Raw genomic sequence first — 57,671 nt, 5'->3', positions numbered from 1 at the left:
GTCGTTCGGTGGGACCCTCTCACTCGAGTTCGCGCACTTGCGAGCGACACTTGAGGATATCGCACACGCTGGCATCCAGAACGGATTCGACGCGGTGCTGTTCGTCAACGGCCACGGCGGGAACAGTTCACTCATCGACGCCGTCGTGAGTACTGTGGGCGTCGACACTCACGCCGAAGTACTCGGGACGACGTACTTCCATCTGGCGTCGGATAGAATCGAGGAGCTCCGGACCACCGAGACAGGGGGGATGGCTCACGGCGGTGAGTTCGAGACGTCCCTCATGCTTGCGCTCCGACCAGACCTCGTGGGTGACCCGGCGGTCCGCGACGGTGAACCGATGGACGAACACTACGGCTGGGGCGGGCAAGACTTGCTTGACGGGGGCAACGTCTCTGTCTACCGCTCGTTCGACGAGTATTCCTCATCCGGAGCTATCGGGACGCCGAAGCAGGCGAGCGCGGAGACAGGCGAACGAATCCGCTCGGTCATCGGCGACGAACTCGCGGCCCTCATGGTTGCGATTCACGAGAACAATGCCTGACCAATGAGCGACACAACACAAAGAATTATGTACATGGAAATAGGTGACATTAATGATGCAGCCCGATAACAACGACAGGTCTGTCGAGGATAGTATCGACCGCCGACGGCTTCTCCAGGCGCTTGGCGCAGGCGGCGCCATCGCCATCGCCGGGTGCAGCGGCGACGGTGGGAGCGGCAGTGACGGGGGTGACGGCGACAGTGAGAGCGGCGGTGGCGGCAGCGACGGCAGTACGCAGAGCGTGCAGTTCCTCACGATGGGCGTCGGGGACAACATCAAGCAGTTCTTCGAGGAGAACAACGCGGCCTTCGAGGACGAACACGGCGTCGACGTAGAGTTCACCAGCGTTACGTGGGACAACGCACGGCAAACCGTGAACAACCGTGTCGACGGCGGCGAAGCGCCCGACGTCAGTCGGTGGCCGGCACGCTGGATCCCCCAGCTGGTGGGCAAAGACGCACTCGAACCGCTTGATGACATGATGGACGGGGAGTTCGGCGAGCAGTTCTACGACGGCGTGGCCGAGGGAACGATGTACAACGGCTCCCACTACGGCGTGCCGTGGGCCGCCTCGAACAAGTGCCTCTACTACAACAAAGATGTCTTCGAGACGGCGGGGCTCGACCCGGAAGACCCGTCGCTTGAGTCGTGGCAGGATATGCTGGATGCCGCAACGCAGATCCGTGACAGTGATGCGAGCGTCCCAGCACTGGGCCTTGCAGGGGCCGACGCAATCGAAACCGGGTCGCAGTACTACCACTACCACTGGTCACACGGCGCGGACCTCGTCGACGACGAAGGTATGCCAGTCGTGAACTCCAGTGGCGCTGTTGATGCCCTCTCGTTGTACACCGACCTTCATCTCGAACACAATGTCACGCAGTCATCGCCACTCTCCTCAACTCGGCAGGACATCCGACAGCTGTTCGAGAACGGTGACCTCGGGATGGTCATCGGGCACGTGTACACGGGACTCAACATCACCGCGGCGAAGGAAAACGGTGACGTCGACTTCGATTACGGTATCGTGCAGGTACCGCGTGGCCCTGAAGGTCGGTACAGCCTCTTCACTATCGACACGCTCGCCATCCTGAGTCAGAGCGAACACAAGGACCTCGCCCGGGACCTGATTCGGTTCTACTTCGACGAGGAGCGACGGTTCCAGTACTCGAAACAAAAAGGGTTCCTCCCCGTCGTCGAAGCCGTCGGGGAGCGCTCGTACTTCTCGGAGTCGAAGAACTGGGGACCGTTCGTCGAGGCGGGGCAGTACGCCCGCGCCCGACCGAAGCTCGGTAACTTCAGCGAGTTCAACGACCGGATGGTCCAAGCCATTCAGGAAGCACTGGCGGACCGGAAGTCACCGCAGAAAGCGCTCAACGATGCACAGAGTGATCTCGAAGATGCCATGGAGTGACAGACAGGGATGAGTCTGGCAGAGGAATACACCGAAACGTCCGATGACTCACGTCTCGAACGAGGGCTGGCGTACGTCCAGCGCAATAGCCGAGCGTACCTCCTCATTGCTCCCGCAGCGGTGTTCCTGCTGGCCGTTGTCGGGTACCCGATCATCGAGACGTTTCGGTTGTCACTGTACCAGTCGCCGGCCGACTCGAACATCGAGACGTTCGTCGGACTCCAGCATTACGTCGAAATATTCAACAGCGACATCTTCTACCGACTGCTCTGGCAGACCGGTCGCTGGGTCGTCGTCGGTGTCCTGGGCAAGACACTGCTGGGACTGCTTATCGCCGTTCACCTCAAGGGTGATATTCGTGGTCGGAAGTTCTTCCGCACGGCGTTTCTCATCCCGTGGGGGATTCCCTACGCGATCTCCGCTGTGGTGTTCCGGTGGATAGAGCACCCGCAGTTCGGCTACCTCAACGCGATCTTGCTAAAACTCGGCATCATCGAACAGGGTATCGGTATCCTCGGAAACCCGAGTCTGGCGTGGCTCGGCGTCGTCGTGGCTGATATCTGGATCGGAACGCCGTTCATGGCGATTATCTTCCTCGCGGGCCTGCAGTCGATACCCCAGGAACTGTACGAGGCAGCCGCCATCGACGGTGCCGAGAAGTGGCATCAGTTCCGGTACATCACGCTCCCACAGCTCAAAAGCGTCGTCCTGATCGCCACGCTGCTGTCGACGATCTGGACGTTCGTCAGCTTCGACGTCATCTGGACAATGACCGGCGGCGGCCCGATCAGTTCGACGGCAACGCTCGTCATCCACATCTATCAGGTGGGGCTCCAGAACGGGAACCTCGGGCGCGGAGCTGCCTACAGTGTCATCGGGTTCCTGTTCCTGTTCGGCTTCGCAATCATCTACCTGCGCATCTACACGCGCGGCGGTGACGAGCTATGACGATGGCAGGCCACGACCGGAGCAGTCTCCGCAAAGTCCGGCTCTACGGCGTGCTGATCGGACTACTCGGGCTCATGATGTTGCCGTTCTACGCGATGTTCTCGAGTACGCTCAAGCCGGAGTCGGAGATCTTCGCTGCACCGGCGACTCTGGTCCCCAGCGACCCCAGCCTCCAGGCCTACCTGCAGGTCTGGACACAGACCGACGTGTTGCTCTGGGTCGCCAATAGCTTCATCATCTCGGTGGGGACGGTCGTGTTGACGCTTCTGCTGGCGATACCGGCCGCGTACTCATGTGCCCGGAACGACTTCGTGGGGAAGCGAACCTTTCTCCTCTCCGTGCTGGTCGTCCAGATGTTCGCGCCGGTTGTGTTGATCGTCGGCCTCTTCGATGTTATCTCTCAGATGGGACTGTTCAACACCTATTGGCTGTGATCGTCCCGGCGGCAGCGTTCACGCTGCCGTTCAATGTCTGGATGCTGTACGGGTATTTCAAGACGATCCCCGTCGCGCTCGAAGAGTCAGCGCGTATCGACGGCGCGAGCCAACTGCAGATCCTCACGAAGATCGTGCTCCCGCTCACGAAGCCGGCGCTGGTCGCCAGTGTCACCTACACGTTCCTCTACGCGTGGAATCGGCTGCTGTTCGTGCTTACCTTCCTCACTGACAGTGCGAAGTACAACATCCCGCGCGGCGTCTTCTCGATGGTTGGTGCGCTGCAGACCGACTGGCGGATGATGCTCACCGTCTCTGTTATCGGTATTATCCCACTCCTGATTTTGTTTGCCTTCCTAGGAGCGTGTCATAGAATCCATCTCATAGCATCTCACAGCCCGGCTCGTTTCCTCGCTCGTAGTTGGTGATTGCAACGACGAGTCGTAGGCAGAGCGCAACGAACACTTCTGTTCGAGCGTGGACGCGGCCTCGGGCGCGGACGTGCCCGAGGCCGCAGTCCTTGACGGCATCGTTAGTTCGTTCGACTCCTATCCGGTGGTTGTACGTCTCGTCCAAGATGGACTGTTTGAGCAGAACTTCCTCACTGTGTTCGGTGATACGATCTTCGACCCTATACTCGATATCGAGCGGATCGTCGGTATTTCGCGGGTTGTACGGGGCAATTGGCACGACCCCTGCGGCCAGCAGGTGGTCGTGCCAATCGAGGATATCGTATGCGCTGTCTCCAAGCATCCAGATGGGTGTATCGACGGCGAGCGCGTCACACGTGACGCGCATCGCCGTCTCTTGATCCGCTTGTTTGCTCTGTGTGAACTCCGCTGCTATCGGAATCTTTGGACCGGTCGAGACGATCGTACAGCCGAAGCCGTAGTAGTGTTCCTCAGCTGTTGGGTCGTAGTTCCACGAGGCGGCGTCGTTGTACTGGACCGCTTCGATGTGGGTTGAGTCGATGGAGTACGTCGAGTCGAGCAGGCCCCGGCAGGCGGCCTGCTCGACGAGTCTCTTGAAGACATCATCGATGACGTGTTCGAGATCGGTAAGAAACCGGTCAACTGTGTCTCTGGATGGTGGTTTGTCGAGTCCGCAGTAGTACCAGACGAGGCTGTGCTGGAGTTCTCGTGTGACTGGACGTGTGCCGTATACATCCTTGTAGTAGCAGTGTAGAAAGCCGCGAAAGAGGTCTGGTGGCTCATGGACTCGTGTTCGCCCCCGCCCCGAGGGGGCGAACACGTCGTACTCCAGCAGAAACTCGAACTCAAGATGCTCGAACAGCGGTACTGTCTCGGTAGCCGCCGCATTCAAGAAGTCGTTAACCCATCCGTTCTAGGCTAAGGCTGAGTTAGCAGGAAAACCACCAGATGTTACCGGGATGAGAAACCGGTGGAAAGTGAATGAAACTACCACCGGATGAGGTAATCGAAGAGCGGTTGGTGAATACTTTTCCAAACAGCCGGCTGCGCGAGCTGGCTCGCGCAACCGGACTGGTGCAGCGCGACGGCGGGAAGTTGGAAGCTGACGCTCTGTTCTGGGCGCTTGCGCTCGGATTTCTCTCAGCCGGGCACAGAACAATCGAAGCGTTCCGCCAAACCTACATCGATACCTTTGGTGGCACGATCAGGTACTCATCCTTCTACGAGTGGTTCACGCCTGAACTGTGTACATTCCTTCGAGAGGTCCTCAAGGAGGCCCTTGAGGACCTCGATCACGAGAGCGACCGTCTCCAAGGACGGTTTGAGGAGTTCCGTGAAGTCTTCATCGTGGATATGACAGTCATTACGCTGTTCCAGGAGCTGTTTGATGAGTTCCCTGGCTTTGGTGACGACCACGCTGGAGCGAAGCTCCACGTGGTCGAATCAACCAGTACAGGCCTCCCTACCGAGTTTTCTATCACAGACGCTCGCACGCACGAGTCAACGCAGTTGTCGACTGGACCATGGCTGGAGAACGCACTGCTGCTGTACGATCAGGCGTACTTCGAGTACCGGACGATGGACTTGATCGACACTAACGGCGGCTGGTTCCTGACGCGGTTGAAGCCAAACGCACAACCGAAGATCGTCGACGAACTCAGGGAATGGCGTGGCAACGCCATTTCTCTGGAGGGAGAAAAAGTTCAGGATATTCTGGACGATCTGCATCGTGACGTGATTGATGCCAAGAGCGAGGTCGAGTTCAAGCGACGCGTCTACAACGGCACGCGCAGCCGTGCCGTTGAGACGTTTCGCGTCGTTGGTGTCTGGAACGAGGACCAACAGCAGTACCACCTCTACATCACGAATCTTCCAGCTGACGACTACGCTGCCTCAGATATCGCAAAGCTCTACCAAGCTAGATGGGAAGTAGAGCTTCTCTTCCGTGAACTCAAGACTACATACGCCCTTGACAAGATGGATACAACCAAACCAGAGGTCGTTGAAGCGCTCATTCTGATCAGCCTCATTTCACTCATTGTGAGCCGGACACTTCGAGAACTGTTCATCGAGATTCTCGAAGACAACTGCAGTGACGACGACATTGAGCCGTCGTCACTGCTGCCACGAGAGCGCTGGGCAAAGGCTGTGAGCCGCCGGAATGATCGGATACTCCGCCGAGTCGCTCGGCGACTCGGCTATGAGACGCCAAGTCTCGTCAAATCGCTGATGAACGACGGATTGAACCCGAACGCTCACCGTACCTTATTGCTTGAGGAGGTACAGTACAACTCGTTTGACGCCAAGCTCGCGTAATCCAGCGAGAACGCTGGATTCGCGTCGCTGGTTAGCTGCGCTACTCGGTCCAGATGGGCAATTCAGTGCTTCTTCCTCCTGAGAGAAGTTCAGGCTGTCACACACGAGCAGATCGAATCTTCAGCGCCAGTTATTCACCGTAGATGTATCACCAGCTCTGGCACAATCTCTGTCAGCCGAATCAAGTTAGACTAGAACGGATGGTCGTTAACCGAACCTACGTCCTGCAGGGTCGCGGTTGTGTTGGACACACTTTCCGCACCCTGCTGCTTTGCATGTGGCGCTTTCTATGACACGCTCTATAGGAGTGCTTATCGAGTAGCTATAATCATCGAAATTCTGGGAGTTTATAACAGATATATGATGGCTCGACACCAGTATCCCTCAGCACATGGATAACTAGCAAGTGTCCAGAAGAAGCCGACTACCTCATGTATGAACTCAATTACTAAACTGTAACAGTTAGACGTAGCGGTGTATGCCGGAACATATCTCCGACAGCGAAATGGAACGGATTTCGGAATTCGCGAGCACTCCGATGTACAAACGGTCGCCCGACCAGTTACTGCCGGATGGTGCGGCCGACGACGAAGAATAACACACCCCTGGGGGGTGTTTCTCAGTCAGCATACAATCCCACTCACGGCTCACCGATATCAAAGGACTTGTTGTTTTTCCCTCGCCGTCTGGAGACCCCGTGAGTAATAGAAAGCACGAGAAACGAACTTATGACAACTAGTCCGATAACTAATGGACTAATCGTACCGAGTGGAGGCACACCGACGATTGCTGCTATGAGTAAAACGGCGTTCAACAGGGCCACAGCGCCATAGTACTGATACCATTTTGACTCGTTATCGCCATTGCTGATGAATGGTTCAACTTCTGGAGCATCCTCTCGAAGAGCTATCTCACCCGTATCAGCGTCATAGGTTATCAGCCCTGCCTCTTGGAGCTTCGGAGCATGAGTCTGATACAGCGAGACGTACACCCGCTTTCGCGCCTGTGAAGAGAGTTCTTCGACGGTTGTATCGTTTTCCCACGCAGCCAGCTCCTCAGCTAAATCGGTTAGCTGGACTGGCTCTATTTGCTGGCGTAGATAGTACAGTGGTATGTGTTTACCCTGTGGATTCAACGACCGGTACAGCGCGAGCTCGTGAGATCATCTCGTTGTCCCGAACGACTCGCTTGAGTTCCTCATAGGGATTGCGTCCCTGCTGGCTCCACGTTGCCAGCAGGGAGAAGAGGGTTTCGTGGACGAACATTCCGCGGTCGTTCCGGAGTGTCCCGATGATTTTCCGAAGAACGACTGGTTCACGTAGCGCGTTTTCCGCAGCGTTGTTCGTCGGCGAGACCGCTGGCTCACCGACGAAGGTGAGCCAGTGGTCGAGGCCTCCTTCGATCTTCCCGAGTAGTGTTGCCACTGGTCCGTCGGGGACCGACCGCTCAATCAACGATTCGAGTTCTCTCCGCGCGACACGCTGTAATTCTGCCCGCTCGCGCAGTGTCAAGTCGCTCTCCAGCTGAGTCTGGAGAGCGGCATACAACTGTGTGAGCGCTCGGTAGATCGGTTCGCCTTCTTCCTGCTGTTCGGCAGCATCCTCGGCCTCCCGGAGAATGTGCGCCCAACACCGCTGGAGTTTCTTGCTGAAAGCTGGGTACGCTGTCCACCCGTCACAGATAATCGTTCCTGCGAAGTCCTCCCCGAGGACTTCCGCAGGAACATCGTGGCCACGACTTTCCCGGACGGCGTACAGCGTGTGCTTGTCCGTTCGGAACGTCCAGAGCCACGCTTGGTCTCCGTCGCGCTTGATTCCCGTTTCATCAACGTTGACCACGTCGGCCTGTTGAATCTGTCTACGTATCTGCTCGTACTCCGAGCGACCGGCGCGCGCTGCGCGCTCGGTCGCATGCCACGCGGACGCGCCCGAAAGGTCCAATCCGTGGAGTTGGTTGAAACGATCAGCGATCTTTCGGTAGGGAAGCCGGTGATCGTACCGGGAAAGAGCCGCCTGCGCGATGACGTTCACCCCGAACTGCCCCTCATCGGGGCAGTCGGGGTGTGATGCCACCGTCTCGGTTCCGCACGAGTCGCACTCGTAGTAATGGCGGTTGTACTGGGTAGCTTCCACAGGCTGCGGATCAGGAATCTCTTCGACGAGTCGCGGGCTGACGCCCTCCGACTCATCGAACTGCTCACCACAGTCAGGGCAACAGTCACACGTGACTTCGACCTCCTCATCTGGATCGGGTGCAGACCGCCACTCGGGATTATGGCCGGATTTTCGACCCGGTGTCCCGCCGTCAGTACGAGGTTCTTCGTCGTCCTCGTCGGATGAAGACGAGGACGACTCCTCAGAGTCAGATTGTTTCTGACTGGAGGGGGTGTGCGGTCCTTCGTGCCAGCGAAGTTTGGCTCTGAGCCGCTTGTTCTCTTCGCGGAGGTGTTGATTCTCCTGTTCAAGCTTCTCAACACGATTTTTGAGCGCAAGAAGTTCCTCACGCGAAACCTCAACGCTGTCATCTGAGGAAGTCACGCGACTGCACTCCCCAAAGCAGACGACACGGGATGGTCTCTGTCAGAGAGACCATCCCTCACAATCGCCTTTGTCGCCTGCATTGACCTACTGGCAGGTCAGGGGCAATCTACGAGAGAGTACCGAAATCGTTCTGGGGGTAAACCGATGCGTACAGTGTATATCGACGCCTAGAGCTGCTGAGGATATCGAACATTTGGTCGCGTGAGAGCTCTGGTTCTTCCTCTACCATCGGTGCACTCATGACCTCGGTTGCTGCGTTGGTTTATGTTCAGGCCGCGAGAGCGACATATATACACGAAACCCGGGGTACCGTTTTGTTACACCCCCGTTACCCTCTAATTTCCGAGTAAGAAATAGCTACTTGAATGGCGTACTGGGCTTTTGTCTTTCACCGACGGGTCACAGTCGGTATCTAATCCCTGTGTTTATGATGTGGAAGTATTGACAGTACTACACGAATACCTCACAACAGCAGAGAATAAATAAAAATAGATATGCAGGCGAAAGCGCAGTACGGTGAGTTATTGTCCGATCCGATATAAGTCGCGGTGTCACACTACTAAACTCTGGGTCTACTTCTACTAGTATATGTACAAACATTAGCACTACGCTATCGGATTCTAATGAGGATAGACGGAAACTACGTAGTGTCCTATTAATAATATATCCTGGTTATACGATATTGGCTCTGTCAGTTGATTTACCAAGTCACCGAGTGGGAATTTGGCGAGGCCAGTCTGAAAGCACAGCCGCACCTGTGATAGTAATCTCAAGAATAGTCTGGCCTAACCTCTGTGAAATCTGGAGTAGTTCAGTCCGTAATAGGATATATCGCCAACTATCGAGCTAAGAGCGTGACTGCTCAATATTCTTTTTCAAATTCGGATATCCTCTTCTGCGGCTACTGTACTGCTCTCCCGCTCGTCTTGCTGGCGTGCTCTCTTGCCGGAGGCTCATCATCATTTCCTCAATTAAGAACTAGTAGGAAGTTGATAGCCGATTACGTGGGCGTGATCTCGATTGTCTCGCTGTCTCGAATCCGAATGGTGTACCCACTGTATGTGAAACTGATCTGAATGTCGTCGGTGGACTGCCCTGCGACAAGTGTGTCGAGGGCATCCGGGTCGATTTGATTATACAGCGGCGGGAGACTAGTTTCCGTTACGGATTCTTTAGCTGCTATAGCGGTAACAATCGCTTCACTCGGTGATTCGTACTGGTTTGTCCAAAAGACCGTTTCTGTCTCGTTCCACTCCAAGCTCGTTGTCCTTCGTATGAACCACTCCCGTATCAGGATATACTCTATCAGACTAGCAAACTCAGATAACAGGCGCTATCTATCTAGATGCTGTGCCGTTCTCTCTTCGCCAAACAACTCCTCAAGTAGTTTCCGGACAGCTACCCGAAGGTGGTGGCTGAACGTCGGCTGTGATATATCGAGTGTATCAGCGATTTCCTGACCGGTCTTGTCCCGCGGAGATTGATAGAATCCGCTATAAAAGGCTGCAAGCAGGACCTCAAACTGCCGAGGGGTTAGCTGTGCTGTCAGTTCTGAGTAGAATGACTCGCGGGTTTGGACACTACGTTCCCGCTTGTGACGGCTGACGAGTTCGATGTCCGGACATGAACGCCGTAACTCAGCAATGAGTTGGCGAATATCGACAGTCTGTGGAACCTCAATCTGAATCTTCAGCGTCTTCCCATCAGACTGGATCAACTGCGGGGCTCCTCCTTGCTCGGCGACTGTCAGTGCGAGTTGTGTACCCGAGACTGTCGCTTCGAACAAACTCGTATCTTCTGTGTCGGTTAGACACTCCATTCGCTCAATCCGAGGGAGGGTATCCAAGCACGCTTGTAGATCTTCTGAGGGAGCATCAGTGCTGAAAAACACGATACAGCTGGCACCTCCCTGTGGGACGATCCCCTCGAATGATATCTCTGCATCGACGACGCCCGCGATCCGATGGAGGATATCATCGGATTCGGTTGCTTCCAGTTGAAGCTCGACAGCCCGATCCGCGACGAGCCCTTGCTTCGTCTCAATGCTGTTAATGGCGTATCCAACCGTCTCACTCACTTCCTCGAGTACTGACTGTGTCGGCAGATCGAAAACGTTCGGCGCTTTCGCGTACACAGTCAGGATCCCATATGAGAGCTGCTGATAGCTGAGTGGAATACTGACGACTGATTGGAACCCGCGTTCCAGTAGCCGCCGCTGCCACCCCTTCCCTCTGAGCCCGTCCGCGATGTTGTTGTTCAGCGTCTGCTCGTTCGTCCGGGCTGTCTGGACTGCTGGTGGAGGCGGTGTTTCATTCGAAGGTGTGCGGGATTCTTCAAGAAAGCCACGGTCGGTTCCTGCCCACGTCCGTGGCGTGACACGGTCAGTATCGGATTCGTATGCACCGATCCAGGCCATCCGTCTTTAGCTAAGATGAGAACCGCGTGACAGCGACGGCTTATCGAGGCTATTTTTCGAGAGGAATGAGGAGGAGAAGTCTGTGCACAACCCTCGCTCCTCAACGAGAATCATGCGTCGGCTCACTACGCTTTTTCCCTCTGAGTTCCTCGAAGAGCACGCCGAGGAACTCGGCGTGGTCGAGCGAGAAGGCAAGCTTCAGATTCCTGTCCTCGTGTGGGCGCTCGTGTTCGGCTTCGCCGCAGGCGAGAGCCGAACACTCGCTGGGTTCAGGCGCTGCTACAACGCCACAGCTGACGAACCGATCTCTTCTGGCGGCTTCTATCACCGGTTGACACCGACGCTGGCAGAGTATCTCCGCGACCTCGTCGAGCGCGGCCTCGACGAGGTCGCTGTTCCAGACGCTTTTGACGCTGATATCGACCGATTCAGGGACGTGATGATCGCTGATGGAACAGTGTTGCGGTTGCACGAATTCCTCTCTGATGAGTTCCAAGCCCGTCACGAGGAGCAGGCTGGAGCGAAGCTCCACCTGCTCCACAACGCCACCGACCAGACAATTGAACGGATCGACGTAACGGACGAGAAAACGCACGACAGCACGCTGTTCAACACAGGTTCGTGGCTACAAGGACGGCTAGTTCTGTTCGATCGAGCGTACTTCAAGTACCGCCGTTTCGCGTTGATCGACGAGAACGATGGCTACTTCGTGAGTCGGCTGAAGCAGAACGCGAATCCGGTGATAACGGCGGAATTACGGGAATGGCGCGGCCGCGCCATTCCCTTGGAGGGCAAGCAGATCCACGATGTGGTCGATGACCTCTCGCGGAAGTACATCGACGTAGAGGTCGAAGCGGAATTCAAGCGAGGGCAGTACGAGGGAACGCGGTCACTGGATACGAAGCGGTTCCGCGTCGTCGGCGTCCGCAACGAGGACGCCGACGACTACCATCTCTACATAACGAATCTGCCGAGAGAGGAGTTCCTGCCGTCAGATCTAGCGACGCTGTACCGGTGTCGATGGGAAGTAGAAACTCTGTTCCGTGAGTTGAAGACGCAGTATGAACTGGACGAATTCGACACGAACAACCCTGATGTCGTGAAAATTCTACTATACGCTGCGTTGCTGTCACTGCTGGTGAGCCGGGAGTTGTTGGATCTGGTCACCGAGCAGGCCGACGATGAGATCGTGTTTCCGCCGGAACGCTGGGCGGCGACCTTCCGGTCGCACGCCCAGCTCATCCTCCACAAACTCGGCGAGTACCTCGGTTACTCGCCACCGCCGTTGTTGGAGCGGCTAATCGAAGACGCTCAGAAGATTCATCAGCAACGGCCGATCTTACAGGAGACACTCGCTACCGCTACACAACCGAGGTGTGAGTCTTAGCTAAAGACGAATGCCGATCCAGGCAAACGAACAGATGTCGGACGCGACTAACTGGTCACACACTGCCTGCTCTATCTCTGAGCGACTGTCTGCCCTGAGCACTCGCTCGTGAATTTTCTGACTCAACTCTGTCAACCGGTTCATCTGCTCAAGCTGCACCGTCTGTTGCTCCAGATCGCGTTGCCTATCTTCGAGTTCCGTCTCGTAGTTCAGCCTATCGAACGCCGTTCGAATAGTCGCCCCGAGGAGTTCGGTAATTCGACGAGTCTGGGTATCGAACTCGCCGCCGATTGTGTCGCCCGCTCGAAGTACCCCATGGTCACCCAGCGGGACAAAGACGGCTTTTCCATCAGTCGTCGTGCTCTCGCCCGATTCCGAGGCCGAGTTCTCGTCGCAGATTATAGTTTCCTCGGTAAAGAAGGCCGAACTTACGAAGCTATCACCGTCTGCTGGGATAGCCTGGTGTTCCTCGGTCTCCGTCGTCGAAAGCGGGCGAAAAGTGTTCGTCTCGCTGTCGAACGCGTACAGCACAACCTCAGGGAGACCGATGATATCACGGGTCCGCGAGACGACAATTTGCGCGGCTTCCTCCTCTGAAGTCACGCCCAAGAGGTCTGTTGCGGTTTCGTACAGCTGTGTAAAGCCCATCTCAGCCCGCTGTGTCTGTAATTCGTTTCCGATCCACTTGCTCAGCAGGTCCACGAGCGTTACGTCCCAGTCCGAAAACCCGGTCCCGCTCGTCCCGGACCCGTAGAAACAGAGCGTCCCATAGATACTCCCACCCACAGTGAGTGGCGTGCCGAGATACCGATTGACTTCGTCATCCCACATGTGGTCTCGACTATCGTCGCCGCAGTCGGCAGCAACGTCAGTCATCACGACCGTCTCCCCGTCTTTGATAGCTTTCGCGCAGGGGGTTTCCGACAACGGAATCGTTCCGCCTGAAAAAATCGTTTCCTCTGGTGTCTGGAGCACCTCGAAATCGTATTCCATTCCATTTATATGAGAAAGTGTTGCGTACTCGGTTCCAAGCACGCTGCGGCCGACTTGCATGAGGTCCGCTATCTGTTCTTGTAGCGCCCCGTCCCGTGCTGTGAACACTTCGGTAATCGTCCGCAGGACTTCCTCCCGCATTTCGAGTTCGGCACGTGTTGCAGTTGAATGGAGCCCATCGGCGACAATCTCAGCAAGCTCTGTCAGTACTGTCTGCTCCGCCTCGTCAAACGCGAAGGGTGTGTCTGCGTATATCGAAATCACGCTCTGTACTGATCCTGTGTACTGGATCGGGAGAACGATCATCGACCGGAACCCGTACTCCGATGCGAGTTCCTGCCATGGCTGGACAGACGAACCAGTCCTGATATCAGACGCCACCTGCTGTTCGCCGGTTTCGATTGCGTGGCCGAACGGTCCGTCATCGAACACTGAGCGGTCATAGCGAGAGAGCATCGCTTCGACGTATTCGAGTGCGTCGCCACCGCCAGCGGTGGGAACGACGTCGCCTGACTCGTTTTTCTCACCGATCCAGGCAAACTGGTAGGCATCCGAACTGGTCAGGATGTCACAGACAGCCGCTTTGATCTCGTCGGCTGTTGACGCCCTCAGCACCTGGCGGTTTATTTCTCGGAACAGGGAATTGATCCGCGATAACCGCGCTGTTTCCCGTCGGAATCGGTACGATTCGACTGCGTTCTCGATTCTGTTTGTGAGTACTGCGTACTGTTCCGGCCCACCACCTTTGACGAAATAGTCGGTGACGCCGGCCGAAACCGCTTCGCTGGCGAGTTTCTCGCTCCCCTGGCCTGTCAACAGGATGAACGGGAGGTCTCCGTTAGACCGTCGTACCGTCTCTACGAATTCAATCCCGTCAGCTTCGGGCATCTCGTAGTCACTGACGATACAGTCGATCGACTCGGAATCGAAGTAGCTGAGGGCATCATCGACGCTTGCGGCCTCAATTACCTCGATACGGTCGTTCTCGTGTTCCAGCAGTTCTGCCGTGGTTTGCCGGAACTCCCCATAGTCATCAACTAACAGCACCTTGATTTTCGGGGCTTCCGTCCCACTATCCGTTGGTGCCGGTCCAGTTTCACCGGCCAACTTCCGCATACTACACTACTTACGCGACAGCGCGTATAAACGTTTGACTTGGTTGCAACGCAGCCATTGTTCTGCCCCTGCCAGTCACTGTCTCCCTTGAGAAACTCGGTCCAACCCGAATCAGTAGGTAGTTCATACTCTTACAAGCATACAAACACTACGCTCTCCGAACCAATGATTCCTGACCCGAGTTATTAGAAATCTACATATTCTAATAGTTTTGTACCTTGAATATCTTCTCGTCGATATGCTATCGTACAGATATCAAATGTGGTAAGAAACGGTCTGTATTGGGATTAAATCAAACCTGGATTTAGCTCTGTAAATATCGACTACATAATAATATGAGAGAAATACCAGATAAGAATGATAACGCATTTACTAGCATATGTGTGATAATAATTCCATTTGCGAATAATTTTCCTCCCCCACTCACATTCGTCTATGACCAAAGTACACACTAAGGGTGTGTAGACTATCGGAGTTAGGGCTCACGTACACTGTGCGTACACCAGGCGTCAAAAACTATTACTGAACAGGCCGAAACGACTGAACAATGGCTGTTGACTCCGGTTGCAAAGTAGATGCGGTTATCGATAAGTACGGGCTGGCGTCAGCGGACCCCGTCTACGAGTCCCTTGAGGATGGCCTGCTCGCACGCTGGACAGGCGCCGATGACCGGACCGAAATGGGGTATCGGTCGTTGACAGCGTGGTTCAACAAACGACTCCTCAAACAGGTGTATACTGAACACGGTCGTGAAGCCCTTGATACCCGTATAGACAGCGACTACGAGACGTTATGTGGCGATGACGACTTACAACGGGACGAACTCATCGAGCGACTGCAAGCTACAGGCATCCCTGGTGCGTCGCTCCATGATGATATGGTGTCGTGGGGGACGATGCGAACACATCTCAACGACTGTCTGGACGGTGAAAAAGAGCCACAGAAGGCGACAACTAACTGGGAGCGTGAGAGCGTGGCAACGGCCAAGACGGTTGTCGAACAGAAGGCCGAAACGGCACTGTCATCGCTCGCGAAGAAAGGCGACATCGACGGCGGTGACACCGCAGAGATTGAGGCCCAGATACAACTTGGATGTCCAGACTGTCCGACCCGCGTTCCGTTCGCTGTCGCACTTGAGCGTGGGTACGTCTGTAAGCAACACCGGAGCGCGAATCTGTCAGCACACAACTCATGACTTGGAACATCGACATCGAACGAATCGCAGGTATACTTGATGGGTCGGCAACGATAGCGCCGGGAGTAAACGTCGTCCGTGGTTCGAACTGGCAGGGGAAATCGAGCTTCATCGAAGCAATCAAAACGGCCCTTGGCACCTCCACAGAATTGACCGAAGGGGCAGAAAGCGGGACAGTACATCTAGAAACACCGACAGGCGTCTATGACGTGGCGCTCACCCGTGAGAACGGTACCGTCGCCCGACGCGGTGAGCCATACCTCAGCGACGAGTACGACGTGACACGCGCTGAACTGTTCGCGTGTCTGGACGAGCGCAACGAAGTCCGCCGTGCCGTCCGGGCAGGAGAAAATCTTGAGGACGTGCTGTTGCGGCCGCTCGACTTCCAGAATATCGACGCACAGATCGAGACGTTACAGCGAGAGCGCGAACAGATCGAAACAGAACTTACGCAGGCACGCGAGGCGAAAAAGCGGATTCCCAGTGTTCAAGAGAAAGTGACACGGCTAGAAAACGAAATTGAAGATTTGCAGGCCAAACGTGAGACGATCGACAGTGAGGCAGGAAGCGACGACAGTTCGGAGTCGGTCCGCCGTCAGCTCAGTCAAGCACGAACTGAACAGAATCAGGCGCAAAACCGCGTCGAACGACTTGAGCAGAGTATCGAGCGGACGGAACAGCGTCTTTCGGAGCGCCAAGATGATCTTGATGCTCTCGAAATCCCGGAGTACAATGACGTTGCAGACAAACTTTCGGAGGCGAGGGAGTCCCTCTCACAAGTAGAGCGAGACGCCGAGGTACTCCAGTCCGTCTACTCCGCCACCGAAATGGTACTCAGTGAAGACCGACTGGACCTGCTTACCGAGGTGGAGCGTGATATCGACGAGGACACCGTTGCCTGTTGGACATGCGGCAGCGAGACAACACGAGCGGACCTGGCTGACCGGCTGGACGCTCTTGGGAGCGAACTCACGGCGCTTCGCGCCCAGAAAGAGACCTACCGAGATACTGTCGAGGAACTGGAAACACAGCGCGAGGAAATCAGCCAGGCTCGCCAGCGAAAAGCCGATTTAGAAGAAGACATCGCTGAGTTGAAGACGACGCTGGCCGACCGGAAACAAAGCCTCGATGCAGCCAGAAGCAGGCTCGAAAAGGCCCAAGGGGACGTGGAGCGGCTTTCCGATCACGTTGATGCGGCCGTGGCGGAACTTTCGGATGTCGAAAGTGAGATCAAGTACCGCGAGGCCGAACTCGAAGACACCGCCGACGAACTGGCGCAACTCGAAACGAGAGCGGGCCGCGTCGACACGCTCGAAACCGACCTCGAATCCCTTCGTGACGACCTCGCGGAACTCCGGGGCCGAAAAGACCGACTCAAGCGTGAGGCACGGGAAGCGTTCGATACGGCGATGCAGGACATCCTTTCCCGATTTGGGACGGGGTTCGAAACGGCTCGACTCACCGCTGACTTCGATATTGTGGTCGCTCGCGACGGTCAGGAAGCGAGCTTAGATGCCCTCAGCGAGGGGGAACTCGAACTTATTGGCTTTGTGGCAGCGCTGGCCGGCCGCCAGTCGTTTGATGTTGGCGACGCTGTCCCGCTCTTGCTCGTTGACGGCCTTGGCGGTCTTGACGATGACAACCTGCACACCCTTATTGAGTACCTACAGCAAGGAACGGAGTATCTGGTGTTCACTGCGTACCCGGAATACACTGCGTTTGACGGACGCGAGATCGACCCGACCCGGTGGACTGTTGCGAACGAAAAACAGGCCTCAGCTGACTAGTCTCTCTTAAGTCGGAGTGTCCGCACCACCGACGCTGATGCCTTGCTTGACTGCACACCCTGTTGTTCAAGAACGGAATATACGGCTCAATTGAATCCACAGACGGCGCCGGGATAGGTCGTTAGAATCACGGGTATGAAGCGGGAGAGTAATGTTATGCACAACACCCTCTTCCGCTTCGTGAAGCAAGTGGCTTCACTCGCTCAAAAGCTTACTGACGCTGCGCTGATGGAACTGAGTGATCCAGCCGGCAACGGGTTTGCCGGCTGGAAGCACGCAGTCTTGCTCTATCTGCGCGAACACATGAGCGCGGAGTACGAGGAAATCATCGACTGGGCCGAAGAGATGGAACGTGTTCGAGCGGTATTGAATCTTCAACGCGGGGAGTTTCCCGCGCCTTCGACGCTGTGTAAGGCGTTCAAACGGGCATCGATGACTGTCTGGCGACAGCTGCTCCGCCGGTCGGCGGAGCTGCTGGACCAGAATGGTCACGCCGCAATTGATGCCACATACTTCGACCGTCAGCAAGCATCGTCTCACTACTTGCGACGGATTGATCGTTCCGTCAAAACGATCCAGACGACGTTTCTCGTAGATACAGCTGAGGGAGCAGTTCTTGACTTACACTGCAGCACGGAGTGGCCTGACGAAACCAAGATCGGCCCGAAGGTCGCCCTGCGGAACGCGGGCGACCTTCGAAGCTTGGCCGCTGACAAAGGCTATGATGACATGAGCTTCCGTGAGGAGCTTCGAAACGCCGGGATTCGTCCGCTGATCAAGCACCGTGTTTTCGCTCCTTACGACCACGCACACAACGCCCGAATAGACGACGAGCTCTATGGTCAGCGATCACAGACCGAGTCCGTCAACTCCTCAATCAAGCGCTCGCACGGCTCCGCCGTCCGAGCGCGTGACTGGTTCCGCCAGTTCCGGGAGATAACGCTCATAGCCGGCGTTTACAACGTGGAGCAGGCAATTGAACGCTGAAACGCCGAAATTCGCCGGATTCAATTGAGCCGAATATACTCTCTAAGAGTATTTTCAATTTTAGGATAATTATACAAAAATACTATCAGTGGTAGGGTTGTTCAACAATCAGATGGCGACCATTCGGGTAAAAGATTGGACGAAAAATAAATTGAGGCAAATACGGAACGCGGAGTCACACTCGTCGTACGATTCGGTCATCAAAACACTGCTAAAAGACCGCAAACTCGCAAAGTACACCGACGACGCCTCCAATACAGCGACAAGCGAGTCCGGACAGCCACAGGACGCCGACATCGACAAGGCGTTCGACGATCTGACTGTGCTGGCGGAACTAACCGGGAGCCACGACGACGTGTTATTCCTGTGGTGTCCGAACTGCGGGAACGAACTCGTCCATCTCACGGTTGAGCAACCGCTTGGCCTCTCCGTGTTTGAGATGGAGTGTCAGCGATGTCTTACCCATCTCGACAGTCACGCCATCGTCGCTATTGAACTGCGGTATCCCATCGAACAGAAGATGATCGAGGGACAGCTTCAGACGGACCTCAAATCCTGCGTGATAGACTACTGGGACCGGACACTGGAGGCGGTGGCTGACGGGACGCTCGAAGCAGACACCTCCGCCGCCAGTCTCGTGTGGCAGTTCGACCAGTACTACAAGCAGTTTACCTGGGACTGGCCGACTGACGTTCCGGCTGTCAGCGTTGTCCCCGGCGTCACGTATCGCAATACCGTGACTGACGAGCGAATCGAAGCCGTCGAAGCTGTCACCGAGAACCGGAACGCGATGGATTCGTACAAAGTCAGACGGTACACTGTAGACGGCGATGTCATCTCGGATCGGATAGACAGTAGCACGATTGTCGACTGGGTTGTCAACCGTGAACTGGTCATCACTGAGCAGTCCGTGGAAACGACCAAACCGGCGACCTAAGGGACCTTGGTGCCGCGTACTTTATTTTATCGCTGGTGTATGTGGCGTTCCTCTCAAAACGCCCCGTGGTTTGCTGGATGCTGATCTGAGTGGGGGTATATTTTCGCCTCGAAGTACCCCTCCTTCGCAGTCCTAAATCTAAAGATTGGACAATATTCTGAATATTATGGTCTGTACGGTCGGCAATGAGTGCGAAAAATATCCTGTCTTGGTTATTGGGCCGCTTATAATATGGAATAACCTGAGGTAATGTATAAGGTATATCGAGGCTACTGAAGACACTCATGACGTTTGTCGACAACAGTTATACGACATCAGTGACCTCTTTTCTAGCATGATTAGGCTGGTTGGATGCATGCGTTTCACTAGTTGCATCTCCGTGCATATCCAGAGTTGCAAGCGAGGGAGTGACCTGTGAGCAAAGCGACGCACCCTCACACGCTCAAACTCCCGCGTGAGGAACACGGATTGGCGACCTCGAAGGCAGCGACCAGACGGATACAGGGAATCCTTCCGGTGTTTCTGGAGAACAAGATCACGGAGGCGGAGGCCAATGGACTGGTCGTGCCGCTTGATGGCAGCATCGAATCGACGGTTGCGGCGGCGCTAGCTGTCGACGGTATCGGGGCCGACTATGTGACCGGACTGGTGATGCCGGTACAGCTAAGCGATGAAGGGCCTGCCCGGACGGCTGAAACCGTCGCGTCGCTGCTGGATATCGACTGTCACCGGCTCAACCTGCAGCCGGTACTGACGGCGTTCCAGCGGGTCGTCGGTGAAACCGGTGAGCCGACCGACGACCTCGTGGCGATGCAAAACGCCGGCGAACGCTTCCGGATGGCGTGTAAGTACTACGTCGCAAACACCAGAAACGAACTCGTCGTTGGGACGGTCTCCCGGACTGACCGACTGCTGGGTTCCGTTGCGAAACACGGCGAAAACGGCGTGGACCTGTCGCTGTTTGGCGACCTCTATCGAACTGAGATCGAGGCCCTTGCTGATGCGCTCGCGGTTCCATCGAACCTACTCGACCAGTCTTCACGTTTAATGGAGCACACTGGTGCAACTGATGCGAGGGAGCTGGGCATCGACCAGCGAGACCTCGACAGCATCCTCCACTTCGCGATTGATAGGGGCTGCTCCGCGTCGACAGTGGCCGACAAAGTCGGTGTTGGCGAATCTATCGTCGAACGAACAATTCAGTGGTGTGCCAGTACGCGCCACAAGCGACACACGCCACCAAAGCCCTCGATGGATAACTGATACTCTCGGCTGTCTGTCTGTGGCGTCTTTCGCTACCCAGGGGTCGCAAATCTCTCACAATATGGACGGCCAACAGTATGAGCCACACCGTGGTCTTTCTGTGAGCAAAGCAGTTAACAGCTATACTCCGCGATTCTCACATCCATGCAGGCCGACCCCAAGGAGATAATCGATATCGGCGACAGGCTACTGTCGGAGTATCCTGAACTGTTTACTGAGCAGTACGAGACAAACACTCGTCTCGTTCAGCGACTTGCCAGCGTGGATTCGTTTCGTACACAAACCCGACTCACCAAATACATCACCCGCAAAAAACGGACACGGAACGGCTCGCAAAGCTGAGGTCACTACGAAGCACACGCGCCACACGGAGCGCCACACGTCTGTGGCCGGATTGTCTGCACTCGGCGGCCATCCCGATATGAGGACCTTCTTTATGTAGAGACCGTCTTGCAGGACGTATGTTACTCACTGGGACTGTCGTTGCGGATTCTGAGACCGTCCTGCAGGACGGAGCGGTCGTCGTTTCCGGGGACCGTATCGAGGCCGTGGGTTCCCGGGCCGAACTCGAATCGCAATACGCTGACCACGAACACCAGTCATACGACGTGCTGTTGCCGGGGCTTGTCGGTGGCCACATCCATTCCGTACAGAGTCTCGGCCGCGGCATCGCCGACGATACGGAACTACTCGATTGGCTGTTCGACTACATTCTGCCGATGGAAGCCTCCCTCACGGCCGAGGAGATGGAAGTCGCGGCGAAACTGGGCTATCTGGAGATGATCGAAAGCGGGACCACGACCTGCATTGACCACCTGTCGGTCGCTCACGCGGACCGCGCCTTTGAAGCGGCGGGTGAGATCGGCATCCGCGGCGTGCTCGGGAAGGTGCTGATGGACCAGCGCTCGCCCGACGGCCTGCTAGAGGACACACAGGCCGCACTGGACGAATCTGAGCGGCTGATTCAGCAGTATCACGGTGCCTATAACGACCGGATCCGGTACGCTGTCACACCCCGTTTTGCCGTCTCGTGTAGCGAGGCCTGTCTCCGTGGGGTGCGCGAACTCGTGGACAAATACGACGGTGTCCGCATCCACACCCACGCCAGTGAGAACCAGAGCGAAATCGAGACGGTGAAAGAAGACACTGGGATGCGAAACATCCACTGGCTTGACGAGGTGGGACTCACCGGGGAGGACGTTGTTCTTGCGCACTGTGTCTGGACCGACGAGAGCGAGCGCGAAGTCCTCGCAGAGACGGGGACTCACGTCACGCACTGCCCGTCCTCCAACATGAAACTCGCAAGTGGTATCGCACCGATCTGGGACTACCGTGACCGCGGTATCAACGTCGCAATCGGCAACGACGGACCGCCCTGTAACAACACCCTCGACGCCTTTACCGAGATGCGACAGGCAAGCCTCCTGCAGAAGGTTGACCAGCTAGACCCGACGGTGACACCGGCAGCCGAAATCTTCGAGATGGCGACGCGAAACGGTGCGAAAGCCGCCGGCTTCGAGGAACTCGGTGCAATCCGGGAGGGATGGCGCGCTGACATTGTCGGCCTCGATACGGACCTCACGCGGGCAACGCCGCTGCACGACGTACTCTCCCATCTGGTGTTTGCGGCCCACGGCGACGATGTCCGCTTCACGATGGTCGACGGGAACGTCCTCATGGAACAGGGTGAGGTAACCACTATCGACGCCGACGCCGTCCGCTCTCAGGCCTCGACGATGGGCCTTGAGATGGACCTCGAAGACGCACGCAAGTCCGCACAGGAACAGAAGCCCTGACGCGGGCCTGTTGGCTCTCGTCCGAATGTCAGCCGAGCCGCGTCCGCAACTGAGACCCGAGCCAGTCGCTCGTGACGACCAGCGCAAACACGGCAAGGATGGCGGTCGAGAGTTTCCCGTACTGCAACCGCTGAATGGTGATGACGAGATAGTATCCGACGCCACCCGCACCCACGAACCCGAGGATGGCGGCCGACCGAATGGTACACTCCCAGCGGTACAGCGTGTACGAGGCGATTGTGGGCGTCACCTGCGGAACCATCCCGTGACAGACCGCCTGCAGGCGTGTTGCGCCACTTCCGGCGACTGCTTCCGTCGTCATCGGGTCGGTGTCTTCGAGGAAGTCGGCGTACAGTTTTCCCAGGACACCGGCGTTGTGAACTGCAAGCGCGAGCACACCCGCAAACGGGCCGAGGCCGATAGCGGTAACGAACAGGAATCCCCAGACGATGCCGGGGACGGAGCGCAGAAAGCTGAGCACGGTTCGGCTGGCGTGATAGAGACCGCGTCCGACGGCAATACGGCCGGCTGAAGCGTTTCTGTATAGCGGGCCACGATGGGTGACGGTGGCGGCACTGGTCAGACCGAGTGGGACGGCGAGCGCGACAGCGAGTGTGGTTCCGACAACGCTGATAGCCAGGGTTTCGACGATAGCCCACAGCAGGCCATCCCGAAGGCTTCGTCCCAGCAGGTATTCACGGCCAGTCTCCGGTGGGAAGCCCTCGGCAACGAACGCGCCCATCTGCTCACGAGCACCGGCGGCGAACAGGGCCATCGGATCCACTTCGGCGATCCACGCCGCAGTCGCTAGAATGACACAGCCGCCGAGGAGTGTCGTGAGCTGGCCTTTCGAGAGTCCGGTCGCAGCGTGCTGGGCGGCATCTGGACCGCTATATTTTTCAGACATACCACGGAACCGGGATATCGCTCTCTTTCTCTGTTCCCGTTCGTTCGGCGTCGGTACCCGGCGTGGATGCTCCCGCCGCAAAGAGGGCATCCAGTTGGTCGTCGGTCACCGCCCGTGCGGGCGTATCAAACCTGACTCGGCCATCCGCCATGCCGACAATCCGGTCGAAGTGCTCCAGTGCCAGGTCGACCTCGTGAAGGACGGTGACCAGCAGTTCCCCGTCGAGGGCGGCGTCGAGAACGTCGATAACGTTCCGACGGGAGCTGGGGTCGAGGTTCGCTGTCGGTTCGTCGGCCAACACGACCTCGGCATCCTGCATGAGGGCCCGTGCGAAGGCGACCCGCTGGCGTTCGCCGGCACTCAACGATTTCACGGGGACATCAGCACGGCCAACTAGCCCGACAGCATCGAGTCGTTCGAGGGCTGGCTCTGGATGCTGGGGCAGCAGTGGCTCGATGAAGCCACGGAGCCAGGACAGGGCTCCGAGGCGTCCAGTGAGGACGTTCGACAGTGCTGTCCGCCGGTCCACGAGCGTCTCCCCCTGATACGCAAGCGTCGCGGTCGAACCCGTACTGCTGCTCCCGTCGAAGCGAACTGTTCCAACATCAGGCTGCAACGCGCCGGCTGCCAGCCTGAGAAGCGTGGTTTTGCCGGCTCCCGACGGGCCGATGACGGCGACCCGTTCACTGGCTTCCAGTTTGAGCGAGACATCCCGTACCGCAACTTTCCCGCCGAATCGCTTGGTGACACTATCGAAAACGAGCCCCTGGCCTGACTGTTTGCCCTCTGGCCGCGCTGTGTACTTGCTCCTCACCCGTCGCCTCCCCGTTCGATGCCAGCCATCTCGACGGCCGTTTCCAGCGAGGTGAACGCGTCGTGGCTCACCCCGACGTACTGGTCGACAGCCTGCTGGTCGAGAATGTCCGTTCGCCCTTTCGAATCGAGGGTCGTGAACGCCGTCTGCACAGCGTCCGCTGTCGTTGCCTCTAGCGACGGGGCAACGGCCCACGGGTAATCAGGGAAACCGGGGGTCCGCCAGAGCTCTTGTACCCCCTCAACAGCGTCCTCTGCGAGTAGTCTGGCGTAGATGCGGGCGTTCAGGGCCCCGACGACACCGCTCGTCCGGCCGACTGTCGCTGCCGTTGCGTCGTGGGCACCGACGTGTGTGACCTGTGCGAACGCGTCGGTGTGTAGGCTGTACTCTGTCCGAAGGTGGTACGTCGGCATCACGGTTCCACTGGTCGAGAGCGGGTCGCCAAACACCAGTTCGGTCTCGCTTGCAGTCTCGACTACGTCTGCCATTTCTGTCAGGTCACTATCTGACGGGGCGATGAACACGGAGTGCCACTCTGTCTGTCCATTCCGTGACCCGACGGCGACTGGCTTTGCGCCTGCTTGATGATGCGCCAGAATGTACGATACACCGCCGTAATAGGCAATATCGACCTGGCCCGCGACCATCGCCTGTACCATCCCGGCATAGTCAGCCGCTGTGCGTAGCTCGGTCTCGACGTCAAGTTCGGTCGCCAGATACGCCGCGAGTTCGGTGTTCTGTTCGATGGCGGTATCCGGGTCCACGTCGGGCACGATACCGACCGTCAGCGTCGGCGTTGCTGTCCCTCCGAGACAGCCTGACAGTGAGAGCGCTGCCGCTGTTCCCAGGAATTCACGCCTCGTGGGTCGCATTACGCTGTGATGCGAGTCGCCGGGCTTGAAAGTTGTGTGCGCCACATCCCGGCTGTGTGGCCCACGACAGCAGTGCGCGTCTGTCGGCCTCAGTCGTTCGTTGCGATGGCTTCGATTTCGACGCCGACACCCTTTGGCAGATTTGCGACCTCAACTGCGCTCCGGGCCGGCGGCGCTTCGTCGAAGAAGCCGGCATACGTGTCGTTCATGTCCGCAAAGTCGTCGATGTCATCAAGATAGACGGTCACCTTCAATACGTCACTCATCTCCAGCCCCTCAGATGCCAGCACCGCTTCGACGTTCGATAGCGCCTGTTCCGCCTGTGTCGCTATCGGTTTATCGTCCAGCAGGTCGCCGTCGGGCGTCATCGGAATCTGGCCCGCGGTGAACACGAGCGAGCCGTTTGTCGTTGCCTGACTGTACGCCCCGACTGCATCGGGTGCATCGGCCGTGCTGATAGTCCGTTTCATCAGCCGAGTGTTCCACCATCAGTGTCTTAAATTTACAGGCTGTCGCGGCGGTCGGTGAACTCGGCGAGGTCAGCATCGGTGTCGATATCCCAGTGGACGCCGGGGTCCGAAACCTCGATGAACGCTGTCTTCTCGGTGGTCTCGATGATATCTCGACCGCCGCGGTCGCCGGAGACAGAGGCGAGCGCATCGAAATGGCAGTTGTCGAAAAGCACCGGATTACCCCGTCTCCCCTCGTGCTCGGGAACAACAACGGTTGCCGTTCCTGTACGGTACGCTTCGAGAAGCTCCTCGATGGTTTCGACGCGTACAAACGGCATATCGCCCAGCAAGAACAGGGTGGCGTCCCAGCCGGCCGAACGGGCAAACTCGACTCCATGTCGAACCGACGCACTCTGGCCGGTCGCGTACTCGTCGTTATGCTGAACCGAGAGCGAGAGGCCATCCAGCGCAGCAGCGACGGCCACTTTTTCGTGGCCGAGGACGGCGACAGCGTCCGACAGCGATGACTTGCAGGCGGTTTCGGCCACCTGTCGGACGACTGCTTTCCCATCGATAGTCGCCAGCAGTTTGTTACCCGACTCGTATCGAGAACTCCGCCCAGCAGCGAGGATGACACCGCCGACTCTGGTCCGATGTTGACCGCTCATAATACCCCTCGTCTCGCAACACTACCGGCTGTGCCCTCGCAGTCAGTCATCGCTGCTTCTCCTCTTGCACATCCGATCTTGAGACCACTTCACAGATATCCGACGCGAACGATGTGATGACGCCCCGAGAACACCGCTCTGTCTGTGAAAGCGCGTGGGTGAGCACGTCAGTAGCGATACGCCGCTGTGGTTCGGTATCCGCTTTGTTGACTAGCGGTATCACAGACGCCTCGGCTGGCGCGTTTCGGAGGCCACCGCTGGGATGTGTGAGCACTGTCCCGACAGCCGCCGCAGTAATCGTGTCGCCCACACGAAGGCCGGTGATATCCGCGACCCGCTCCGGTCGATGGACCACGTCCGTCGTCAGCGCTTCACCGACGGCGGCGACCGAGGCGACCGGGACGACGTGGGTCGCTGTACTCGGGACGACTGGCTCTCCGTCGCTAGGCGCTTTGAACTCCCGCTTGCGTGCCCCGTCAGCCTTGACGAGAAGCCAGTCGAAGAGTTCGGCATCGGATAGCTGCTCCATTACACTCGCCTCGAATCCGCGAACCTTCCGGTTGACTCGCGCCGGATCGGCTACCTCCTCGCGAGCGACAGCAATCGGCGGGTCGCGCGTCTCGAGGTCGGTACGCCACCCGTCCGGGTCGGTGAGCGTCAGAGGCAGGTCGGGCGGGGGCGGCATCGCTGTCGTCGTCGTGTAGCCCACGTCGTATCCCTCGTCAGTTCCCTCGGTCGTCAGTTGTCCCATCGCGGATTTCTTTCCGCCGGCCCCGACAAAGGCGACAGCGGCGCTGGAACCCAGGCCCAGCGCAGCAGCCAGATCCATACGCTCGCTCCGCGCAAGACACACAAATAGCTTACCGGCGCAACCACGTGTGGCGGCGATAGCGTTTTTGTGATCTAATGGCACACGTACCGGTATGGCCCGCGTAGACGTTCGTGGTGAAATCTGCCCCCGGCCAGCGCTCATTGTCCGGCAGGCGCTTTCGGACCTCGATACCGGCGAGACGCTCGTCGTTCGAGGTGATTACCCGCCGGCCGAAGAGAACCTCCGGCGGATGTGCACGACGCACGGCATCGACGTGACGACCGCGGAGACCGCTGGCGAGTCCGACGAGTTCGAACTGGAACTTCGGGTGACCGAGATGGCGTCGGTATCGGAGGCCTGAGTGTGGGACCCGACGCGGCGACTGACGATGACGACGAGACGACGCGCCTGACGGAGTACACGGAACTCCACGGCTGTTCCTGCAAAGTTGGCCAGAGCGACCTCGATTCGCTGCTCGCCGATGCCGGCCTCACCGGTGAGAGCGACGCGTTGCTGTTCGGCATTGGCGAGGACGCCGCTGCGCGGAAACTTACCGACGACCTCGCGCTGGTCTCGACGGTGGATTTCTTCACGCCCATCGTCGACGACCCGTACGACTTCGGACGTATTGCCGCCTGTAACGCCGCCAGCGATGCGTTCGCTACGGGTGCGGTCGAGAACGTCGACTGTCTGGTCGTCCTCGGCCTTCCACGAGAACTAACCGAGAGCGCAGCGCCGATTCTCGCCGGCATGGCTGACGCACTGGACGCGATGGATGGCGTCATCGCCGGCGGTCACACCATTATGAGTCCGTGGCCCTTCGCCGGCGGGGCCATCTCGGCAACGGGGCGTCCCGACGCCCTCCTCACCTCGCAGGGAGCCAGTCCCGGCGACCGGCTCTACCTGACCAAACCGCTCGGGACACAGCCAGCTATGGGGGCGACCCGCGTGACTGACGAGCAGTTCGTCGAGACGGTCACCGACGCCACTGACCGGCCGCTCGACACCATTGCTTCGGAGGCTATTGCGTGGATGACCACACCGAACCGGGACGCAACAGTCGCGTGCCGCGAATACGCGACAGCCGCGACTGATATTACCGGCTTCGGCCTCGTCGGGCAGAGCCGCGTGGTGGCCGCCCGCTCGAACGTCGGTATCGAACTGACACATCTCCCGGTCATCACGGGAACGCCTGCCCTCTCGACGCTTTTCGGATACGGGCTGACTGCGGGCGAGAGCGCGGAGACCAGCGGGGGACTGTTCGTCTCCGTCCCGCCGACTGCGACTGACGCCGTCGAAACGGCGTTCGACGACGCCGGCGTGTTCTACCGTGCTGTCGGCCGTGTTACGGCCGGACGCGGTGTCTCACTTTCGGACCCGACTATCGAAGAAGTCAGCCGCTAACGTCGATTAAGAGCCTTCTACCGCAACCGGAGCACTGCCTCTAGCACGCCACCGCCGAGACACAGTGCTTTGTCGGAGATTTTCGTTGGGTCGACAGACTCGCCACGAGGGTCGACATCGCCGAGTTTGGTGCCCTCGCTGACACCGAGGCCGCCGTGAACTAGGCCGCGAACCAGTCCATCTATCTCGGTTTCGACCGGCCGGTCGCCGACGGTGCCGACCACGTCGCCGGCTGTGACACTATCGCCGATGGCGACCGTCGGGGTCCACTCACCGTCTGTCGGGGCGCGAAGCACCCGCTCGTGAGTGTAGCCACGGCGTTCGCCGGGCTCGCCGTCGTATTCGCTTGCCGTCCCGTCGTAGAACACACGGCCGAGTTCGTGCCCGCGGTCCGTTTCGACGACTGCGTCTACGTCCTCTCCGGCCTCGAAACCGGGCCCCATCCCGACCACCACGTCGGCGTCTTCCCGGCGCGTACCGGTGTCGAACGCCCCTTTCGCCATAATCGCGTCGACGAGGACCGCCGCGTTGAGGTCGTCAGTGACAGTCGCCTCGGGGTCGACGAGTACCGGCACGACATCGTCGGCGAGCAGTTCGAGTGCCTCGTCGATGTCCGCTGCTGCACGGCCAGTGACTCCTTCGACTTCCACCTCGTCTTCGTACAGCGCCGCGCCGAAGGCGACCGCCCGCCGGACGACTGTCGGTTGGTCGACTTCGGTGACGATGACCGGAAAGCCGGCCTGCTGAAGCCGATAGACGACGCCGCTGCCGAGGTCGCCGCCACCGCGGACGACGACGAGGTCGTCGAGATTCAGGCGCGTCGCCCGCGCACCGGTGGCGTCGTGGCGGTCCATGGTGACCTCGGCGAGAATCGAGAGCGCGACGGCGGCCGGCCCGCTCCCGCCGAGGTCGAGTCCCACCGGTGTCTGGACCCGGCTGAGGTCCCGACGGGCGTACCCGGACTCGGCGAGCGAATCGAGCACGTGGTCGGCCTTTGTCTCGCTTGCGACGAGGCCAACGTAGCCAGCCTCGCCGTCCAGCGCTGCGGCGACGGCAGCCTGATCGAACGTCCCGCTCCGCGTCGCGACGGCCACGGCTGTCTCTGTCCCCATTGGCAGGTCACCGAGCGCCTCTCCGTATTCGCCGTGAATCACGTCCGTCTCGTCGGGGAACTGCGTCGGGTCGGCGTACGCCTCGCGGTCGTCGACCACGGTGACGGCGTAGCCCAGTCGCTCCGCCAGTGGGGCCAGTTCGACGCTGATGTGGCCGCCGCCGGCGATGTAGAGCTGTGCCTGTCCGCGAACATGGTCGATGAACACGTCCATCTCGCCGCCACAGACCATGCCCGTGTTGCCGCCGCGTTCGAGTTCGTACGTCCGGACACCAGGGTCGTCGGCTCCCGAAAGCACTGACCGAGCGTCCTGTATGGCGAGATGCTCGACCGTGCCGCCACCGATGGTTCCGTACTCTTCGTCAGCGGTGACGATCATCTTGTCCCCCACGTCCCGCGGTGCGCTGCCGTCCTTGCGGACGATAGTCAGGAGCGCCGCCGGCTTTCCTTGCGCTGCCAGTTCATCAAGCTGTTCGAACAGGCTCATACGAAGCTCTTGACCTCCTGTTCGACCAGGCGTTCGACTACGGCGTCGTAGGATATCCGGTCGATGTCCGGCGGCAGCGAGACACCACGCACGGCCACGTCTCTCGCGACCGCTGAAACTGGTGCGTCGATATCCGGTGTGAGGTAGACGCCGTCCTGAATCAGGACGACGTGCGCCTCGGGGTCCCCGGCGGCAGTACGCAGTCCGATTTCTGCCATCGGCTTGTCGATGAGATATAGCATTGTCAGAAGTCCAGTGTCCGGTCGGCGTCACGGATTCGGGCGGTGACGCGGTCGTCCGACCAGACGGCCACGTCGTCGGCGATTTCGCTCTCGTCGACACCGCGCTCGGCCATTGCCGCGCCGTCCGCGACCATCTGTCCGTCCTGTTCCGCCAGGTCGACGACGTGCCCGCTCATGTTGAGCGCCTCGCGGTCGACAGCATCTCGAGCGCCGTACACGCCGTCCTGCGTGAATATCACAGTCACGTCGTGCATATCGAAGCCAGCCGCGACGCCACGGGCGGCGCGCAGCCCCTCCGGGACGTGGACTCGGCCGTACGGTGCACGGGTGAGCAATACCACGACCTCTCGTTTCATAGCGAAACCACCCGGTCGGCCTCGCCGATGATGTCCGCCAGGTCAGGGAGTAGCCCAACTTCGACGCCCTCGGGGTAGTCGGCGGGTGCGTCGATTCCGCGTGCGTCGACACAGAGCCCACAGCAGATGACTTCCGCCCCGTCCGCGATAAGCTCCTGAAACTTCTCGGTCGGCATTTCGTCGTACAGTCCGCTGTCCGAACAGCCGGGTAGGGTCTGGTCCGCGACGGGGACGAGCGCGCCGTCGAGGTAGTGGAAGTAGCTCACCTCGTGGCCCTGATCCAGCGCCGCTCGCCCCAGCTCGTAGGCGGTGCGCCACCGCTCGCTGTCGAAGGGACCCCCTGTCAGCAGAAAGCCGATGTACGCCATACTGTCGGAATTTCGGTGAACCGGTCTTAATAGTTTGCCTGACACACGAGCAAGGTCTCTGGGTGTGGCACTTTTCAGCAAAATACCGACCGTTCGGTAACCTATTTTCCGGCACCGGACTGGTCGTCCAGTGCCGCCATTAAGTCCTCCGCAGTGAACGGCAACTCGGTCAGCCGAACGCCGACGGCGTCGCGGATGGCGTTTGAGAGCGCCGGCGGCACGCCGTTCGTCGGGAGTTCCGCGATAGACTTTGCGCCGAATGGACCGGTCGGTTCGTGTGTTTCGACCAGAATCGTCTCCATCTCAGGGTGGTCCGTCGTTCGCGGCATCCCGTACTGGCGGAAGCCGAGCACGTCTGGATTCCCGTCCTCATCGAAGGTCAGGTCGCCGCTCGTGGCGTATTCGAGGCTCATGTGCTCGCCGCCCTCTATCTGGCCTTCGACCAGCGCGGGATTTATTGCGACGCCACAGTCGGCCGCAAACACTAGCTTGTTGAGTTCGTACTCGCCAGTTTCCGTATCGACAGTCACATCGACGAACTGCGCACCGTAGGGCGGCGGGCTTTCGTCGGTCGAATGGTTCCCGTCCCCGAGGATGTGTTCGCGCTCGTCATCGCCGTAGGTCGCTTCATAGCCGATTTCCTCCAGCGAAACGCGCTTCCCGGTCCGCTCGCTGTATACGTCGCCGTCGCCGGTGTCGAGCACGTCCGGCGGCTCCTCGAGCAGTTTCGCCCCCCACTCCAGCAACCGCTCTTTGGCGTCCTCGGCGGCGTTCTTTACCGCGCGGCCGCTGATGTATGTCGTTGAAGAGGCGTACGCGCCATAGTCGAACGGCGTCAGGTCGGTATCGGCGGCGATGACGACGACATCCTCGGGGGTGCAACCCAGCACCTCGGCGGCAATCTGGGAGAACATCGTGTCCGCGCCGGTCCCGGTGTCGACGCCGCCGACCTGCAGGTGGAAGCTCCCGTCCTCGTTCATCTGTACCTGCGCTGCGCCGAGTTCCTTCCCCGCGACACCGCTCCCTTGGGCGATGAGCGCCATTCCGACCCCGCGCTTGCGGTGGTCTTCGTCGGGCTGTTCGAGGTCGTCGTAGCCGATGGCTTCCTTCCCGCGGTCGACGCACTCGCGGATGCCACACGAGCGAATCTCCCGGGTGAAGCGGTCACCGTCTTTCAGGATTGCGACGCTCCGGTCGAGGTCGCCCTCCCGGACCGCGTTCTGCAGGCGGAACTCGATGGGGTCGAAGTCGAGGCGACGGGCTACCTCGTCTATGTGCGCTTCGACGGCGAAATGCCCCTGCGGCGCGCCGTAGCCCCGCATGGCTGCCCCCATGGGGAGGTTCGTGTGTACTACATCCCCTGAAAAGCGGACGTTCGAGACCCGGGGATAGAGTGGCAGTGGCTTCGTTCCGACGTTGTTCGCGACGGTCATGCCGTGGGTGCCGTAGGCTCCCGAGTTCGACAGCGTGTAGAGGTCCATCGCCTCGATGTCGCCGTCGTCAGTCACTGCGGTCTGCATCTGCATCTGCATCGGATGCCGAAAGCGAAGCGCGGTGAACTCCTCCTGACGACTCATTTCCAGTTTGACTGGCCGGTCGGCCGCCAGATGCAATGCGAACGTTATCGGCTCGATTGCCATCTCCTGTTTTGACCCGAATCCAGCGCCGATACGCGGTTTCTTCACCCGCACGTCACGGATGGGCACGTCGAACAGGTGCGCTATCTGGCGACGGGTGTGAAAGGGAACCTGCGTTGCCGTAATGAACACGTGCCGATTGTCCTCATCGGTGTAGGCAATGGTCGTATGCGGCTCGGGAACGCAGTGAGACTGATACGGCGTCTCCCACTCCGTCTGGATGACGTGTCGCTCCTCGTCGCCACTCGCCCGTTCGAACGCCGCCTCCACGTCACCGAGTTCGCCCTCGAAGTGTGATTCGAGGTTTCTGCTGTAGTCCGCGCCTGACTGCTTGTTTTCTACGTCATCAGCCTCGAACAGTTGTGGCGCGTCCTCGTCAAGGGCTTCTTCGGGGTCGAATACGGCATCCAGCTCCCGGTACTCGATTTCGACTTTCCGGGCGGCTCGGTCTGCTGTCTCCGGGTCATCGGCTGCGACAGCAGCGACCGGGTCGCCGACGAAACGGACGTGCTCGCGCAACACTTTCAGGTCCCACGGGCTCGGCTCGGGGTATGACTGGCCCGAACTGGAGTACAGCTTGTCCGGGACCACGTCGTCGAACGGCGTGATGACGGCGTCGACCCCGTCCATCGCCTCGGCGGCGCTCGTGTCGACCGACTCGACGTAGCCGTGGGCGATGTCGCTGCGAACGACCTTGCCGTGGGCGAGGTCGGGGAACCGGTCGCGGTAGTCCGCCGTGTAGCGGGCTTGCCCGGTGACGATTTTCCGTGCGTCGTCTTTCTCCTCGTCCACGGTAATGGCGTCGCGCTCCGATTCGGGCTTCCGGTCGGGTTCGCGTGCCGCCCCCGTCTCTGACTCCCTGTCGGCTTCGGCTGGGTCCGATTCCGTCCTCTCTGTCCCTTCGGGTTGCTTGCTCGTCTCCCGTACCCGGTCTGAATCGCTCACTGATCACCCTCCATGCAATCGCAGTCGCCGAGTGAACACTCGGTCACCGTGGCGGTCCCGCCGTCGCCATCCATTGCCTGCCCACCATCGGCGGCGACGGCTGTGTCGCTGTCCATCCGCTCGGCGGCGTCTAGCACCGCTTCGACGATTTTTTTGTAGCCAGTACACCGACAGAGGTTGTCCGACAGGGCTTCCCGGACCTCCTGTTCGGTCGGGTTCGGGTTCGTCTCCAGCAGCGCCGTCGAGCGCATGATCATCCCCGGGATACAGAAGCCACACTGTAGCGCAGTATTGTCGACAAATGCCTGTTGCACCGGATGCAGGTCGTCCTGTTCGCCCAGGCCTTCGATTGTCTCGACGGATGTGTCCCGTACTTTCGTCACCGGCTCGCCGCAGGATTTCACCGGTTCGCCGTCGACGTGGACCGTACAGAAGCCGCACGCGCCAGTGTCACACCCCCGTTTCGATCCGGTGTACCCGTTCCGCCGAAGGACATCGAGAAGCGAATCGGACTTCGATGCTTCGACAGTCCGTTCCACACCGTTAATTTCTAGTTCGATTTCCATATGACTCATCAGCTCGCTGGCTATGTCAGCAACGTGACGAACAGAGCGGTAAATAGCTATCGCGGATTTGCGATATGCCACGCCGACACACCGGTTCTGTTGGCGTGACTGTCACCGCGATCGGAGCTAGGCTTTGCGCTCGTCCAGTCTTGCCTTGATTTTCTCGGCGGAAATGGGCATTTCCCGGATACGGACGCCGACGGCGTCCCGGACGGCGTTGGACAGCGCCGGCGGGACTGTGTTTGTCGGGACCTCCGCAACCGATTTCGCGCCAAACGGACCGGTCGGCTCGTGGGTCTCGACCAGAATCGACTCGATGGGCGGCGTCTCGGTCGCCGACGGCAGTCCGTACTCGTCGAAGTCAGCTATCTCCGCCCGTCCCTCGTCGTCGAGCGTGATACCCTCGCTGACGGCCATCTCGTAGCTCATGTGGTTTGCGCCTTCGATTTGGCCCTCGGCCATCCCGGGGTTGATGGCGACGCCGCAGTCGACCGCGACGACCAGTTTGTGCACCTCGAACTCGCCGGTTGTCTCATCGACGGTCACGTCGGCGAACTGGGCGGCGAAGGGCGGGGGGCTCTCCTCGGTGCAATGGGTCCCCTTCCCCAGGATGTGTTCCCGCTCGTCGTCGCCGTAGGCGGCCTCGTAGCCAATGTCTTCGAGTGTGACCGAATTGCCGCTCCTCTCGCTGTACACCGTTCCGTCGCCGGTTTCCAGAACATCGACTGGCTCCTCAAGCAGTTTCGCCCCCCAGTCGAGAATCCTTTCTTTTGCGTCCTCGGCGGCCTTCTTGACGGCCATCCCACTGATGTACGTCGTCGAGGAGGCGTACGCGCCGTAGTCGAACGGCGTCACGTCTGTATCGGAAGATTTGACGATAATATCGTCCTCGTCACAGCCCAGTACTTCTGCGGCAATCTGGAGGAACGCTGTGTCAGCGCCCGTCCCGATGTCGACGCCGCCGACCTGCAGGTGGAAGCTCCCGTCCTCGTTCATCATTATCTGAGCGGCCCCGAGCTCGTCGCCGGCGACGCCGGTCCCCTGCGCCGACAGCGCCATCCCGATGCCGCGATGCAGATGGTCCGCGTCGGGCTGTTCGAGGTCGTCGTAGCCGATAGCGTCTTTTCCGCGCTCGATACACTCGTCGAGGCCACACGAGCGGATACGGCGGTTCGCTCCCTCTCCGCCCATCATCCCTGCGATCTCGTCGAGGTCGCCGACTTCCATGTGGTGTCGCCGCCGGAATTCGATGGGGTCGAGACCGAGGTCGCGAGCAACCTCGTCGAGATGGCCTTCCAAGGCAAGCGTGCCCTGTGGTGCGCCGTAGCCACGCATTGCGCCGGTCTGTGGCGTGTTCGTGTGGACGATATCGGCCTCGAACCGAGCGTTCGGGACCTTCGAGTACAGCGGCATCGGCTTGCTTCCGACGTTGCCCGCGACGGTCATCCCGTGGCTGCCGTACGCGCCGGTGTTCGACAGGGCGTAGATGTCGATAGCTTCGATATCGCCGTCGTCGGTCACGGCCGTCTTCGCTTTGACTTTCATTGGGTGCCGGGAGCGCATCGCGTAGAACTCCTCCTCGCGACTGGCCTCGTACAGGACCGGGCGGTCGGTGGCGAGCGATAGCGCCAGCGGAATCGGTTCGACGACCATCGCCTGTTTCCCGCCGAACCCGCCGCCGACCCGCGGCTTCGTCACCCGGATGTCACGGATCGGGATGTCGAATAGGTGGGCGAGCTGTCTCCGGGTGTGGTTTGGCACCTGCGTACTGGTGATGAGGACATGGCGGTCGTCTTCGTCTGTGTACGCCAACGAGGTGTGTTTCTCGACGTTCGCGTGGGACTGGCGGATCGTCTCCCACTCGGTTTCGTGGACGTGGGTGTCGTCGTCGAGCGCCCCGTCCACGTCGCCCAGTTCGCCCCCGATGTGAGCCATTCGGTTGCGGTCGTAGTCGTGGCCGACGATCTCGTTTTCGACCTCGCCGTCCTCGAACAACTGTGGCGCGTCTTCGTTGAAGGCGTCCTCCGGATCGGTGACGTAGTCGTACTCCTCGTACGACACCTCGATAGCCTCGACGGCGGCAGTCGCGGTCGCCCGGTCTTCTGCCGCGACAGCGGCAATCGGGTCGCCGATGTAACGGACGTGCTCGTTCAGCACGCGCATGTCCCATGGGCTCGGCTCGGGGTAGGACTGTCCAGCACTGGTGTATTTGGCGTCCGGCACTGTGTCGGATTCGGGTGTCAAGACCGCCTCGACACCGTCCATCGCCTCGGCCGCACTCGTGTCGATGCCAGTCACGCGGCCGTGTGGAATTTCGCTTCGGACGACCGCTGCGTACGCGAGGTCGGGATACCGCTCCTCGTAGTCGGCGGTGTACTTCGCCTGTCCAGTGACGAGCTTTCGGTCGTCGTACTTCTCTGTCCGGTGGGAGACGGTGTCGCGCTCGCCGGGGGCCTTATCGTTGTTCTCGGGTTCGTCCCATTCGAGTGGGTGCTCCTCGAACCGTTCGTCTTCGACAGTCTCTGACTGTGAGACCGTTCCGCCGTCGGCCTTGGCTGTCTCGTCGTCGTTACTCATCGCAGCCACCTCCACAGCAACTGGTCGACTCGTCTCTATGCTGTGCCACAGTGACCGGGTGGCCGCCGTCTGCGGCGACAGACTGTTCCCCCTGCATTCGCTGTGCTGCGTCCAGCACGGCTTCGACCGGTTTCTGATAGCCAGTGCAGCGACAGACGTTGTCGTCTAAGGCCTCCCGAACCTCCCGCTCGGTTGGGTCGGGATTCGAATCCAGCAGCGCGACCGCCTCGATCACCATGCCCGGAATACAGAATCCGCACTGGACGGCGAAGTTGTCGACGAACGCCTGCTGGACCGGGTGCAGGTCGGCCTGTGTCCCGAGCGCCGCGACGGTCTGTATCTCACTCCCGTCGGCGTCTGTCGCCTCCATCCCGCAGGCCATTCGCACGTCCCCATCGACGAATACCTTCGATGCACCGCAGGTCCCGCCGTCGCAGCCACATTTTACGTCGATGTAGCCGCGCTGTCTCAAAACCGTCGCCAGGTCGTCCCCTGACCCGGCTTCGACTATCGTCCGCTCGCCGTTGATTGTGAGTTCAATATCCACAGAGTACCCTCCAGTTTTCGGCATGCATTACGGATACACGCCTGTTAGTGAACAGGTGTGCAACACCATCTCATATATGTATGGTTCACAGGTGTTTGATCGCAGTGTTGCCAGACGAAGCCGCGGGTCACCAGCAGACAACAGGCTGACACAGCTGCGACAGACAAGACAGTCGCTGTGTGACGTGTGCCAGATGTGTGATATTCACACGCTTGGAACGGAACGGCTCACTCGGCGGCCTTCGTCTGCACAGCGTTCAGCAGTACCTCAGTCCCGGTGACGATGTCATCCCATTCGGTGAATTCGCTCTCGCGATGGCTGATTCCGTCGACGCTTGGAACGAAAATCATGCTCGTCGGAGCTATCTTGTTGAGGTAGTTCGCATCGTGGCCCGCGCCGCTGACCAGTCGCGTGTACTCACAGCCGACCGTCTCGGCGGCCTCGACGACTGTGTCAATGCAGCCCTGATCGAACGGGTCCGCGTCGACCCGCATTATTTCCTCTATCTCGTATTCAAGGCCTTCGCGCTCGGCCGCGTGGGCGACCTCTTCCCTGATCTGTTCGACGGCCGCGTCGACCACAGCATCGTCGTACGAGCGGAAATCGAGCGTGAATTCCACCGTCTCGGGGATGACGTTGATAGCGTTTGGCCACACGTCGACACTGCCAACTGTCCCGACGAGGTCCGTTCCTTCAGTCGCTGTGATCCGCCGGACTGCGCGGGTTACGTCCGCCGTCGCCACGAACGCGTCGTGGCGCATATCCATCGGTGTCGGCCCGGCGTGGTTCGCTTGGCCCTCGAAAGTGACGTTCAGCCAGGAAAAGCCGAACACGCCTTCGACAGCGGCGACTGGGATGTCCTGCTGCTCGAGAAACGGCCCCTGCTCGACGTGCATCTCGAAGTAGCAGTGGATGTCATCCGCTTCACAGGGTGTTTCGCCCTTGTAGCCGATGCGTTCGAGTTCATCGCCGAACCGCCTGCTCTCCTTGTCCTCGCGCTCGTACGCGTAGTCGAGGTCGAAGATATCACAGTAGACACCGCTGCCGAGCATATCCGGCTGAAACCGGACGCCCTCCTCGTTGCTCCAGGCAACGACCTCCAGTGGACGTTCGGTCGTCACGCCGGCGTCGTTGAACGCCTCGATGACTTCCAATCCACCGAGGACGCCGATAACGCCGTCGTACCGCCCGCCGTTGTACTGGCTGTCGATGTGTGACCCGAACAGAACCGGCGCGGCGTCGCTGTCAGTTCCGTCTCGCCGACCGAAGATGTTGCCCATCGTATCGATACGGACCTCCAGCCCGGCCTCCCGGAACCACTCGACCAGTGTGTCGCGGGCCGCCTTGTTCTCGTCGGACAGGCTCGGCCTGTTCACGCCGCCCCGTTCTGTCGCGCCGATCTTGTTGAACGTATCGAAGCGCCGTCTGAACCGCTCGCTATCGAGACTGACGGATGGCATTGGGTAGCTGTTCCGCGGTGTCGTCTTGAAGATTGTGTCGGGGTGGCCCCACACAGATCGACAGACACGGTGTGGCACGCGCTCGCCCCCTGTCACACACGGTTGAGACCACCGAAAGAGCCAAACGACCGTTCCGCGAGTCAGCAGACATGACCGAGCTGAGTGCCGCGTCCATCGCGTTCAGAGACGCGCGGGTGCTGGACGGGAGCGGTCGCCCTCCGTTCACTGCGAGCGTGCGTGTCGCCGACGGTCGAATCGACGCTATCAGCGAAGCCCCGCTTGCGGCCGACCGCGTTGTCGACCTCGACGGGTCGTATCTCGCACCGGGGTTCATCGATATGCACGCACATTCGGAGCTGCGGCTTTTCGAGAATCCCGGTGCCAGGGAGAAACTGACGCAGGGTATCACGACGGAAGTCCTCGGACAGGACGGGGTCAGCGTCGCTCCGGTGCCGCCGAACCTCACCGACGAGTGGGCGGAACGGGTCAAATCACTCGACGGCACGCTCGGCGAAACGTGGCCCTGGCACACCGTCTCTGGCTATCTCGAAGCGCTCGAATCCGTCGAGCCTGCTGTCAACTGTGCGTACTACGCCCCACATGGCAACATCAGGTCGATGCTGGCCGGATTCGAGGACCGCCCACTCAGCGGTGAACACGTCGTCGCCGCCGGACCAGTCACCGGTCAACGGCTGGACAGACCGAAGTCAGACCACGACACAGCCCCCGGTGAGCTCGATGCGATTCGACAGGAACTCGAAGTAGCGCTTGAAGAAGGCGCGTTCGGCATGTCCAAAGGGATGATATACCCCCCGAGTTCGTACGCCCGCGACGACGAACTGGTGGCGCTTGCGGATACCCTCGCCAAGCGTGACTCGTTTATGATCTCTCACGTCTGGAACGAGACGGACCGTGTGGTCGAATCTATCGACCGGTATCTCGATATCTGTCGCCGCGGCGGTTGTCACGCCCACGTCTCACATCTCAAGGTCGGCGGCCAGCAGAACTGGGGGGACTCCGAGGCTGTGCTTGACCTGTTCGACGACGCTGTCGACCGTGGTCAGCGGGTCACCTTCGACCAGTATCCGTACACCGCCGGGTCGACGATGCTTACCGCGCTGTTGCCGCCGTGGGCACGGCAGGGCGATTCAGAGGCCATCCGGCACCGCCTAAACTCCGCGGCTGTTCGCGACCGCATCGCCGCTGATATTTCCCAGCCGGGTGACTGGGAGAATCTCGCGTACGCCGCCGGGTCGTGGGACAATATCCTCATCACACGGACCGGGAGCGGCCGCTATCAGGGTGATACCATCGCGGACATCGCCGCCGAGATGGACCGCGAGCCGGTCGACGCGATGTGTGAACTACTCGTCGCGGAGGAGTTGGACGTGACGATGGCCGACTTCGTGATGGCCGAAACTGATATCGAGCGGTTTCTCGCGGACGACCGTGGTACGTTCTGCACGGACGGCATCTTCGGCGGAAAGCCCCACCCGCGGGCTATCGGGGCGTTCAGCCGCATCCTCGAACGGTACGTCCGTGAACGGAACGTGCTCTCGCCGGAACTGCTGGCGTACAAAGCCGCAGGCAACCCGGCTGATATCCTCGGCCTCAGGGACCGCGGCTACGTCCGTGAGGGGTACATCGCGGACCTCGTGGCTTTTGATCTCGACTCGGTGTCGGCGAACGCGACCTACGAGAACCCGTTCCAGTTCTCCGACGGGATGGAGTACGTCCTCGTCGGCGGCGAGATTGCCGTTCGGGACGGCGAACTGACCGGCGAGCGAAACGGCGACGTGCTCCGCTCCTACGAGGAATGGGGTGGTGCGACTCGCCCCGAACTTGACCGCGCTGCTGATGACTGATTGATCGGGCTGACGGCTCTGACCGACCGTATAGCGACTTGCCAATCCGACCGCTTGCTACCGGCAGGACGGTGTTGAGGGAACCGGAATCGTCGAACCGGGGCTTCCTTACTCCGGTACTTCGCCTTCGACAGCGTCGACGAAACTGTTCATCTCCTGGAACAGGAACTCGTCGCTCTCGCCCTCGAACGGCGAACCGGCCCAGACATCGAGTTCGCCGTTGACGATTTGTTCTTCCGTCTCGGCGACGGTGTCTTTGACCTCTTGGGGGACCTCCGGTCCCCACTCGTCGAGCGTGGGCAGGTTCGTCTCCATGCCGCCCCAGAAGGCATCGGCTTCCCAGGTTCCGTCCCGGACTGCGGAGACGGCCGGGCCGTACACCTCTTCCCAGTTCCACACTGGTGAGATGAGGTAGTTGTCGCCGCCAAACTCGCCCATCGGCGCGTTGTAGCCGGAGGCCCACACATCCGCCTCGTTTGCGGCCCTGACCGGAGCAGGGGAGTCCTGCTCTTGCGAGATGACGTCACACCCTTCATCGATAAGCGAGTTGGCCGCCTGCTTTGAGGTCTGGGGGTCGAACCACGCGTTGACCCACCGGATTTTGAATGTCGCGTCCGGGTTCACCGACCGCGCGCCGAGCGCCATCGCGTTGATGGAGCGAATGACTTCGGGGATCGGGAACGCGGCGACGTAGCCGATGGTGTTGTTCTCGGTTACCATCCCGGCCGCCTGCCCGGCGAGATACCGGGGCTGGTAGATCCGGCCCATGTACCGTCCCATGTTCTCCCGGGTGCGATAGCCGGTCGCGTGTTCGAAGTACGTGTCGGGGTACTGTTCCGCAATGCTGAACATCGGGTCTTGGTAGCCAAACGTCGTCCCGAAGACGATGTCAGCGTCACCCTGCGCGTACTGCTCGAAAACGCGTTCCGAGTCCTCTGGCGCGACAGCTTCCGTGTACTCGGTTTCCAGCCAGTCGTACTCCTCGTCGACCGTCTTTCGCCCCTCGTCGTGAGCCCAAGACCATCCGAGGTCGCCCACCTCTGAGATGTACACCCAGGCAGCCGTGACGGAGTCCGACCCGGAGCCCCCATCGCCGCTGGTCGTCGTGCCGTCAGCCGTGTCTGTGTCGTCGCTTCCACCACTACAGCCGGCTAGTGCGGTTACTCCTGTCGCCCCGAGGGCACCCAGCATCTCCCGCCGCGATATCGTTCGGTTGGTATTCACCATTACTGAACTGGGTAGAGGTAGCGGAAACTCCTACTTAAGCGATACCATTCTTGACCGTACAGCGAACGAACATATCCGGAAAAAATTGACCGAAACTCCCATTCACGCTTGAATAATGTTACGAACGTTGTTATATTCGCCCGAGAGCCACAGCAACACCCAGGCGATTACTGTCGTCGGAGACCGGTGGCGGGGTCAGTTGGGGACCTCGCCCTCGACGGCGTCGACGTAGCTACTCATCTCCTGGAAGAGGAACTCGTCATTCTCGCCCTCGAACGCCGAACCGGCCCAGACATCCAGTTCTCCGTCAAGTATCGCCGACCGCGACTCCGAAACGGTGTCTTTCGCTTCCTGTGGCACCTCTGGCCCCCAGTCGTCTAAACTACAGATACCCGACTCGATGCCTTCCCAGTATGCATCGGATTCCCAGCTGCCGTCCCTGACAGATTCGATGGTTGGACCGTAGAACTCCTCCCAGTGCCAGATCGGGGACGTGAGATAGTTCTCACCGGCGATGTCGCCCATCGGGGCGTCGTAGCCGGTCGCCCAGATACCCGCATCGGAGGCTGCACGGAGTGCAGCGGGGGAGTCCTGGTGCTGGGCCATCACGTCGACATCCTCGTCCAGCAAGGCGTTTGCCGCCTCGCTCTCGGTCGGGGGGTCGAACCAGGAGTTCGTCCATCTGACCTTCAGCGTCGCGCTGTCGTTGACAGACGCGGCTCCGAGCGCGTAGGCGTTGATACCGCGGATGACCTCCGGAATCGGGAACGCCGCCACGTATCCCAGCGTGTCTGTCTCCGTCACGGTCCCGGCCGCCTGCCCGGCGAGATACCGGGGCTGGTAGATCCGGCCCATGTACCGCCCCATGTTCTCCATCGTCAGGTAGCCCGTGTTGTGCTCGAAGTACGTGTCGGAGTACTGCTCCGCCACGGACGCCATCGGGTCCTGATACTCGAACGTACAGCCGAAGATGATATCGGCATCACCCTGTGCGTACTGTTCGAACACCCGCTCGGAATCGGCTGGGGCGACAGCCTCGGTGTACTCGGTCTCTAGCCAGTCGTACTCTTCTGCGACTGCCTTCCGCCCTTCGTTGTGGGCCCACGACCAGCCGAGGTCACCGACCTCCGAGTTGTACACCCATGCGGCGGTAATCGAATCCATGCCGTCACTGCTGGTCGCAGTACCGTCACCAGCCCCGCCGTCGCCGGTGTCGGTGGTTGCCTCGCCATCGCCCCCGTCACCACCACCGCTACAACCGGCTAACCCGGTTATTCCTGCCGCGCCAAGTGCTGTCAGTAACTCCCGTCTCGATCTGGCATGTTTCTTGTCAACCATTAACTAACCGAATAGCCATTTCGGAAACAATCACTTAAATTGTTCCGTTCACGCAGCTTTCTCTCTCCTATTTTCCAAATATGTGCCACAAAAGTACCCCTATCAAATGGTAACTGAATACAATATGAATCATATGTTCATCCTGCTGGGTATCGCGACAGACTGAGTGACCGTTAACAATGGACACCAGCACACAACAACTGATACTTGGCAAATGTCCGGCATTTCCCGTGTTGGACGGCGAATATGGCTACCTTTGGAAACAATTATGCCACTACATTGTTGATACCCGGCCAAGACCACAGAGCATGTCCGAACACACCACGCTCAGGATGGAGGGGATTCTGAAGGAGTTCCCTGGGGTCGTCGCCAACGACCACGTCAACCTCTCCGTCGAGCGCGGGGAAATCCACGGCCTCCTCGGCGAAAACGGCGCGGGAAAGAGTACGCTGATGAAGATTCTGTACGGGCTTTACTCGCAGGACGCCGGCGATATCTATCTCGACGGCGAGCGACTCGATCTGGGGTCCCCACAGGACGCCATCGACGCCGGCATCGGGATGGTCCACCAGCACTTCATGCTGATTCCACGCCTCACAGTCGCCGAGAACGTCGTACTCGGTGAACGTGAGCCGGCCACAGCGTTCCGCGGCGATTCGGAGGACAACTGGCTCCCGGCGGCAGTCCGGAACAACAGTCTCGTCCAATCGCTCGCCGGACAGTTTTCGCTAGGTCTCGATGTGCCCGAGCAACGGATTCAGGATTTGGCCGACCAGTACGGGTTCGACATCGACGTGAGCGCGAAGATCTGGGAGCTTGATGTTGGCCAGCAACAGCGCGTCGAGATACTCAAGGCGCTGTACCGGGATGTCGACCTCCTGATTCTCGACGAACCCACGGCAGTCCTCACGCCGACCGAGGCTGAGCGGCTCTTCGACTCGCTCGAACGGCTGACTGACGAAGGACTCTCGATAATCTTCATTACGCACAAGCTCACTGAGGTCGACGCCATCGTCGACCGGGTGACGGTGCTCCGGGAGGGAGAAAACGTTGGCACCGCCGAGGTGTCGTCAGTCTCCCGGGCAGACCTCGCGGAGATGATGGTCGGTCGCGAAGTCCTGTTCGAAATAGACAGGGAAGCGATCGACTTGGGCGACCCAGTTTTGCGCGCACGCGGGGTCGAAGCCACCGACAATCGAGATATCGAAGCGCTCTCGGGTATTGACCTGACGGTTCGGCAGGGCGAAATCGTCGGGATTGCGGGCGTCAGCGGTAACGGCCAGAAGGAGCTCGCGGAGGTCATGGCCGGCATTCGGGACGTAACGGCCGGCGAGCTAGTGGTCAACGGTGAAGACATTACCGGCGCGAAACCGAAGACGTTCGTCGACAGCGGCGTCTCGTTCGTCCCTGAGGACCGACTCCAGTACGGCTGTGCCGAGGACCTCTCGGTGATGCACAACGCCACGATGAAAGACTTCAGGGACAGCCGGTTTGGCGACCGGCCGTTTCTGGACTACGGGGAACTCCGCGACTACGCCGAAACACTGGTCGATGAGTTCGATGTCCGCGGCGTCAGCGACGTGACTGAGACACAGGCCGGCGACCTTTCCGGGGGGAACCTCCAGAAACTCATTCTGGCGCGGGAAATCTACCGCGACCCGGACCTCCTCATTGCGAACCAACCGACCCGCGGCGTCGACGTCGGGGCAATCGAGTTCATCAGGGAGACGCTGCTCGAACAGCGCAAGGCAGGAACGGGTATCATCCTCCTCTCGGAGGACTTAGACGAGATATTCGACCTGAGCGACAGGATTCTCGTCGTGTACGAGGGTGAGTTCGTCTACGAGACGACACCGGCCGAAGCCGACCGGGAACGGATCGGTCTGGAGATGACCGGTGGTGGTGGAGACGACGGCAAGACGGTTGCGCCGCCCCAGCACGGAGCCACACAGGAGAGTGAGAGCTGATGAACGTCGCAGTAACCGTCGATGCGCGCGAGGACATTCCGGCCTGGCTCTCCTACGGGACGCCCGTGTTCACCGTGCTGGCTGCACTGGCGGTGAGCGCTATCGCGCTGGTCGTCCTCGACGTGAACCCTGTCGCGGCGTACACGACGATGTTCGTTGACACGCTCGTGACCGAGTTCGGTCTCAGTGAGACGCTAACAAAGGCAGTTCCGCTGATTCTCACGGGTCTGGCGGTGTATCTCCCGCTGAAGGCGGGCCTGTTCAACATTGGGGCAGAGGGCCAGCTCGTCGCCGGCGCGCTTGCAGGGACGTGGATCGGGCTGAACGTCTCGCTCCCGGGCCTCGCACTGATTCCGCTGATGTTCGTCGCTGCAGCCGTAGCCGGCGGTATCTGGGCTGGTATTCCGGCGTACCTGCGTGCGAAGTGGGATGTCAACGAGATCATCACGTCGCTACTGCTGACGTTCGTCGCGCTCGAAATCCAGAGCTACCTGCTCCGGGGACCGATGCAGGGCGGGACCGGGAACTTCCCGCAATCAGACCGGTTTTCTGAGGCCGCGACGATTCCGGAACTGTTCGGCGGTGTCCACGCTGGGCTGCTCGCCGCCCTCTGCATGGTCGTCGTGACGTATGTCCTGATGACGAGAACGCGACTCGGGTTCGAAATCACGTTCGTCGGCTCGAACGACGAGGCCGCCCAGCAGGCCGGGATGAGCAAGTTCTACGTGTATCTGCTCGTGTTTGTCGTCGGGGGCGCGTTCGCGGCCATGGGCGGCATCAGCGAGATCGCCGGCGCACAGGGTCGATACCGTGCCGGGTTCGAACCCGGATACGGCTTTACAGCCATTCCCATTGCGCTGCTCGGCCGCAACAGCGCGTTCAAGGTGATGCTCGCTGGCCTGTTTTTCGCCGTGCTGTTCGTCGGCGGGTCAAGCATGGAAGTGGCATTCGGTGTGCCCGCGGCGCTGGTCGAGATCATCCAGGCGCTGGTCATTCTCTTCCTGATCACGGCGGAGTTTTTCAAGAGCTACCGTGTCGGTATCGATCTAAAACGCGGGCCAGCGGAGACGCCAGCCCAGCCACAGCGGGGTGACGACTGATGGTGAGCTTCATCGCCGGCCTGCTCGATGCGACTGTTCAGGCGGCGACGGTGCTTCTCCTCGCTGGGATGGGCGAACTCATCAGCGAGCGGGCGGGCGTCCTCAACCTCGGCGTCGAGGGCATGATGCTCGTCGGCGCACTCGGGGGATTCATCACCACCGTCCTCACGGGGAGCCACTGGCTCGGATTCGGCGTCGGCATCCTCCTCGGGATGGTGCTGGCGCTGGTCCACGCGTTCCTCTGTATCACGCTGAAGTCGAACCAGGTCATCAGCGGCGTCATGCTGACGCTTCTTGGGACCGGGCTGACGACGTTCTTCGGCTCCGGCTGGGTCGAAGAGTCGATCAACGGCTTCCCGCAGATAACGTTCCCGCTCGTCGGTCAGTACCTTGTCGGTATCCCGGTCATCGGCGAGGCCCTCTTCCGGAGCACGGCAACGGACTACCTCGCGCTCGGCCTGCTGGTCGTGGTCTGGTACTTCCTGCACCACTCGAATCTCGGGCTGGAGATGATTGCTGTCGGTGAGGACCCGGAGATGGCGGACACGATGGGCGTGTCCGTGTTCAGACTGCGGTACCTCGCGGTGCTCATCGGCGGCGGGTTCGCCGGCGCGGCCGGCGCTCACCTCTCGCTGGCCTTCTCACAGCTCTGGGTCCCCGGCATGACCGCGGGCCGGGGCTGGATCGCTGTCGCGCTGGTTATCTTCGCGCAGTGGCGGCCCCGCCGGATGCTCGTGGGGGCGTATCTGTTCGGGCTGCTCGACGCGCTCCGCATTCGCTCCCAGTCGATCTCGTTGACGCTTGGCCCCGATGCGCCCCTCGCGGGCGTCATCAATCCCATCGTCGAGTTTCTCATGACGCCACAGATAATGGGGACGTACCCGTATCTGGCGACGATTATCGTGCTGGCGTACGCCGTCATCCGGACCAAGAGCGACCAGCTTGCGGTCCCCTCGGCGCTGTTGCAGTCCTACAGTCGCGAGACGGACTGAGCGGTCCGCGACGCGGGCCAATACCGGCGGCCACACCTCCCACAGACCGTGTGTGTGGCCAAATCTATTTATCGGTATTCGGAGAATCCAGCATGTCCCATGAGCGCCAATCAGGTCTTCGAGAGAGGCGACCGTGTCGGTATCTACTTGCAGGACAAACACTCGCTAGAAGAGAACGTCGAACTCGTGCAGTACGCGGAAGAGCAGGGCATCGACGAGATATGGCAGGCTGAATCGCGACTCGCACGTGACGCCGTCTCCCCGCTCGGCGCGTACGCCGCGGTCACCGATGACATCAAACTCGGGACGGGCGTCATCAACAACTGGACGCGCAACGCGGCGCTGATCGCACAGTCGATGAGCACGCTCGAGGAACTCGCCGGCCCGGACCGCATCATGTGTGGTATCGGGGCCTGGTGGGACCCGCTGGCCGAGAAGGTCGGTATTGACCGCAGTGGCGCACTCCGGGCGATGCGCGAATGTGTCGAGGTGACACAGGACCTGCTGGACATGGAAAACGTCACCTATGACGGGGAGTTCGTCCAGATGCGCGACGTGGAACTGGACGTGGTCCACGGCGACGGCGGGCCGCGAACCGTCCCCGTCTACGTTGGCGGGACCGGGTTCAAGATGCTGGAACTCACCGGCCACTTCGCCGACGGGGCACTGTTGAACTACCTTGTCAGCCCGGAGTACAACGAGAAGGCCCTTGACGCACTGGAGACCGGGGCGGAGCGTGGTGGTCGCTCTCTTGACGACATCGACCGGCCCCAGCTCGTCGTCTGCTCGATGGACCACGACGAAGAGAAAGCCCTGGACAACGCCCGCGAACTCATCACGCAGTACCTCGGGCAACAGCCACACATCATGAAAGCCAGCGGCGTCAGCCAGGACCTCATCGACGAGGTGGGTGAAACCATCGGCGGGTGGCCGGCCGACAAGGACGACATCAAAGAGGGCATGCACCTCATTCCAGACGACGTGGTGCACAAACTCACCGCCAGCGGCACGCCCGAACAGTGTCGGGAGAAAGTCCGGGAGTACGCAGAGACGGGCTGTCAGTGCCCGATTCTCTATCCGCTTGGCGACGACCGGCGGCTGATGATCGACGAGTTTGCGGACGGCTACCTGTAACTAGGGACGGCGCGCAGCCACGCGGCACAGACCCCCCTTCCTGTTGTTAATTGTGGTTGAGACGGGATACTCGTTCCCTCGTGGTGGCGCAGACGTACTGCCGACAGTATCAGTCGTCGTCGACCGGCGGCGCGCCTGCTCCCGTCTCGACAGGATCGGGTTCCAGTCCTGCGGTGTACTCAGTTGGCCCGGTTCCGACACTCCCGCCGGGGAACACAATATTGAGAATGAGGGCGGCCATCCCACCGGTGACAAGTGCGGACCCGAACAGCGTCTGTACCTCAGACGGGAAGTTCTGGAGGATTTCAGGGCGGAACGCGACGCCGAGGCCGAGCGCCATCGACATCGCAAGGATGGTCGAATTGCGGTGGTCTAACTCGACGTTTTGCGTGATGAGGCGTGCGCCCGAGGAGAATATCATCGCGAACAGGATAAGCGCGCCGCCGCCCAGCACGGCGTCGGGCATCGCCGAGACGACTGCGCCGACTTTCGGGACAAATCCGAGTGCAAGCAGCACGACGCCCCCGATGCCGGCGACGTACCGGCTGGCGACGCCGGTGAAGTTCACGAGGCCGACGTTCTGCGAGAACGACGTGTTCGGGAGCGCGTTGAACACCGCACCGAAAACGCTCATGACGCCGTCAGCGACGAGGCCGCCACGGATTTCCTCGCGCGTGGCGTTCCGACCGGTTGCGGATACCGTCCCCGAGATGTCCCCGATAGTCTCCATGCCGGTAATGATGTAGAGGAAGGCCACGGTGACGACGGCGCTTGGCTCGAAGGCGAGGCCGTACTTGAGCGGAACGGGAACCGTCACCCAGCCGGCAGCGGCGACTGCCGAGAGGTCAACCACACCTAGCGCAAGCGCGGCGAGGTAGCCGACGATGATGCCCACGAATACGCTGATGACGCGGAGAAAGCCCTCGAAGAACTGGTTCAGCCCGACCGTGACTATCAGCACGAGCCCCGCGAGGCCGAGATTCACGAAGGAGCCGTATCCCTCCGCTGATGGGCCGGCCGAGGCCCCCGCGGCGTAGTTCATGCCCGTGGGGATGAGCGTCAATCCGATGAGCATTACGACGATACCGGTGACCAGCGGGGGGAAGAACCGCCGGAACCGGTCGAACGAGACGCCCATGATGACCTCGACCGGCGCGGCAAGCAGTGACGCGCCGAAGACGGCGGCGATACCGAACTGGTTGCCGATGCCGATAAGCGGCCCGAGAAACGCGAAACTGGTCCCCATGACGACCGGGAGCCGCGCGCCGACGGGGCCGACCGGGTACGCCTGAACGATGGTCGCAATGCCGGCGACGATGAGTGCCATCTGGACGAGAAACGTCGTCTCCCCTGTGACGGAGCCGACAGCCCCGGCAAGGATGAGCGGGGGCGCAACGTTGCCCAGAAACATCGCGAGCACGTGCTGGATGCCGAGTGGAATCGCCTTCCCCAGCGGCGGTTTGTCTTCGATATCGTACAGTACGACTGACTGCTGTTCTGCCTCTGGACCGCTCATGGGACGCCATCCAGCCCCCTATCTTTTCAATCCACCTACTAGAATCCTTATATCAATATATGTGTTTAACTCTGTCCGAGATACCTATTCGAATGTCTCACTAATTTGTGATACTCGTTGGATATGCGACTTGCTATACTTTGCAACTGCAACTCCATCGACTCGGAAGTGTATTGAAACTGATCGCAAAATGGCAGTGTGCGGGCCCGTGTCGGGGCAACTGTCCGGTCGTCAGTCGTCGGCTGCGGCTTCTTCGGCCGTGCCGTACAGACCTTCGACCTCTGCGATTTCGGGGTCGATTCGATCCACCCCGCCGGTCGCCTTCTCGGCGCTTTTCGTGTCCTTCAGGCCGAAGCCGGTGGACACCACGACGACCGTTTCGTCCTGTTCGATGATTCCCCGGTCGAGCGCCGTCTGAACGCCCGCGATAGGCGCTGCTCCCGCCGGCTCGGAGTAGATTCCTTCGGTGCTGCCAAGTAGCGTTTCGGCTTTCAGAATCTCTTCATCGGAGACCAGCACGCTCGTTCCACCGCTCTGTTCCAGCGCGCGGCAAGCCTTAATCGTGTTCCGCGGCCGTCCGACTGCGATTGAATCGGCCAGCGTTTCGGCGATATCGTCGATATCCTCGTGGTTGTGGAAGGCGTCGTGGATCGCCGACGCCCCTTCAGCCTGAACCCCCAGCATTTTAGGGTGGTCGTCGACGCATCCGTTCTAGTCTAACTTGATTCGGCTGACAGAGATTGTGCCAGAGCTGGTGATACATCTACGGTGAATAACTGGCGCTGAAGATTCGATCTGCTCGTGTGTGACAGCCTGAACTTCTCTCAGGAGGAAGAAGCACTGAATTGCCCATCTGGACCGAGTAGCGCAGCTAACCAGCGACGCGAATCCAGCGTTCTCGCTGGATTACGCGAGCTTGGCGTCAAACGAGTTGTACTGTACCTCCTCAAGCAATAAGGTACGGTGAGCGTTCGGGTTCAATCCGTCGTTCATCAGCGATTTGACGAGACTTGGCGTCTCATAGCCGAGTCGCCGAGCGACTCGGCGGAGTATCCGATCATTCCGGCGGCTCACAGCCTTTGCCCAGCGCTCTCGTGGCAGCAGTGACGACGGCTCAATGTCGTCGTCACTGCAGTTGTCTTCGAGAATCTCGATGAACAGTTCTCGAAGTGTCCGGCTCACAACGAGTGAAATGAGGCTGATCAGAATGAGCGCTTCAACGACCTCTGGTTTGGTTGTATCCATCTTGTCAAGGGCGTATGTAGTCTTGAGTTCACGGAAGAGAAGCTCTACTTCCCATCTAGCTTGGTAGAGCTTTGCGATATCTGAGGCAGCGTAGTCGTCAGCTGGAAGATTCGTGATGTAGAGGTGGTACTGCTGTTGGTCCTCGTTCCAGACACCAACGACGCGAAACGTCTCAACGGCACGGCTGCGCGTGCCGTTGTAGACGCGTCGCTTGAACTCGACCTCGCTCTTGGCATCAATCACGTCACGATGCAGATCGTCCAGAATATCCTGAACTTTTTCTCCCTCCAGAGAAATGGCGTTGCCACGCCATTCCCTGAGTTCGTCGACGATCTTCGGTTGTGCGTTTGGCTTCAACCGCGTCAGGAACCAGCCGCCGTTAGTGTCGATCAAGTCCATCGTCCGGTACTCGAAGTACGCCTGATCGTACAGCAGCAGTGCGTTCTCCAGCCATGGTCCAGTCGACAACTGCGTTGACTCGTGCGTGCGAGCGTCTGTGATAGAAAACTCGGTAGGGAGGCCTGTACTGGTTGATTCGACCACGTGGAGCTTCGCTCCAGCGTGGTCGTCACCAAAGCCAGGGAACTCATCAAACAGCTCCTGGAACAGCGTAATGACTGTCATATCCACGATGAAGACTTCACGGAACTCCTCAAACCGTCCTTGGAGACGGTCGCTCTCGTGATCGAGGTCCTCAAGGGCCTCCTTGAGGACCTCTCGAAGGAATGTACACAGTTCAGGCGTGAACCACTCGTAGAAGGATGAGTACCTGATCGTGCCACCAAAGGTATCGATGTAGGTTTGGCGGAACGCTTCGATTGTTCTGTGCCCGGCTGAGAGAAATCCGAGCGCAAGCGCCCAGAACAGAGCGTCAGCTTCCAACTTCCCGCCGTCGCGCTGCACCAGTCCGGTTGCGCGAGCCAGCTCGCGCAGCCGGCTGTTTGGAAAAGTATTCACCAACCGCTCTTCGATTACCTCATCCGGTGGTAGTTTCATTCACTTTCCACCGGTTTCTCATCCCGGTAACATCTGGTGGTTTTCCTGCTAACTCAGCCTTAGCCTAGAACGGATGGTCGTCGACGTAGCCGAGGTCGTAGAACTCCTTGAACCCCTTCCAGGCCCCGGCAATCGTACAGCCGTCGCCCATCGAGAAGACGACCCAGTCCGGGACGTGTCCGCGGGCGATAGACTGGTCTGCGAGTTCGTGGCCGACGGTGCGCTTGCCCTCGACCTGGAACGGATTGATAGCCGCGTTGCGGTTGTACCAGCCGTACTTCTCGGTGACCTCGACGCTGAGGTCGTAGGCTTCGTCGTAGTTGCCGTTGACAGCAAGGACATCCGCGCCGTAGACGAGCGGCTGTGCGAGTTTCCCTGTCGGGGCGTCACCGGGGACGAAAATACGGCAGTCCATCCCCCCGCGGGCGGCGTAGCCCGACAGTGACGCGGCGGCGTTCCCGGTCGAGGCGCAGGTGATGATATCGCGCCCGGCGTGTTTGGCTTTCGTGACAGCGATAGCGCTGGCACGGTCCTTGAAACACCCCGTCGGGTTCCGTCCGTCGTCTTTGACCAGTGTCTCGACGCCCAGCGCAGCGCTGAGATTCGGCGCGTCGAAGAGGTCCGTCCCGCCCTCGTTGAGCGTCACGATATCGGCGTCCGCTGCGACTGGCAGAAACGCCTCGTACTTCCATTGACTTGCGATTGGCCCGCCGAGGTCGCCGTCAAACGCATCATCGATAGCATCGTAGTCGTACGTTACTTCGAGAATTCCCTTCACTCCCTCGTGTTCGGGACAGGTGTAGATGATCCGGTTCGGGTCGTACTCCGCCCCACAGAGTGTACACTCGAGGGTTGTGACTTGCGTCATGCCCATACTACTTCCTCAGTACAACTGGGTATAAAACCGTACTGTGGCTTCAGCCCGATTGTCAGGCATCCCCCTCTGTTGTGGCTGACACACCTTCACACACTGGCCGCACACGCCACACATCTATTTGTGAACTGGCTATCAGGTCAATGGACGGCAAAACGCTACAACGGGCGGTTCAGGAATTGGCCACGGCCCGCCGTTGACCGAACCCTGTGGTCCTTTGCGACAATCTCACCGCCAGCGATGACTGTGTCCACGCGCGCGCTCCAGTGCTGTCCCTCGTATGGCGTCCAGCCACCGACGAACGTGTGGTCGTCAGCGGTAACTTCGTACTCCCCGTCCCGGATGAGAACCACGTCCGCATCTGTGCCCTGCTGCAGTGAACCTTTTCGGGGGTAGATGCCAGCACTTCGGGCCGGAGCCGCGCATACGAGTTCATGGAGCCGTGGCCACGAAAGCCGACTCTTGTGGACGCCCTCACTGACGAGGAACTCGACCATTGTTTCGACGCCCGGGAGGCCGGCGTATGGCTCCCAGATGTCATCCCAGCCGACATCCCGAGTCTCGCGGTACGTCGGGAAGTGGTCCGTGCCGATGAGGTCGATCGTCCCGTCCTGAACCGCATCCCAGAGCCGCTCCCGCTCGGCATCGGACTTGAGGCTTGGATTGACCTTCAGGAACGGTCCCTTGTCGGCAACGTCCTCCTTCGAGAAGGCCAGATACTGCGGACAGGTTTCGAGCGTGACTGGGACGTTCGCTCGCGATTTGAAGCGGCTGGCCTCGCGCGCGCCGCTCCCGCTTGAGATGTGGACGACGTGCAGCGGGCAGTCGGCGTATTCCGCGAAATAGCCCGCCCGAGAGATCGCGTCAAGTTCGGCTTCGAGCGGTCGTGAATCCATGTACACCTCAGGGTCATCGCTGACGATAGTCGACCGCGCGTCGTCAAGGAGTCCCTGCGTCTCGCAGTGGACGCGAACTGTTCCGCCAGCATCGCCGACGTGCCGCATGAGTGCTGCGATGGACGCGTCACTCGCCAGATACGGGTCAGCGGTAAACGTTTTGAAATCCGCTACTCCGGCGCTCATGATACCAGACACGTCGATATCGGGGTCCTGAATATTGCCCGCAACGAGGCCAAAATCGATGTGGGCCAGCGTCGAACACGTCTCCGCTTTCCTCTGTATTGCCTCCGGCGTCGTGACGGGTGTCTGCGTCGGTAGCTCGATGACTGTCGTCACTCCACCGGCAACCGCACTCGCGGTCTGGGACGCGAAATCGATACCATCAGGAAACAGTTCGTCGTCGTGCATGTGTGTGTGCACGTCGGTAGCGCCCGGGAGCGCGACCATGCCGTCCGCGTCGATGACGGTGTCCGGATTACTGGGGGTTGGGACCGCCGACGCCGGACCAGCAGCGTCTATCGTTCCGTCGGACATCGTGATTTCACCGTGCTGGACACCCGATGCCCTCACCACCTGTGCGTCTTTAATGTGAATGTCTGTCATGATAGAACAGCCCGGGCGAATGACGAAAACAGTTGGTGTGTGAGACGCCACATCCGTCGCACACGGTGGTTGTGAGAGAGTGGCTGCTAAGGCTGTTCTGGGGCGGAGTAGCTTTTAGTCAGTTGCTGATATCCCCCAACCTGTGATACTGAACGCAGGGACGCTCATCACGATGGACGATGAGCGCACGGTCCGGTCAGAGGTACATGTCGTTGTTGAGGACGGTGAAATCGTCGCTATCGAGGACGGGTACGCCTCGGGCGACGAGGTTGTTGACGCCACCGAGGAAGTTGTCATCCCGGGGTTGGTGAACTGTCATACCCACATGTACGCACTCCCGATTCGCGGCGCGCCGCTCGCTGCGTCACCTGAGAGTTTCTACGAAGCGCTCGTCGACATCTGGTGGAACGTCGACGAGGCGTTTACCGAACGTGACGCTCGCCTGTCCGCACTGGGTTCCTCTGTCGAGATGCTTCAGAGCGGCGTCACCACCTTCTGTGACAACTACTCCGGGCCAAACACGCTGCCGGGCGGTCTCGACGCCGTCGCAGAGGGTGTCGCACAGACACCGATCCGCGGGATGATTACGTTCGAGACGACAGCCCGAAACTCCGAAGCCCAGGCCAGAGATGGAATCGCGGAGAATCAGCGGTTCATCGACGAAGCGGAGGACCAGTACGACACCGTGTCCGGCCACTACTGCCTCCACACGCTGTTTACCAACACCGAAGACATCGTCGCGGAGTGTGTCGACCGGGCTACCGATGACAACCGTCCCATCCAGATCCATCTTGAAGAGGGACTGGTCGACGTTCACGAATCCATCGCCGACTACGGGGAACGACCGGTGTTCGCGCTCGAAGACATGGGCTTTTTCGATGCTGAGGTCATCGCTGCCCACTGCGTCCATTCCACCGAGTCCGAAATCGAAGTACTTGCAGAAAACGACGTTAACGTTGCTCACAACCCCTATTCCAATATCAACAACGCCGTCGGTATCGCCGATGTCGAAACGATGCAAGCCCACGAAATGACAATCGGGCTCGGTGACGACGGGTGGGATCCGGATATGTTCGAGACCATGCGTTCAGCCGTCGGTATCCACAAACTCAAGCAGCGCAACCCGAGCGGCTTCGACATGGCCACCGCCCTCGAATGGGCGACAATCGGCAGTGCGGCGGTGCTGGGGATGGATGACGCTGTCGGCAGTATCGAGGTCGGCAAACGCGGTGATTTTGTCACGCTGGATCTGGGGCCGAACCCGGTGCTGGACGGGAGTGCACCCTACTACGTCGTCAGCGCTGCAAGCCGTGCGGACGTTACCCGGACGATAATCGACGGAGAGTCTGTCTACGACCAGCAATCAGGCGTCACTGGCGTCGATGATTCGGACATGACTGCTGTCGGCGATGCCAGTGCCGAACTCTGGGAACGACTGTAGGGCGGTCACCAAACGGAGATGGTTTCAATTCGCTGTTACTGGAGGTCCTACTAATATACACCCTAAGGGTGTAAATATGATCTGCTGATACATTCTGGAAAGTGCAGTCTATGAACGCAATTTTATTTACACTCTGAGGGTGTAAAATGACAGGCAATATTTCGCTATCGCAGTCAATGTGCACATTCTGTACACACGGTATTTTGACTGTAGCGTGGTCGAGGGACCAAATCTGTCTCTTTCGTCCATTGTGGCAAATTTCTCTGCTTCCCGTATGTAATAGTGGGACTGTGAGCGTGGATGACATATGGTAGTTAGTGACGCCTTTGAGACGTTCACGCAGGTACTCGAATGCCTAGATTCGTCTGACACTGAGGTCAAATCGGTTTCAGTCAGGGGCCAGACAACCGCGGATAACGACGAGATCAGTGCCGACCTGACGCTCGCGACGCCGGTATTCGGTGGCGTATCGATACATGATGACGTCTCCGTCGACGCTGAGGAGTTTGATGTGATTGATAAACGGATCGAGATTGACGTGACGGTTACCGTCCCTGTTGGAACCAACATACCGGTCCCGTCAGGCGATCAGGGGGACACGTCCAACGAACTGGCGGAAACCCTCTCGCAGTCGGATTCCGTGCCAGCGTACAAGGACCCTGAGGCACTCCAAGCAGCATACGATGCCTGCGATACGTTCCCGGAGATGACCGAGGCACTTGATGCCGACGTGACTTCCGAAACTGTGCGCCGGTATATGGTGGAGTACGATATCCACGACCCGACGGACACGACGCCACAGGCAGGCGGACTCAGTCTTGCAGACGTGCAGGCAGAGTCCGATACTGACACCGATGCAGGTCCCGATGCCGGGTCAGACCCTTCTGACGACAGGGTGAGCGACAACAGTCAACCCGAAGAACCGGACGGACTGGGTGCCAGATCTGTCGCTGACCTGCTTGCCGAGGCTGACTCGCAGGACAGCGACGACAACCTTGTTGCGGATGGACTCGGTATCTCTCAGGACGTGACCGTGGCCCAGCTCGCTCAGACTGTTACCCAGTCCAACTCTCTGGACGAGGTGACCCAGCGTCTCGATCTGAGCCAGACACATGCACGGAGACTACTGTCAGAACTGGACCTCCTCGACCTCGTCACTCATCGACTGGCAGCCAACCAGATACGTGTCTCGAACGCCGAAATCAAGCGGCGTATCTCTGCTGCCAGTCATTAACGGCCCTCTACGTGGTGATTGTGCGCGAAAGTTAACCATCATTATAAAAGGAAACTGTTTTTGCAGCTTGGTTTGAATGTGTGGCAAATGGCAACTATCCGCGTACGTGATTGGACAAAAGAACAGATAGAGAAGATACGTGACACGGAGTCGCACTCCTCGCACGATTCGGTTATCAAGTCACTACTGAAAGACCGAAAGTTGGCCAAATATGCGGATGATGCCGCAGAGGCCGCTCCGGAGTCGATATCCGAGTCTCGGACGAATGAACCTGACACTGCGTTTGATGACCTGACTGTGCTCGGTGAACTGTCCGGTGCAGACAACGGGGTGTTGTTTCTCTGGTGTCCCAATTGCGGAAACGAACTGGCGCACTTGACTGCGGATAACCCACTTGGCCTGTCCGTGTTCGAGATCGAATGCCAGCGCTGTCTCACCCACCTTGACCGACACGCTATCGTTGCCATCGAAATCGGTTATCCGATCGAGCAGAAACTGGTTGAGGACTGTCT

General features: G+C 59.6%; 47 protein-coding genes and 5 pseudogenes (2 of these 52 running past the window's edge). 23 read left to right on the top strand and 29 right to left on the bottom strand.

Annotated elements, in window-relative coordinates; translation table 11 throughout:
- From BDK61_RS19180 to BDK61_RS19165, 4 genes and pseudogenes are all read left to right on the top strand, one after another.
- Positions 1 to 544 carry the 3' portion of a creatininase family protein gene (locus tag BDK61_RS19180; RefSeq protein WP_121304176.1) on the top strand. It extends 257 nt beyond the left edge of the window, so only the last 544 of its 801 coding nucleotides appear in the window; the start codon falls outside the window, past its left edge; it ends in the stop codon at positions 542 to 544.
- A gap of 55 nt (positions 545 to 599) precedes the next feature.
- Complete coding sequence (locus BDK61_RS19175) at positions 600 to 1,958, top strand: ABC transporter substrate-binding protein (RefSeq protein WP_121304173.1); 1,359 nt, start codon at positions 600 to 602, stop codon at positions 1,956 to 1,958.
- Positions 1,959 to 1,967: 9 nt separating this feature from the next.
- Positions 1,968 to 2,906 carry a carbohydrate ABC transporter permease gene (locus tag BDK61_RS19170; protein ID WP_121304171.1) on the top strand — a complete coding sequence of 313 codons (939 nt, stop codon included), beginning with the start codon at positions 1,968 to 1,970 and terminating at the stop codon, positions 2,904 to 2,906.
- A pseudogene (locus tag BDK61_RS19165) lies at positions 2,903 to 3,768 on the top strand (carbohydrate ABC transporter permease). The gene BDK61_RS19170 and the pseudogene BDK61_RS19165 overlap by 4 nt, the downstream one beginning before the upstream one ends.
- Here BDK61_RS19165 and BDK61_RS19160 read toward each other — a convergent pair.
- Entirely contained in the window at positions 3,722 to 4,663 is a 942-nt protein-coding gene (locus tag BDK61_RS19160; RefSeq protein ID WP_121302322.1) for a transposase, read from the bottom strand. The pseudogene BDK61_RS19165 and the gene BDK61_RS19160 overlap by 47 nt on opposite strands.
- Before the next feature lie 89 nt (positions 4,664 to 4,752).
- Here BDK61_RS19160 and BDK61_RS19155 point away from each other — a divergent pair, with 89 nt between their 5' ends.
- Positions 4,753 to 6,087, top strand: coding sequence for an IS4 family transposase (locus BDK61_RS19155; protein WP_244209691.1), 1,335 nt, complete (start codon positions 4,753 to 4,755; stop codon positions 6,085 to 6,087).
- A 640-nt stretch (positions 6,088 to 6,727) separates the two neighbouring features.
- Here the strand turns inward: BDK61_RS19155 and BDK61_RS19150 are convergent.
- From BDK61_RS19150 to BDK61_RS19135, 5 genes and pseudogenes are all read right to left on the bottom strand, one after another.
- Positions 6,728 to 7,222, bottom strand: a complete 495-nt coding sequence (locus BDK61_RS19150) for a DUF7344 domain-containing protein (protein WP_244209907.1) — start codon at positions 7,220 to 7,222, stop codon at positions 6,728 to 6,730.
- Positions 7,206 to 8,679 (bottom strand): annotated as a pseudogene (gene tnpC / locus BDK61_RS19145) (IS66 family transposase). The gene BDK61_RS19150 and the pseudogene tnpC overlap by 17 nt, the downstream one beginning before the upstream one ends.
- 96 nt (positions 8,680 to 8,775) lie before the next feature.
- A pseudogene (locus BDK61_RS24500) lies at positions 8,776 to 8,856 on the bottom strand (DUF7344 domain-containing protein); the annotation flags it as partial.
- Between the two features lie 771 nt (positions 8,857 to 9,627).
- Positions 9,628 to 9,885 (bottom strand): HalOD1 output domain-containing protein, encoded by a 258-nt coding sequence (locus BDK61_RS19140; protein WP_244209906.1) that lies wholly within the window; start codon positions 9,883 to 9,885, stop codon positions 9,628 to 9,630.
- 75 nt (positions 9,886 to 9,960) lie between these two features.
- Complete coding sequence (locus tag BDK61_RS19135; protein ID WP_244209905.1) at positions 9,961 to 11,043, bottom strand: bacterio-opsin activator domain-containing protein; 1,083 nt, start codon at positions 11,041 to 11,043, stop codon at positions 9,961 to 9,963.
- Positions 11,044 to 11,155: 112 nt separating this feature from the next.
- Between BDK61_RS19135 and BDK61_RS19130 the strand changes: the two genes are divergently transcribed.
- A complete protein-coding gene (locus tag BDK61_RS19130) occupies positions 11,156 to 12,430 on the top strand; it encodes an IS4-like element ISHma1 family transposase (RefSeq protein ID WP_121302325.1) in 1,275 nt (424 codons plus the stop codon).
- Here the strand turns inward: BDK61_RS19130 and BDK61_RS19125 are convergent, their stop codons facing one another.
- Positions 12,431 to 14,539, bottom strand: a complete 2,109-nt coding sequence (locus BDK61_RS19125) for a GAF domain-containing protein (protein WP_244209904.1) — start codon at positions 14,537 to 14,539, stop codon at positions 12,431 to 12,433.
- Positions 14,540 to 15,086: 547 nt separating this feature from the next.
- Here BDK61_RS19125 and rdfA point away from each other — a divergent pair.
- The 7 genes from rdfA (at position 15,087) to BDK61_RS19090 (ending at position 22,504) form a co-directional block, all read left to right on the top strand.
- Positions 15,087 to 15,734, top strand: a complete 648-nt coding sequence (rdfA, locus tag BDK61_RS19120) for a rod-determining factor RdfA (protein WP_121304168.1) — start codon at positions 15,087 to 15,089, stop codon at positions 15,732 to 15,734.
- Positions 15,731 to 17,521 carry an archaea-specific SMC-related protein gene (locus BDK61_RS19115; RefSeq protein ID WP_121304165.1) on the top strand — a complete coding sequence of 597 codons (1,791 nt, stop codon included), beginning with the start codon at positions 15,731 to 15,733 and terminating at the stop codon, positions 17,519 to 17,521. The genes rdfA and BDK61_RS19115 overlap by 4 nt, the downstream gene beginning before the upstream one ends.
- A 135-nt stretch (positions 17,522 to 17,656) precedes the next feature.
- On the top strand, positions 17,657 to 18,508 hold the full coding sequence (locus BDK61_RS19110; protein WP_121304163.1) for an IS5-like element ISHma10 family transposase: 852 nt from the start codon (positions 17,657 to 17,659) through the stop codon (positions 18,506 to 18,508).
- Positions 18,509 to 18,620: 112 nt separating this feature from the next.
- Positions 18,621 to 19,445 (top strand): hypothetical protein, encoded by an 825-nt coding sequence (locus tag BDK61_RS19105; protein ID WP_121304161.1) that lies wholly within the window; start codon positions 18,621 to 18,623, stop codon positions 19,443 to 19,445.
- 414 nt (positions 19,446 to 19,859) lie between these two features.
- Positions 19,860 to 20,708, top strand: coding sequence for an NAD(+) synthase (nadE, locus tag BDK61_RS19100; RefSeq protein ID WP_208644696.1), 849 nt, complete (start codon positions 19,860 to 19,862; stop codon positions 20,706 to 20,708).
- Between the two features lie 144 nt (positions 20,709 to 20,852).
- Complete coding sequence (locus BDK61_RS24295; protein WP_121304159.1) at positions 20,853 to 21,050, top strand: 30S ribosomal protein S17; 198 nt, start codon at positions 20,853 to 20,855, stop codon at positions 21,048 to 21,050.
- Between the two features lie 119 nt (positions 21,051 to 21,169).
- Positions 21,170 to 22,504 carry a 5'-deoxyadenosine deaminase gene (locus BDK61_RS19090; RefSeq protein WP_004965511.1) on the top strand — a complete coding sequence of 445 codons (1,335 nt, stop codon included), beginning with the start codon at positions 21,170 to 21,172 and terminating at the stop codon, positions 22,502 to 22,504.
- Between the two features lie 28 nt (positions 22,505 to 22,532).
- On the opposite strand, the gene phnE is transcribed toward BDK61_RS19090, so the two are convergent.
- The 6 genes from phnE to yqeC all read right to left on the bottom strand — a co-directional run bounded on the left by phnE (position 22,533) and on the right by yqeC (position 27,046).
- Entirely contained in the window at positions 22,533 to 23,411 is an 879-nt protein-coding gene (gene phnE, locus BDK61_RS19085) for a phosphonate ABC transporter, permease protein PhnE (protein ID WP_011222653.1), read from the bottom strand.
- Entirely contained in the window at positions 23,404 to 24,225 is an 822-nt protein-coding gene (locus BDK61_RS19080) for a phosphonate ABC transporter ATP-binding protein (protein ID WP_121304157.1), read from the bottom strand. The genes phnE and BDK61_RS19080 overlap by 8 nt, the downstream gene beginning before the upstream one ends.
- The gene (phnD, locus tag BDK61_RS19075; protein WP_121304155.1) at positions 24,222 to 25,097 is read right to left on the bottom strand and encodes a phosphate/phosphite/phosphonate ABC transporter substrate-binding protein; all 876 of its coding nucleotides are present in this window, start codon (positions 25,095 to 25,097) and stop codon (positions 24,222 to 24,224) included. Before phnD ends, BDK61_RS19080 begins: the two co-directional genes overlap by 4 nt.
- A gap of 89 nt (positions 25,098 to 25,186) precedes the next feature.
- A complete protein-coding gene (locus BDK61_RS19070) occupies positions 25,187 to 25,567 on the bottom strand; it encodes a Rid family detoxifying hydrolase (protein ID WP_121304153.1) in 381 nt (126 codons plus the stop codon).
- A gap of 32 nt (positions 25,568 to 25,599) precedes the next feature.
- Positions 25,600 to 26,217: a nucleotidyltransferase family protein gene (locus BDK61_RS19065; RefSeq protein ID WP_121304151.1), complete on the bottom strand. Its 618-nt coding sequence runs from the start codon at positions 26,215 to 26,217 to the stop codon at positions 25,600 to 25,602.
- Positions 26,218 to 26,263: 46 nt separating this feature from the next.
- Positions 26,264 to 27,046, bottom strand: a complete 783-nt coding sequence (gene yqeC / locus BDK61_RS19060; protein WP_121304149.1) for a selenium cofactor biosynthesis protein YqeC — start codon at positions 27,044 to 27,046, stop codon at positions 26,264 to 26,266.
- Between the two features lie 94 nt (positions 27,047 to 27,140).
- Here yqeC and BDK61_RS19055 point away from each other — a divergent pair, with 94 nt between their 5' ends.
- Both BDK61_RS19055 and selD read left to right on the top strand, forming a co-directional pair.
- The gene (locus BDK61_RS19055) at positions 27,141 to 27,389 is read left to right on the top strand and encodes a sulfurtransferase TusA family protein (protein WP_121304148.1); all 249 of its coding nucleotides are present in this window, start codon (positions 27,141 to 27,143) and stop codon (positions 27,387 to 27,389) included.
- Positions 27,390 to 27,391: 2 nt separating this feature from the next.
- Positions 27,392 to 28,432 (top strand): selenide, water dikinase SelD, encoded by a 1,041-nt coding sequence (gene selD, locus BDK61_RS19050; protein ID WP_121304146.1) that lies wholly within the window; start codon positions 27,392 to 27,394, stop codon positions 28,430 to 28,432.
- Between the two features lie 17 nt (positions 28,433 to 28,449).
- Here selD and yqeB read toward each other — a convergent pair whose 3' ends face one another.
- The 9 genes from yqeB to BDK61_RS19005 form a co-directional block, all read right to left on the bottom strand.
- Entirely contained in the window at positions 28,450 to 30,030 is a 1,581-nt protein-coding gene (gene yqeB, locus BDK61_RS19045) for a selenium-dependent molybdenum cofactor biosynthesis protein YqeB (protein WP_121304144.1), read from the bottom strand.
- Complete coding sequence (locus tag BDK61_RS19040; protein ID WP_004965490.1) at positions 30,027 to 30,272, bottom strand: hypothetical protein; 246 nt, start codon at positions 30,270 to 30,272, stop codon at positions 30,027 to 30,029. Before BDK61_RS19040 ends, yqeB begins: the two co-directional genes overlap by 4 nt.
- A gap of 2 nt (positions 30,273 to 30,274) precedes the next feature.
- Positions 30,275 to 30,628 carry a DsrE family protein gene (locus tag BDK61_RS19035; protein WP_004965489.1) on the bottom strand — a complete coding sequence of 118 codons (354 nt, stop codon included), beginning with the start codon at positions 30,626 to 30,628 and terminating at the stop codon, positions 30,275 to 30,277.
- On the bottom strand, positions 30,625 to 30,996 hold the full coding sequence (locus tag BDK61_RS19030; protein WP_011222661.1) for a DsrE/DsrF/TusD sulfur relay family protein: 372 nt from the start codon (positions 30,994 to 30,996) through the stop codon (positions 30,625 to 30,627). Before BDK61_RS19030 ends, BDK61_RS19035 begins: the two co-directional genes overlap by 4 nt.
- 101 nt (positions 30,997 to 31,097) lie before the next feature.
- On the bottom strand, positions 31,098 to 33,578 hold the full coding sequence (locus BDK61_RS19025; RefSeq protein ID WP_121304142.1) for a xanthine dehydrogenase family protein molybdopterin-binding subunit: 2,481 nt from the start codon (positions 33,576 to 33,578) through the stop codon (positions 31,098 to 31,100).
- Positions 33,575 to 34,144 carry a (2Fe-2S)-binding protein gene (locus tag BDK61_RS19020; protein WP_121304141.1) on the bottom strand — a complete coding sequence of 190 codons (570 nt, stop codon included), beginning with the start codon at positions 34,142 to 34,144 and terminating at the stop codon, positions 33,575 to 33,577. The genes BDK61_RS19025 and BDK61_RS19020 overlap by 4 nt, the downstream gene beginning before the upstream one ends.
- 126 nt (positions 34,145 to 34,270) lie before the next feature.
- Positions 34,271 to 36,721 carry a xanthine dehydrogenase family protein molybdopterin-binding subunit gene (locus BDK61_RS19015; RefSeq protein WP_121304139.1) on the bottom strand — a complete coding sequence of 817 codons (2,451 nt, stop codon included), beginning with the start codon at positions 36,719 to 36,721 and terminating at the stop codon, positions 34,271 to 34,273.
- The gene (locus BDK61_RS19010) at positions 36,714 to 37,292 is read right to left on the bottom strand and encodes a (2Fe-2S)-binding protein (protein WP_004965479.1); all 579 of its coding nucleotides are present in this window, start codon (positions 37,290 to 37,292) and stop codon (positions 36,714 to 36,716) included. Before BDK61_RS19010 ends, BDK61_RS19015 begins: the two co-directional genes overlap by 8 nt.
- A gap of 203 nt (positions 37,293 to 37,495) precedes the next feature.
- Positions 37,496 to 38,728: a Zn-dependent hydrolase gene (locus BDK61_RS19005; protein ID WP_121304137.1), complete on the bottom strand. Its 1,233-nt coding sequence runs from the start codon at positions 38,726 to 38,728 to the stop codon at positions 37,496 to 37,498.
- A 149-nt stretch (positions 38,729 to 38,877) separates the two neighbouring features.
- On the opposite strand from BDK61_RS19005, the gene BDK61_RS19000 reads away from it, so the two are divergent.
- Positions 38,878 to 40,593, top strand: coding sequence for an N-acyl-D-amino-acid deacylase family protein (locus BDK61_RS19000; protein ID WP_011222666.1), 1,716 nt, complete (start codon positions 38,878 to 38,880; stop codon positions 40,591 to 40,593).
- 108 nt (positions 40,594 to 40,701) lie between these two features.
- On the opposite strand, the gene BDK61_RS18995 is transcribed toward BDK61_RS19000, so the two are convergent.
- Entirely contained in the window at positions 40,702 to 41,820 is a 1,119-nt protein-coding gene (locus BDK61_RS18995; protein WP_121304135.1) for a BMP family ABC transporter substrate-binding protein, read from the bottom strand.
- Between the two features lie 195 nt (positions 41,821 to 42,015).
- Complete coding sequence (locus BDK61_RS18990; RefSeq protein WP_121304133.1) at positions 42,016 to 43,158, bottom strand: BMP family ABC transporter substrate-binding protein; 1,143 nt, start codon at positions 43,156 to 43,158, stop codon at positions 42,016 to 42,018.
- A gap of 308 nt (positions 43,159 to 43,466) precedes the next feature.
- Between BDK61_RS18990 and BDK61_RS18985 the strand changes: the two genes are divergently transcribed.
- From BDK61_RS18985 to BDK61_RS18970, 4 genes are all read left to right on the top strand, one after another.
- On the top strand, positions 43,467 to 45,125 hold the full coding sequence (locus BDK61_RS18985; RefSeq protein ID WP_121304132.1) for an ABC transporter ATP-binding protein: 1,659 nt from the start codon (positions 43,467 to 43,469) through the stop codon (positions 45,123 to 45,125).
- Positions 45,125 to 46,225: an ABC transporter permease gene (locus BDK61_RS18980; RefSeq protein ID WP_004965466.1), complete on the top strand. Its 1,101-nt coding sequence runs from the start codon at positions 45,125 to 45,127 to the stop codon at positions 46,223 to 46,225. Before BDK61_RS18985 ends, BDK61_RS18980 begins: the two co-directional genes overlap by 1 nt.
- Entirely contained in the window at positions 46,225 to 47,217 is a 993-nt protein-coding gene (locus BDK61_RS18975) for an ABC transporter permease (RefSeq protein WP_004965464.1), read from the top strand. Before BDK61_RS18980 ends, BDK61_RS18975 begins: the two co-directional genes overlap by 1 nt.
- Positions 47,218 to 47,316: 99 nt before the next feature.
- Complete coding sequence (locus tag BDK61_RS18970; protein ID WP_121304131.1) at positions 47,317 to 48,351, top strand: LLM class flavin-dependent oxidoreductase; 1,035 nt, start codon at positions 47,317 to 47,319, stop codon at positions 48,349 to 48,351.
- A 109-nt stretch (positions 48,352 to 48,460) separates the two neighbouring features.
- Here the strand turns inward: BDK61_RS18970 and BDK61_RS18965 are convergent, their stop codons facing one another.
- The 5 genes and pseudogenes from BDK61_RS18965 to BDK61_RS18945 all read right to left on the bottom strand — a co-directional run bounded on the left by BDK61_RS18965 (position 48,461) and on the right by BDK61_RS18945 (position 54,484).
- Complete coding sequence (locus tag BDK61_RS18965; RefSeq protein ID WP_007190617.1) at positions 48,461 to 49,867, bottom strand: uracil-xanthine permease family protein; 1,407 nt, start codon at positions 49,865 to 49,867, stop codon at positions 48,461 to 48,463.
- A 231-nt stretch (positions 49,868 to 50,098) separates the two neighbouring features.
- A pseudogene (locus BDK61_RS18960) lies at positions 50,099 to 50,575 on the bottom strand (threonine synthase); the annotation flags it as partial.
- A gap of 198 nt (positions 50,576 to 50,773) precedes the next feature.
- Positions 50,774 to 52,108, bottom strand: coding sequence for an IS4 family transposase (locus BDK61_RS18955; protein WP_244209796.1), 1,335 nt, complete (start codon positions 52,106 to 52,108; stop codon positions 50,774 to 50,776).
- Between the two features lie 70 nt (positions 52,109 to 52,178).
- Positions 52,179 to 52,982, bottom strand: a pseudogene (locus tag BDK61_RS18950) (threonine synthase); the annotation flags it as partial.
- 158 nt (positions 52,983 to 53,140) lie between these two features.
- On the bottom strand, positions 53,141 to 54,484 hold the full coding sequence (locus BDK61_RS18945; RefSeq protein WP_121304129.1) for a dihydroorotase: 1,344 nt from the start codon (positions 54,482 to 54,484) through the stop codon (positions 53,141 to 53,143).
- A 142-nt stretch (positions 54,485 to 54,626) separates the two neighbouring features.
- Here BDK61_RS18945 and BDK61_RS18940 point away from each other — a divergent pair, with 142 nt between their 5' ends.
- The 3 genes from BDK61_RS18940 to BDK61_RS18930 all read left to right on the top strand — a co-directional run.
- Positions 54,627 to 55,925, top strand: coding sequence for an amidohydrolase family protein (locus BDK61_RS18940; protein ID WP_121304127.1), 1,299 nt, complete (start codon positions 54,627 to 54,629; stop codon positions 55,923 to 55,925).
- 307 nt (positions 55,926 to 56,232) lie between these two features.
- The gene (locus tag BDK61_RS18935; protein WP_007190613.1) at positions 56,233 to 57,159 is read left to right on the top strand and encodes a hypothetical protein; all 927 of its coding nucleotides are present in this window, start codon (positions 56,233 to 56,235) and stop codon (positions 57,157 to 57,159) included.
- 87 nt (positions 57,160 to 57,246) lie between these two features.
- Positions 57,247 to 57,671: the 5' portion of a hypothetical protein gene (locus tag BDK61_RS18930; RefSeq protein WP_121304125.1), read on the top strand. It continues 424 nt past the right edge of the window; only the first 425 of its 849 coding nucleotides appear in the window; the start codon lies at positions 57,247 to 57,249; its stop codon lies off the right edge, out of view.

This window comes from Haloarcula quadrata, from assembly GCF_003634715.1.
Taxonomy (GTDB): domain Archaea; phylum Halobacteriota; class Halobacteria; order Halobacteriales; family Haloarculaceae; genus Haloarcula; species Haloarcula marismortui.
This window is presented reverse-complemented; position numbering and strand designations above follow the sequence as displayed.

Coding starts and splice junctions, on each gene's coding strand:
- yqeB (WP_121304144.1), bottom strand. CDS start 30,030: ATGAGCCTGTTCGAACAGCTTGATGAACTGGCAGCGCAAGGAAAGCCG.
- BDK61_RS18945 (WP_121304129.1), bottom strand. CDS start 54,484: ATGACAGACATTCACATTAAAGACGCACAGGTGGTGAGGGCATCGGGT.
- BDK61_RS18990 (WP_121304133.1), bottom strand. CDS start 43,158: ATGGTTGACAAGAAACATGCCAGATCGAGACGGGAGTTACTGACAGCA.
- BDK61_RS18970 (WP_121304131.1), top strand. CDS start 47,317: ATGAGCGCCAATCAGGTCTTCGAGAGAGGCGACCGTGTCGGTATCTAC.
- BDK61_RS19065 (WP_121304151.1), bottom strand. CDS start 26,217: ATGAGCGGTCAACATCGGACCAGAGTCGGCGGTGTCATCCTCGCTGCT.
- BDK61_RS18985 (WP_121304132.1), top strand. CDS start 43,467: ATGTCCGAACACACCACGCTCAGGATGGAGGGGATTCTGAAGGAGTTC.
- BDK61_RS19125 (WP_244209904.1), bottom strand. CDS start 14,539: ATGCGGAAGTTGGCCGGTGAAACTGGACCGGCACCAACGGATAGTGGG.
- BDK61_RS18935 (WP_007190613.1), top strand. CDS start 56,233: ATGGTAGTTAGTGACGCCTTTGAGACGTTCACGCAGGTACTCGAATGC.
- BDK61_RS19010 (WP_004965479.1), bottom strand. CDS start 37,292: ATGCCGAAAACTGGAGGGTACTCTGTGGATATTGAACTCACAATCAAC.
- BDK61_RS19175 (WP_121304173.1), top strand. CDS start 600: ATGCAGCCCGATAACAACGACAGGTCTGTCGAGGATAGTATCGACCGC.
- yqeC (WP_121304149.1), bottom strand. CDS start 27,046: ATGGATCTGGCTGCTGCGCTGGGCCTGGGTTCCAGCGCCGCTGTCGCC.
- BDK61_RS18965 (WP_007190617.1), bottom strand. CDS start 49,867: ATGAGCGGTCCAGAGGCAGAACAGCAGTCAGTCGTACTGTACGATATC.
- BDK61_RS19170 (WP_121304171.1), top strand. CDS start 1,968: ATGAGTCTGGCAGAGGAATACACCGAAACGTCCGATGACTCACGTCTC.
- BDK61_RS19020 (WP_121304141.1), bottom strand. CDS start 34,144: ATGGAAATCGAACTAGAAATTAACGGTGTGGAACGGACTGTCGAAGCA.
- BDK61_RS19030 (WP_011222661.1), bottom strand. CDS start 30,996: ATGGCGTACATCGGCTTTCTGCTGACAGGGGGTCCCTTCGACAGCGAG.
- BDK61_RS18955 (WP_244209796.1), bottom strand. CDS start 52,108: ATGAAACTACCACCGGATGAGGTAATCGAAGAGCGGTTGGTGAATACT.
- BDK61_RS19015 (WP_121304139.1), bottom strand. CDS start 36,721: ATGAGTAACGACGACGAGACAGCCAAGGCCGACGGCGGAACGGTCTCA.
- BDK61_RS18995 (WP_121304135.1), bottom strand. CDS start 41,820: ATGGTGAATACCAACCGAACGATATCGCGGCGGGAGATGCTGGGTGCC.
- rdfA (WP_121304168.1), top strand. CDS start 15,087: ATGGCTGTTGACTCCGGTTGCAAAGTAGATGCGGTTATCGATAAGTAC.
- BDK61_RS18980 (WP_004965466.1), top strand. CDS start 45,125: ATGAACGTCGCAGTAACCGTCGATGCGCGCGAGGACATTCCGGCCTGG.
- BDK61_RS19055 (WP_121304148.1), top strand. CDS start 27,141: ATGGCCCGCGTAGACGTTCGTGGTGAAATCTGCCCCCGGCCAGCGCTC.
- BDK61_RS19155 (WP_244209691.1), top strand. CDS start 4,753: ATGAAACTACCACCGGATGAGGTAATCGAAGAGCGGTTGGTGAATACT.
- phnE (WP_011222653.1), bottom strand. CDS start 23,411: ATGTCTGAAAAATATAGCGGTCCAGATGCCGCCCAGCACGCTGCGACC.
- BDK61_RS19115 (WP_121304165.1), top strand. CDS start 15,731: ATGACTTGGAACATCGACATCGAACGAATCGCAGGTATACTTGATGGG.
- BDK61_RS18975 (WP_004965464.1), top strand. CDS start 46,225: ATGGTGAGCTTCATCGCCGGCCTGCTCGATGCGACTGTTCAGGCGGCG.
- phnD (WP_121304155.1), bottom strand. CDS start 25,097: ATGCGACCCACGAGGCGTGAATTCCTGGGAACAGCGGCAGCGCTCTCA.
- BDK61_RS19000 (WP_011222666.1), top strand. CDS start 38,878: ATGACCGAGCTGAGTGCCGCGTCCATCGCGTTCAGAGACGCGCGGGTG.
- BDK61_RS19110 (WP_121304163.1), top strand. CDS start 17,657: ATGAAGCGGGAGAGTAATGTTATGCACAACACCCTCTTCCGCTTCGTG.
- BDK61_RS19090 (WP_004965511.1), top strand. CDS start 21,170: ATGTTACTCACTGGGACTGTCGTTGCGGATTCTGAGACCGTCCTGCAG.
- BDK61_RS24295 (WP_121304159.1), top strand. CDS start 20,853: ATGCAGGCCGACCCCAAGGAGATAATCGATATCGGCGACAGGCTACTG.
- BDK61_RS19070 (WP_121304153.1), bottom strand. CDS start 25,567: ATGAAACGGACTATCAGCACGGCCGATGCACCCGATGCAGTCGGGGCG.
- BDK61_RS19035 (WP_004965489.1), bottom strand. CDS start 30,628: ATGAAACGAGAGGTCGTGGTATTGCTCACCCGTGCACCGTACGGCCGA.
- BDK61_RS19040 (WP_004965490.1), bottom strand. CDS start 30,272: ATGCTATATCTCATCGACAAGCCGATGGCAGAAATCGGACTGCGTACT.
- BDK61_RS19105 (WP_121304161.1), top strand. CDS start 18,621: ATGGCGACCATTCGGGTAAAAGATTGGACGAAAAATAAATTGAGGCAA.
- BDK61_RS19135 (WP_244209905.1), bottom strand. CDS start 11,043: ATGGCCTGGATCGGTGCATACGAATCCGATACTGACCGTGTCACGCCA.
- BDK61_RS19005 (WP_121304137.1), bottom strand. CDS start 38,728: ATGCCATCCGTCAGTCTCGATAGCGAGCGGTTCAGACGGCGCTTCGAT.
- BDK61_RS19130 (WP_121302325.1), top strand. CDS start 11,156: ATGCGTCGGCTCACTACGCTTTTTCCCTCTGAGTTCCTCGAAGAGCAC.